Genomic DNA, 56,136 nt, shown 5'->3' with positions numbered 1-56,136 from the left:
CTCGGCTGCGCGTGCGCAAAGACGGCGCGCGGCTTGTCGCCGCCGAAGCTGCCGAGCGCATCGAGCGTCACCTCGAAGGGATAGGCTTGCAGGTCGGACAGCATGTGGTCGACATCGTTCGCCATGCGCCGGTCGACATCGCCGAGAAAGCGCAAGGTGATGTGGTAGTCGGCAGGCTCGATCCAGCGCGCGCCCGACAATCCGCCACGATGCAGCGTCAGCTCGGTCGCGACCTCGGCGGGGATTTCCAGAGCGATGAACAGCCTCGGCATGAGCGATTCCTGCCAAGTGATTGTGACTCTGGCGAGACGGTAGAGCAGGAAGCCGGCTCAAGGGAACCGGTTTTCCGCCGCGCGATGCCCGACATCCACCGTCATTCTCAGGCTTGACCCGAGCATCTCAGGAAGGAAGGGCGCTCATTTCTGGACGAGGTTCTCGGGTCGAAGCATTGCTTCGCACGAGAATGACGAGCATCTGCTCAGGGGCAGGGATTGCCGACGAGCTGATGGATCGCGTCGATCTTGGCCTCGACGTCCGCCGTCAGCTTGACGTCGGTCGAGGCGATGTCGGTCTTCAGCTGCTCCATCGATGTCGCGCCGATGATGTTGGACGTGACGAAGGAGCGGCTGTTGACGAAGGCCAGCGCCATCTGGGCAGGATCGAGCCCCGCTTCGCGAGCGAGCGCGATGTAGCGCCGGATCGCGTCCTCGGCACCCGCGCCCTCATAGCGTTGGCCCCGATCGAACAGCGTCGTGCGGGCGCCTGCCGGGCGTGCGCCGTCGAGATACTTGCCGGTGAGATAGCCCTGCGCGAGAGGCGAATAGGCGAGCAGCCCGACATCCTCGCGGATCGCCACCTCGGCGAGCGCCGTCTCGAAGGTGCGGTTGAGCAGGTTGTAGGCGTTCTGGATCGACTGCACCCGCGGCGTGCCCCGCGTTTCGGAGTCGGTGACGAAGCGCACCGTGCCCCAGGCGCTCTCGTTGGAGAGGCCGAGATGGCGGATCTTGCCGGCTTTCACGATCTCGGCGAAGGCGTCGAGCTGCTCGGGGATCGAGGTCTCGTCGGCGGGCTTCTCATAGGCGGCTTTCGAGAAGCGCGTCGGATTCGAGCCCCAGGGCATCGGCCGCTCGGGGAAATGCAGCTGGTAGAGATCGATATAGTCGGTCTGCAGCCGCTGCAGGCTCTTGTCGACCGCCTCCAGGATCTGCTTGCGCGTCAGCCGCGTCGGGCTGCCATCGTCGCGGAACCAGGTGTTGCCGCCGCGCCCGCAGACCTTCGACGCCAGGATGATCTTGTCGCGGTTGCCGCGCGCCTTGAACCAGCTGCCGATGATCCGCTCGGTCGAGCCTTGCGTCTCCGGCTTCGGCGGGATGGAGTAGAGCTCGGCCGTGTCGAAGAAGTTGATGCCCTGCTCGACGGCATAGTCCATCTGGGCATGGCCTTCGGCCTCGGTGTTCTGCTCTCCCCAGGTCATGGTTCCCAGGCAGATCACCGAGACCTTGAGATCGGTGCGTCCGAGGTGGCGATAGTCCATGGCGAAGCAACTCCGGGAGCGGGGCCGGCGGGCGGCGATGCAAGAATCGGGGATTCGTCGCGCGGAGAACCCGTGGACGGATCAGGACCTGGGCGGCAAGCTGGCGATGAAGCGCTCGACCGTCGGCAGGATGGTCCGGACGATGACGTTGACGCCCTCGGCCGTGGGGTGGAGCCCATCCGCCTGGTTCAGCGCGCGGTCGCCCGCGATGCCCTCCAGGAAGAATGGGTAAAGCACCAGCGCGTGCTTTTCCGCAAGCTCGCGATAGATCGCATCGAAGCGTTTCGCATAATCCTCGCCGAGATTGCGCGGCGCATACATGCCGGCGAGCAGGACCGGGATCCTGCGCTCCTTCAGCCGCGTGATCATCGTCTCCAGCGATTGCCGCGTCTGCGCCGGGTCGACGCCGCGCAGCGCGTCGTTGGCGCCGAGTTCGAGGATGACGCCGTCCGTCCCGTCCGGCACCGACCAGTCGAGCCGCTCTAGCCCGCCTTGCGTCGTATCGCCGGAGACGCCGGCGTTCACGATCTCGACAGCGATGCCCTTCCGGCGCAGCGCTTGCTCCAGAACGGCGGGAAAGGCGGCGCTGGCCGGCAGGTTGTAGCCCGCCGACAGCGAATCGCCGAAGGCCACGAGCTTCAGCGGCCTCGCGGCGGCCGGATTCGGGCTGGACGTCTGGGCATGGGCCATATCGTGCGAACCGGCGAGAAGCAGCATGAAGGCGACGCAAAACGCCGCAACCGATTGGACAAGCGCGAATCCGCGCCCATATGGCCGCAGACCGCCTTGCGACGCGACGCCGCCCCAATCCGGGCGCGATCCGCTGTCAGCGAGGAAGGTGATGGATAGCGAAGTCAGGATCATGGCGTGATGAGCGAGAAGGCCGCTTCGGCGATCGAGTTGCAGGATGTCCACCTGAGTTTGGGGCGTGGCGCCGCCCGCGTCCATATCCTCAAGGGCGTCTCGGTGTCGCTGGCCGACGGCGAGGCGACCGGCCTCGTCGGCCCCTCCGGCTCCGGAAAGTCGACGCTGCTGATGACCATGGCCGGGCTGGAGCGCCCGGATTCAGGCCTTGTCAGGGTGGCCGGGCAGGATCTCGGCGCCCTCGACGAGGACGGGCTCGCCGTCTTCCGCGGCCGGCATATCGGCATCGTCTTCCAGTCCTTCCATCTCGTCCCAACCATGACGGCGCGCGAGAACGTGGCCCTGCCCCTCGAGCTCGCCGGTAGCCCAGACGCTTTCGCCCGCGCCGAGGCCGAGCTGCGCAATGTCGGCCTCGGACACCGCATGGACCACTACCCCGCCCAGCTTTCCGGCGGCGAGCAGCAGCGCGTCGCCATCGCGCGGGCCGTCGCGCCCGATCCGGCGATCCTCGTCGCCGACGAGCCTACCGGCAATCTCGACGAATCGACCGGCCGCTCCATCGTCGACCTGATCTTCGCGCTGAAGCGCGAGCGCGGCGCGACTCTGGTGCTGGTCACCCACGATCTCTCCCTCGCCGCGCTCTGCGACAGCACGGTCCGGCTGCGCTCCGGCGTGATCGAGGCCGACAGCGAGATGGCGGTCATCTGACGATGCACGCTCCCGTCAAGCCGACCTCGACCCCGCCCACGCGCTCCCCCGGCATCGGGCTTGTCCTCCGGCTGGCGCTCCGGGACCTGCGCGCAGGCCTGCGCGGCTTCGGCGTCTTCATCGCCTGCCTGGCGCTCGGCGTCATGACCATCGCCGCCGTCGCCTCCGCCTCGCGTGGCCTGACCGAAGGCCTCGCCCGCGAGGGACGGCGCATCCTCGGCGGCGATGCCGCCTTCAGCCTGATCCATCGCGAGGCCTCGCCATCGGAGCTGGCCTTCCTGACGGCACGCGGCAAGGTCTCCAGCATCGCCACGATGCGCGGCATGGCCAATGCCGGCGAGAAGGGCGCGGCGCTGGTCGAGATCAAGGCAGTCGATTCCGCCTATCCCGGCATCGGTACTGTCGAGACCGACCCGCAGCAGCCTTTGACCGGCCTGCTGGAAGCACGCGATGGCGTCTTCGGCGCGGTCGCCGATCCCGTCCTGTTCGGCCGGCTCGACCTGAAGCCCGGCGACACCGTGACGGTCGGCGGAGCCAAATTGCAGCTGCGCGCCAATCTGGTCTCGGAACCCGACAAGATCGCCGCAGGCGTCGGCTTCGGCCCGCGCCTCCTGATGTCGCAGGAGGCGCTGCGCGCCACCGGCCTGATCCAGCCGGGCAGCCTGATCCGCTGGACCTATCGCCTGCAGCTCCCGCAAGCCGCCGCTGGCGATGCCGATCTCGAAAAGGTGATCGCGACGGTCGGCAGCGAGCAACGCGATGCCGGCTGGGAGATCCGCTCCCGCGCCAACGCGGCGCCGAGCTTCCAGCGCAATCTCGAACGCTTCACCCAGTTCCTGACGCTCGTCGGCCTCACCGCCCTGCTGGTCGGCGGTGTCGGCGTCGCCAATGCGGTGCGCCGCTTCGTCGAGGCCAAGAAGCTCGACTTCGCCACGATGAAGGCGGTCGGCGCCACCGGTGGGCGCGTCGTCGCCATCCACCTGACCGAGGTGATGCTCGTCGCTGCCATCGGCACCGCGATCGGCCTCGTGCTCGGCGCCCTCGCTCCCTTCGGGCTCGGCGCCATCGTCCAGAGCATCCTGCCCGTTCCCTTCGAGCCGACATTGGCGCCGGGCGAGCTCGCCATCGCCGCGCTCTACGGCCTGCTGACGGCGCTCCTCTTCGCGATCATCCCGCTCGGCCGCGCCCACGATATCCCGGTTTCCGCCCTGTTCCGGGACCGCATCGAGCCCGATCCGCGCCGTCCCCGCGCGATCTACCTTGCCTTCTGCGCGCTGGCGCTGGCCGGGCTCGCCGGCGTCGCCATCGGCTTCGCCTATGATCGCCGCATCGCGCTGATCTATATCGGCGTCATGTTCGGCGTCTTCGTGCTGCTGCGCGCCGTCTCTCTCGGCCTGATGGCGCTCGCGCGCCGCATCCCGCGCCCGCGGCGGCCGGCCCTGCGGATGGCGCTCGCCAACAGCCACCGGCCGGGCGCGCTGACGCCCTCGCTCGTGCTCTCGCTGGGCCTGGGTGTCGCGCTGCTCTCCACGCTGTCCTTCATCGATGTCAGCCTGACGCGCCAGCTCACAGGCGCGCTGCCCGACAAGGCGCCGAGCTTCTTCTTCCTCGACGTTCCCAGCCGCGACTCCGACCGCTTCGACGCCTTCCTCGCGGCGGAGCGCCCGGGCGCCCGGACCGAGCGCGTTCCGATGATGCGCGGCCGCATCGTCTCCGTGAACGAGACCCGCGCCGAGGACATCAAGGCGAGCGAGCAGTCCGCCTGGGTGCTCGATGGCGATCGCGGCATCACCTACGCCGCCAGCCTGCCCGAGGGTTCCAGGGTCGCGGCCGGCGAGTGGTGGCCGGCGGATTATCGCGGCGAGCCGCTGGTCTCCTTCGACGCCCAGAATGCCGCCGGCATCGGCCTCAAGATCGGTGACCGGCTCACCGTCAACGTGCTCGGCCGCAACATAACCGCCCGCGTCGCCAATCTGCGCGCGGTCGACTGGCGCTCCTTCGGCATCAACTTCGTGATGGTGTTCTCGCCCAACACCTTCGCGGGCGCGCCGCACACCAACCTCGCCACCATCGCCGCGAGCCCGGACGGCAAGGGTGCCACCGACGCCGTGCTGATCCGCCGCCTCGCGCTCGATTTCCCGGCGGTCACGGCGGTGCGGGTCAAGGACGCGCTCGAAGCGGTCAACACCATCGTCGCCCAGCTCGCCATGGCGATCCGTGGTGCATCGGGTCTCGCCATCGCCGCGAGCCTGCTGGTGCTGGGCGGCGCGCTGGCCGCCGGGCAGAGGGCGCGGCTCTATGACGCGATGATCCTGAAGACCCTCGGCGCGACACGCCGCTTCATACTTTCGTCGTACGCCCTTGAATACGCCGTCATCGGCCTCGTCGCGGCGCTGTTCGGCGTTGTCGCGGGTACTGCGGCGGGGTGGGGCATCGTCACGCAAGTGATGCGGATCGAATTCGTCAGTGATCCCATGGGGGCGATACTGGCTGCGACTGCCGCAGTCGTGGTTACCGTCCTGTTCGGGCTCGTCGGTACGATAAAAATACTGGCGAAGGCGCCGGCTTCTCATCTCAGGAATTTATGATGACTATCTGAGAACGACTCTCGATAGACATTAAAATCCTGTAATTCTGCATGAGCGCGACGCCGAACTTCTATCGCCCGGCCCGCCTTAACCATGGCGGGCTCTTGTAAGAACCGCAAAAGCCCCTCATATTCCGGTCATCGCGACGATCGTGCGCGAGGACGGCTGGCGCGAGGGCGCTCTCCGTCGTCCGAAACAACGTCAGGGGAAACTCTCTTAATGAGCAACTTCGACCGCAATGCTCCAGTCTGGGGTGCCGGCCGCGCACAGCAGACCAGCGCCGTCGAGATGGATCAGGGCCTGCGCTCGTTCATGCTCGGCGTCTACAACAACATGGCGATCGGCCTCGGCATCACCGGCCTCGCCGCGCTCGGCATCTCGATGCTGGCCATCGCCGGCTTCACGCCCGACGGCAAGATCGCCGGGCTGACGGCACTCGGCCAGGCGATCTATCTCAGCCCGCTGAAATGGGTCGTGATGCTCGCGCCGCTCGCCTTCATCATGCTCTTCTCGTTCAAGGCCGAAAGCATGAGCGCCGCCTCGGCGCGGACCATGTTCTTCGCCTTCGCAGCGGTGATGGGCGTCTCGATGTCGTCGATCCTGGTCGTCTTCACCGGCGCTTCGGTGACGCGGGTGTTCTTCATCACGGCCGCCGCCTTCGGCGCGCTGAGCCTCTTCGGCTACACCACGAAGAAGTCGCTCTCGGGCATGGGCTCGTTCCTGATCATGGGCCTGATCGGCCTCGTGATCGCCTCGGTGGTCAACCTGTTCCTGGCCTCGAGCGCACTGGCCTTCGGCATCTCGGTGATCGGCGTTCTGGTCTTCGCCGGCCTGACCGCCTGGGATACCCAGCGCCTGAAGGAGATGTATCTCTCTTCGGATCTGGATCCGGAATCGGCTGCGAAGCTCTCGGTGAACGGCGCGCTGTCGCTCTACCTGAACTTCATCAACATGTTCCAGATGTTGATCAGCCTGATCGGCGACCGCCGCTAAGTCCTTCGCTTCCGGGCACCGCGCCTGGACAGAGCCCCGGCCGCAAGGCCGGGGCTTTTCTTTTGGCAGGCCTTTTCTTTTGGCATGTCCGTTGCTCATCATCCGGGCATGACGACGCCTTCGATCCGCCCGGCCACTCCCGCCGATATCCCCGCCATCACCGCGATCTATGCCCATGCGGTCCTGCATGGCACGGCGTCGTGGGAGCTGGAGCCGCCCGGCGAAGCGGAAATGCTGCGGCGCTTCGAGGCCGTGCTGGCGGGCGGCTATCCCTATGTCGTCGCCCATCGCGATGGCGAGCCGCTGGGCTATGCCTATGCTGGCGCCTACCGCCCCCGCCCGGCCTACCGCGCAACGGTAGAGAACTCGATCTACATCGCCCCGGCCGCCCAAGGCCTGGGTATCGGCGGCCTGCTGCTCGATGCGCTGATGACCGCCTGCACGCAGCGCGGTTTCCGCCAGATGATCGCGGTGATCGGGGATGGCACCGGCGCCTCGGTCGGCTCTCGCCGCCTGCATGAGAAGGCCGGCTTCCGCCTGATCGGCGTAGCCGAGAAGGTCGGGTTCAAGCATGGCCGCTGGCTCGACCAGATGCTGATGCAGAAGGAACTGGGTGAAGGCGACCGCACGCCGCCCAGCCCTGAGCCGAGCGGATCCTGAGTTTTAAGGCTCAGCTCACGACGCTCAGCTTGCGGTCGAGCACCTGGAGCACGCGGGACAGTTCGGAGCCGCGCTTGAGGATGAGGCCGGTCGCGGCCACGACGGAATAGGCGCCCTGCCGGCGCGCCAGGGCCGGATCCTTGACGATTCGGTAGAGCGGCATCTCCGAAGAGCGCCGGAACACCGAGAACTGCGCCGTGTCCTTCAGGAAATCGATGGCGTAGTCGCGCCACTCACCCGCCGCGACCATGCGGCCGTAGAGGTTGAGCAGTTCGCTGAGCTCGCGCCGATCGAAGGTGACGGTTGCGGGCCGGGCCGGCGACGGGAAATGGACGACCGCGCCGGCCGATTGCGATTGCGGCGTTTCGCTTTCGCTCATGGCGCCTCCCTGGCCGCCACTCAAGCGGACGACGGTGCGATGATGCGCCCGCACTGCTGCGCTGGCAAGGTATCGCGTTCGTTTGATCGCGTGCGCCCGCATTCGCTTTGGGTCAGCATTATCCGCAAATGCCGCATTTTCGCCGCGAACGCGCCAAGCGACCGCCAAGTTGCGCCGCTCAACTCCCCTCGTTGCCTCGACGGTCCGGTTTCGCTGAACGCCGGTTTGTCAGCCCCCCAGCCCCCCGGAGTTCGGGCGGAGCCGGGCCATCGAGTCGAGGCCAACTAGCGGCTGGCATTGCGCCGGCCGTTTTCTTTTGCGCGGTGCTCTCGCTCGAATCACGGCAGCTGCTCGAGATTTCTACCGCGCCTGCCGATGATACTCGGCGTTCGGCCGCATATCGACGGCCGAGGCCATCCGGTTCGACATGTTGTAGAAGGCCGCGACGGCGCCGATGTCCCAGATGTCGCGCTCGGAGAAACCGGCCTTGCGCAGCGCCCACCGGTCGTCCTCGCCGATCAGATGCGGGGTTTCGGTCAGCTTCACCGAGAAATCGAGCATGGCGCGATGCCGCGCCGACAGGTCCGCGGCCCGATAGTTCATCGCGATCAACTCACCGAGCACCGGATCGCCCGAGAGCTGGCGCACCGCCGCACCATGGGCGGCCAGGCAGTAATAGCAGCGGTTCACGCTCGAGACCGCGACGGCGATCATCTCGCGCTCGAGCTTCGACAGGCCGGACGGCGCCAGCATCAGGTCGTTGTAGAAGGCGGCGAAGGCCGAGAGCTTGGCGTCGTCATGGGCATAGGATGTCAGCACATTCGGCACGAAACCGAGCTTCTCCCGGCACTTCTCGAAATAGGCTTCGTTCTCCGCCGAGAGCTGTCCCGATTTCAGATCAAGCGCCATCACCTGCGGCGGCGCGTCCTGCCGCGCCGGCTCCTCGCCCAGCTTTGGTTTGTCATGCTTTGTAGCCATGGTGCATCCTGTCGGACCGAGGCGGCAATTTGCCGCTTTTTCGGGCAAGTCAAAGTTGAAAGGTTGCGCAGCCTATGCCATCGCTGCGGCAAAACAACTGGGGTGAGACATGGGCAAACGGGTGACGAACGCGACTGCCGAGGCGATCGCAGCCATCGAAGCCGCGGCCACCGGCCTCAAGAGCACGATGCCCGCCGAGTTTCCTCGCCTGCTTTATGGGCGCTCCGTCGCCGAAGATCTCGAAGCGCTGCCGCCGGAGATGCTCGCTCACGCCGCTGCGGCGGCCTACGAGCACCTGACCCAGCCCCGCAAGCCCGACACCATCAATCTCGGCTTCCGCGACGCGGAATTCGGCGAAGGCGATCGCAAGCGCCAGGTCACCATCCTGGAGGTCGTCAACGACAACAAGCCGTTCCTGCTCGACTCGACGCTCGCCGAATTGCAGGAACAGGGCCTCGAGCCGCGTCTCGTCGCCCATCCGATCCTCGCGGTGGCGCGCGATGACAAGGGCAAGTTCCTTTCGCTCGCCGGCGAGGCCACTGGCCGCGCCCCGGAAGGCACGCGGCGCGAGAGCCTCCTGCACATCCATATCCCGCGCATCGATACCCAGGACGCCCGCGAGAAGCTGCGCGCAGGGCTCGAGCAGGTCTATGCCGACGTCGCCATGGCCGTCGACGACTGGGCCGCGATGCGCGGGCGCATCACCGAGGTGATCCAGGCCTATCGCGCCAATCCGCCGCCTTTGCCGGAGGACGAGATCGCCGAGGCGCTGCAGTTCCTCGAATGGATCGCCGGCGACAACTTCACCCTGCTCGGCATCCGCGCCTATCGCTTCCCCGGCGGCGACGTCGCGGCCGATCCGATCGAGGGCTCCGGCCTCGGCATCCTGCGCGACCCCTCCGTCAAGGTGCTGCGCAAGGGCCGCGAGTTGGTGACGACCACGCCGGAGATCCGCTCCTTCCTGGCCAAGCCCCATGCGCTCATCATCACCAAGGCCAACGTCAAGAGCCGGGTGCACCGCCGCGTCCATCTCGACTATGTCGGCGTCAAGCTGTTCACGCCGGACGGGCGGCTCGATGGCGAATTGCGCATCGTCGGCCTGCTGACCTCGAACGCCTATACCGGCTCGGCCCGCGCCATCCCTTATCTGCGGCTCAAGGTCGCCCGCGTTGCCAAGAACATCGGCTTCGACCCGGCGAGCTATTCCGGCCGCTCGCTGATGAATGTGCTCGACGCCTATCCGCGCGACGAGCTCTTCCAGATCGACGTGGCCACGCTCGAGCAGTTCGCGCTCGACATCCTGCAGCTCACCGAGCGGCCGCGCATCCGCGCCCTCGCCCGGGTCGACGAGTTCGACCGCTTCGTCTCGATCCTCGTCTTCATCCCGAAGGATCGCTACGACACCACGGTGCGTCTGCGCGTCGGCGAATTCCTGGCGCGCATCTATGGCGGGCGCCTGTCGGCCGCCTATCCGGCCTATCCGGAGGGGCCGCTCTCGCGCACCCACTACATCATCGGGCGCGACGACGGCAAAACCCCGCGCATCGACCGCGCCACGCTCGAATCCGGCATCAGCGCCATCGTCCGGACCTGGGGCGACGGCCTCAAGGACGTCCTCGATCAGGAGAAGGCCGGCCCCGCCGCCCGCGCGCTCGCCGAGCGTTATGCCGAGGCCTTCGGCGCCGCCTATCGCGAGCGCTTCTCGGCCGCCGACGCCCTCATCGACATCGAGATGCTCCAGCAGCTGACGCCGGAGCGGGCACGCTCCGTCAACCTCTACCGGCGCGAGGGCGACGAACCGACGCGCGCCAACCTCAAGGTCTTCTCGCGCGGCGCGCCGATCTCGCTCTCGGCGCGCGTGCCGGTGCTGGAGAACATGGGCTTCCGCGTCATCAACGAGCGGACCTACAACATCATGCCGCAAGGCAACGGCGCCAAGGGCGGCGAGAACGTCCGCGTCTGGTTGCACGACATGACGCTGGAGCGGGCCGACGACGGCACCATCGACATCGAACACCTCGATCCGACGATCGAGGCGGCGCTGATGGCGCAGTTCCGCGGCCTCGCGGAATCCGACCGCTTCGACCAGCTCGTGCTGGCCGCGGGCATGGCATGGCGCGAGGCCGCGCTGCTGCGCGCCTTCGGGCGCTATCTGCGCCAGACCGGCGCGCCCTATGCGCAGAGCTACATCGCCGACGCTCTGACGCGCCACCCCGATATCGCCGCTGGGCTCATCGCCTATTTCAACGCCAAGTTCGATCCGCGCAATCCGGCGGCTGAGCGCGAGCAGCGCATGGCGCAGAAGCGCGCCGAGATCGAGGAGGCGCTCGACGCCGTCACCAGCCTCGACGAAGACCGCATCCTGCGCCGCCTCATCAACCTGGTCGACGCTGCGCTGCGCACCAATTTCTTCCAGACCGGCCCGGACGGCCATCCGCGCCAGACCATCACCTTCAAGTTCGACTGCGCCAAGGTCGACGGCCTGCCGCTGCCGCGCCCGCTCTACGAGATCTTCGTCTATTCTCCGCGCGTCGAGGGCATCCACATGCGCTTCGGCAAGGTCGCGCGCGGCGGCCTGCGCTGGTCCGACCGGCCGCAGGACTTCCGCACCGAGGTGCTCGGCCTCGTCAAGGCGCAGCAGGTCAAGAATGCCGTCATCGTCCCGGTCGGCGCCAAGGGCGGCTTCGTGCCGAAGCAGCTGCCGCCGGCCTCCGACCGTGCGGCCTGGCTGACCGAGGGCACCGAGAGCTATCGCCTCTTCATCCGCAACCTGCTCGAGCTCACCGACAATCTCGACGGCGAGAAGATCCTGCCGCCGCCGGACACGGTGCGTCATGATGGCGACGATCCCTATCTCGTCGTCGCCGCCGACAAGGGCACGGCGACCTTCTCCGACACCGCCAACGCGATCTCGCTGGAGAAGCACCACTGGCTCGGCGATGCCTTCGCCTCCGGCGGCTCGCAGGGCTACGACCACAAGGGCATGGGCATCACGGCGCGCGGCGCCTGGGAGGCGGTGAAGCGCCACTTCCGCGAGGTCGATATCGACATCCAGACGGCGCCCTTCACCGTCGCAGGCGTCGGCGACATGTCGGGCGACGTCTTCGGCAACGGCATGCTGCTGTCGCCGGCGATCAAGCTCGTCGCGGCCTTCGACCATCGCGACATCTTCCTCGATCCCGATCCGGACCAGGCTACGTCGCTGGCCGAGCGTCAGCGCCTCTTCGCCCTGCCGCGCTCGTCCTGGCAGGACTACGACAAGAAGCTGATCTCCAAGGGTGGCGGCATCTTCTCGCGCCAGGCCAAGAGCATCCCGCTCTCGGCCGAGGTTCGCGCCCTGCTCGACATCGACAAGGCGGAGGTATCCCCGCCCGAGCTGATGACCGCGATCCTGAAGGCGCGCGTCGACCTGCTCTGGTTCGGCGGCATCGGCACCTATATCCGCGCGACCGACGAGAGCGATGCCCAGGTCGGCGACCGCGCCAACGATGCCATCCGCGTCACCGGCAGCGATCTCCGCGCCCGGGTGATCGGCGAGGGCGCCAATCTCGGCGTGACCCAGCGCGGCCGCATCGAGGCCGCCCGCAAGGGCGTGAAGCTCAACACCGACGCGATCGACAACTCGGCCGGCGTCAACACCTCCGACGTCGAGGTCAACATCAAGATCGCGCTGGCCGGCCCGGTGAAGGACGGACGTCTCAAGGAAGACAAGCGTAACGAACTGCTCGCGGCGATGACCGACGAGGTCGGCGATCTCGTCCTGCGCAACAACTACCTGCAGACGCTCTCGCTCTCGCTGACCGAAGCGCAGGGCATCGCGGCGACGCCAGGCCTGCGCTTCCTGATGCAGACGCTCGAGCAGGACGGCCGGCTCGATCGCTCGGTGGAGTTCCTGCCGAGCGACGCGCAGATCGCCGAACGCGAGAAGCGCAGTGAGGGGCTGACCCGGCCCGAGCTCGCCGTGCTGCTGGCCTATGCCAAGCTCGCGCTGCACGATGCGCTGCTCGAATCCACTGTGCCGGATGATCCCTACCTCGCCAGCGAGCTCGTCCGCTATTTCCCGAAGGCCCTGCGCGAGGCCTATCCGGACGCCATCGCCAGCCACAAGCTGCGGCGTGAGATCGTGGCGACGCAGCTCGCCAACGCGATCGTCAACCGCGGCGGCCCGGCGCTGGTGCCGGTGCTGGCTGCGCTGACCCGTTCGGACGCGCCGGCCATTGCCGCCGCCTATGCCGTCGCCCGCGACTCCTTCGATCTGATCGCCCTCAATGGCGAAATCGACGCGCTCGACGCCAAAATCCCCGGCAAGACCCAAATGGGGCTCTATGGCGCGGCCCAGGAGCTCGTCACCAATCGTATGAGCTGGTTCCTGCGCCGCGGCGTCGCGAAGCCCGGCACGATCGAGCAGACCATCGCCCACTACGCAAGGGGCGTGAAGGAGCTGTCCGAGGAACTCGGCAGCCTGCTGCCCGAGGCCGCGTCGCAGGCGCGCCTTGCCCGCATCGCCGTGCTGACCTCGGAAGGCGTGCCGGAGGCGCTCGCCGCCCGCATCGCCAGCCTGCCGGCTTTGGCGGAGGCGACAGACATCGTCGACATCGCCGAGCGCAGCCAGCGCCGGATCGGCGACGTCGCCCGCATCCATTTCAGCATCGACGCGCTGTTCGGCCTGTCGAACCTGAAAACGGCGGCTGCGGCAGTGCCTGCGACCGACGACTACGAGCGCCTGGCCCGTGAGCGAGCGCTCGAGACCCTCGACGATGCACATTCCAACCTGACCCAGGAAGTCTCCGCCTCCGGCAAGGGGCAGGGCACGCTGGAGAGCTGGCTGGCGGAGCGCGGCCAGGAGGCGGACCGGACCCGCACCACCGTCAACGCCATCGTCGGCTCGGGCCTCACCTTGCCCAAGCTGATGGTCGCCGCCGGCATGCTGGCCGATTTGCCGCGCAAGAAGAGCTGAACAGGACGAAACGAATGACCGAAACCAATGTCGGCACGCGCATAGACCCCAAGCTGCTCGAGATCCTGGTCTGCCCGCTGACCAAGGCGACGCTTGAGTACGATGCCGCAAAGCAAGAGCTGATCAGCCGGGCTGCGAAGCTGGCCTATCCGATCCGCGACGGCATCCCGATCATGCTGCCGGAGGAAGCCCGGCAGCTGGAAGACTGACCTCCGTCATTCCGGGGCAAGCGCACAGCGCTTGAGCCCGGAACCCATGAACACTATTCAAGCCGAAGAAACCGCAACCGGCGCAGTTTTTTCGGCATATCCGGTGTTCATGGGTTCCGGGCTCATTGCTTCGCAATGCCCCGGAATGACGGCGGCGCACGGCTGTCGCGCCGCGCTCAAAGCGTCTCGCCCCTGAGAAGCCGCGGCGGCTCGCCTGCCACGCCGGCGGCTTCGCGGATGAAGAAGCGCTTCAGCCGCGGCAGCCGGTCGACCAGCCCGAGGCCTAGATCGCGTGCCAGCCTGAGCGGCGTCGCGTCGTTCGAGAACAGCCGGTTCAGCCCGTCCGTCACGGCGCCCATCGCGACCGTGTCGAAGCGGCGCGCCTTCTCGTAATCCTCCAGCACATCGAGCGAGCCGGGATCGAGCCCGAGCCGGGCCGCATCGACGACGACCTCAGCCAGCGCCGCGACATCCTTGAGTCCGAGATTGAGGCCCTGCCCGGCGATGGGGTGAATCAGATGAGCGGCATCGCCGAGCAGCGCGAATCGCGAATCGACGAAGCGGCGGGCGACGCCGAAGCCGAGCGGATGGGCGCTCACCGGGCTTTCGAGCGCGATCTCGCCGAGTTCCAACCCAAAACGCGTCTCGATCTCGGCCAGCAGATCGTCGGCATCGAGCGAGAGCAGGGCCGGCACATTCTCCGCCGTCTCGGTCCAGACGATCGAGGAGCGGTGACCGAGCTTGCCGCCATCGGCGAGCGGCAGGATGGCAAACGGCCCCGAGGGCAGGAAATGCTCGACGGCGCGGCCGTGATGCGATCGCTCATGGCCGATCGTGGCGACGATGCCCGATTGGTCATAGTTCCAGCCGACCCAGCCGATGCCGGCCTGCTCGCGCAGCCTGGAGCGCGCACCGTCGGCCGCGACCAGCAGCGCGGCCTCGCACTGTGAGCCATCGGCGAAGGTGACATCCACCTTGGCGTCCTCGGCCGCGAAGCGCCGCACGCCGATCCCGCGCAATTCCACGCCGGCCCGCTCGCAGGCCGCCTTGAGTTCGACCACCAGAGCCGCATTCTCGACCATATGGGCGAAGGGCTGGCCCGGCTCGACCTCGCCGTCGAAGGTCAGGAAAACCGGGCGCACGGCATCGCTGGTGCGGCTGTCGGAGACTATCATCTCCATCATCGGCTGGGCCGAGCCGGAAACCGCCTGCCAGATTCCGAGCGTCTCCAGCATCGCACGCGCCCCTGCCGCCACCGCATAGGCGCGGTTGTCGGCTCGCGGCGGCGCAATCACGGCCGGATCGGCCAATGTGACCGCAAAGGCGCTGCCGAGCGCCTGCTTCAGCGCCAGCGCCAGGGTCAGCCCCGCGATCCCGCCGCCCGCGATGACGATGCGTGCGCCCGAACCCTGCTCGGTGGCCATGCTGCTGCTCCCTCTGGCGTCTTGACGGCACGGGATGCCTCGGTGCTGATGCGAGACGAACCGGCTGTTCCTTGCGGGCCGCCGGCCGCTCCGTCAACCTGACAGCGATAGCCGCCGCCATGTCCCAGATCAGCGCCTCCCTGACGGCGATTCTCGACCTCGAGCCGCTCGAGCGCAACCTGTTCCGCGGTCGCAGCCCGAAATCGACCTGGCCGCGCGTCTTCGGCGGGCAGGTGATCGCGCAATCACTTTATGCCGCCTGCAAGACCGTCGAGGGCCGGCAGCCGCATTCGCTGCATGCCTATTTCCTGCTGCCGGGCGATCCCGAAATCCCGATCATCTATGAGGTCGATCGCCTGCGCGACGGCCGCTCCTTCACCACGCGGCGCGTGCTCGCCATCCAGAAGGGCGAGGCGATCTTCGCCATGTCCGCCTCCTTCCAGGTCGATGAGCCCGGTTTGGAGCATCAGATGCCGATGCCGAAGGTCCCGATGCCCGAGGAGCTGCCGGATCGGGAGGAGATGGCGAAAAGCGTGCTGCCGCACATGCCGGATGCCGTTCAGGCCTATTACCAACGCAAGCGGCCGATCGAAATCCGCCCCGTCGAGCTGGAGCGCTATCGCACCGGCGGCAAGATGGAGCCGAAGTTCAACGTCTGGATCCGGGCGATGGAGGCCCTGCCCGACGAGCCCGCTTTCCACCAGAGCGTACTGGCCTACGCCTCCGATCTGATGCTGCTCGATTCCAGCCTGATCGCACATGGCACCACGGTCTTCGACCAGAAGATCCAGGGCGCCAGCCTCGACCATGCGCTGTGGTTCCACCGCCCTTTTCGTGCCGATGACTGGCTGCTGTACTCGCAGGACAGCCCTTCGACCTCTGGCGCGCGTGGCTTCTCGCGCGGCCTCGTCTTCGACCGCCAGGGCCGGCTCGTCGCCTCCGTCGCGCAGGAAGGGCTCATTCGGCCGAGGCCCGATCTCGGCTGACGATATTTTGAGCGGCTGCTTATCCGTTAATCTGATGCCTATTTTCTAGGCAATCCTCACTTGCCTCACCTGTGATTCCCGCCCTCTGACCTCCGGATGCCCCCTTTCGGGCTCCCGAAGCGGGTTGGCACGCGCCTTGAATTGAGCGCTCCGGTGCACTGCGATCCGCAGGGCGCGCGAGCTTCAACGAGATCGCCGGGGCTGACGACCGGGCGGCGCAGACGGGGAAACCCAGCACATGAAAATCGTGATGGCGATCATCAAGCCGTTCAAGCTGGAGGAGGTGCGCGACGGGCTCACCGCCATCGGCGTCCACGGCCTGACGGTGACCGAGGTGAAGGGCTACGGCCGCCAGAAGGGTCATACGGAAATCTACCGCGGCGCCGAATATGCCGTGAGCTTCCTGCCGAAGATCAAGATCGAGGTCGCCGTCTCCGACGAGCTCGTCCCGCAGGTGATCGAGGCGATCACCGCCGCAGCCCGCACCGGCCAGATCGGTGACGGCAAGATCTTCGTTTCGTCGCTTGAGAAGGCCGTGCGCATCCGCACCGGCGAGACCGACGCCGACGCCCTCTGAGCCCCGACCCCTTCAGGAGTTTTAGACGATGAATTTAAGGACTTCCTTGCGGGCCGGATTGGCGGGCCTCGCGCTGGTCGCGCTCTCGGCCGGCGCAGCGCTCGCCCAGGCCCCTGCCGCGCCGCCGGTCCCCAACAAGGGCGACGTCGCCTTCATGATGAGCTCGACGGTCCTCGTCCTGCTGATGACCGTTCCCGGCCTCGCGCTCTTCTATGGCGGCCTCGTCCGCTCCAAGAACATGCTCTCGGTGCTGACGCAGGTCTTCGCGATCGTCAGCGTCGTCTGCATCCTCTGGGTCACCTATGGCTACTCGCTCGCCTTCACCAATGGCGGCGGCCTGAACGACTTCGTCGGCGGCTTCTCGAAGGCGTTCCTGAGGGGCGTCGACGCGACGACGGTCGCAGGCACGTTCTCGAACGGCGTCTACATCCCCGAATTCGTCTACATCTGCTTCCAGATGACCTTCGCCTGCATCACGCCGGCGCTCATCGTCGGCGCCTTCGCCGAGCGCATGAAGTTCTCGGCGCTGCTGCTGTTCAGCGTGCTCTGGGTCACCTTCATCTATTTCCCGATGGCCCACATGGTCTGGTACTGGGGCGGGCCTGACGCGGTCGGCAACGCCGCCAAGGCGCTCGCCGAAGCCGGCGCGGACGGCAAGACTGCCGCCCAATCCGCGCTCGATGCGGTCAATGCCGATGCCGGCATGCTCTTCAAATGGGGCGCGCTCGACTTCGCCGGCGGCACGGTCGTCCACATCAACGCAGGCATCGCCGGCCTCGTCGGCTGCGTGCTGATCGGCAAGCGCATCGGCTACGGCAAGGAGCTGATGGCTCCGCATTCGCTGACCATGACGCTGATCGGCGCCTCGCTGCTGTGGGTCGGCTGGTTCGGCTTCAACGCCGGCTCCAACCTCGAAGCGAACGGCACTGCCGCGCTGGCGATGATCAACACCTTCGTCGCGACCGCCGGCGCCGCCGTCGGCTGGCTGTTCATCGAATGGGCGGTCAAGGGCAAGCCCTCGATGCTCGGCATGGTCTCGGGCGCTGTCGCCGGCCTCGTCGCCGTCACCCCGGCCGCCGGCTTCGCCGGCCCGATGGGCTCGATCCTCCTAGGCATCGTCGCGGGCGTCGTCTGCTTCGTCTTCTGCTCGACGGTGAAGAACGCGCTCGGCTACGACGACTCGCTCGATGTCTTCGGCATCCACTGCGTCGGCGGCATCATCGGCGCGATCGCGACCGGCATCCTGGTCAACACCACGCTCGGCGGCGCCGGCATCCCGGACTACTCGACCAAGCCCGGCGAGCTCGTCGTCGGAGCCTATGAGTTCGGGCCGGCGGTGATGGCGCAGGTCAAGGCCGTGCTGTTCACGCTGGTGTTCAGCGGCGTTGGCTCGGCGATCCTCTACAAGATCGTCGATGTCGTCGTCGGCCTGCGCGTCACCTCCGATCAGGAGCGCGAAGGTCTCGACATCGCCGAGCATGGCGAGCGCGCCTATCACGACTGATCGCCGCGCGATTCACGTGAAATCATCACCCCGGCGGGCGACCGCCGGGGTTTTCTTTTACGCCGGGGACGGCTTTCAGCCCGGCTCGTTCAGCACGATCTCCAGCACCTGCACGCCTTCGGGCAGCTCGATCAGGAATTCGGCATCGCGCGGCAGGTGGTGGATCCGGCGCGGATCGGGCCCGGCAAAGCGCGACATCGCCTCGACGCTCTCCCAATAGGAGGATCGTGACGAACTCGCTCTCGGTCTGCCGGTCTTCCCGAAACATCTGCGCGCCCAGCGCCTTCTCCTGCAAAGGCGTCACGCCTTCCTTGCGGAGATAGGCCGCATAATCCTCCGCCTTTTCGCGCGTCGTGCGCCCTCGCCAGATTCGGGCGATGCGGGCCTGCTTTGTCCTGCTCTCGTCGGACATCGGTCGTTCCTCACGGTTTCCGCCATCCCCGGAGCAAGCGCGGGGCGCCGTCCGGGGTTCCCAGGCTCCCGACAAGACGCGTCAGCAATCCGCGATACGTCTCAAGGTTAAGCGGGTCTTAACCTCGCCTTCCTAACCTCTCGCTGATGGCCGGATGATGCGGCCCCGACAGTCCGGATAACCCGAAGCCGCATGCGCACCATCCGCCGCTCCCAATCGCTCATGGACCGCCTGCCCGATCCGGTGCGGGAGTTCCTGTCGCGCCGCGCCTCGGAAATGACCGGGCTCGGCGTGTTGGCCTTCATGGTCGCGATCGCCGTCGCACTGGCGAGCTGGTCGGTCGACGATCCCAGCCTCAACAACGCCACCAGCGGCGCGGTCCGCAACTGGCTCGGGCGCCCCGGCGCCATGGTCGCCGACCTACTGATGCAGCTCATCGGCCTCGGCGTCATCGCCCTGCTGTTCCCGCCGATGATCTGGGCGCTCAGGCTCATGCGCTTCCATCTCTTCGATCGTGGCGCGCTCAAGCTCGGCCTTTGGGTCGTCGGCGTCGCCGCGACCGCCGCCGTCGCCAGCGCTCTCCCGGCAACGCCGCGCTGGCCGCTGCCGACAGGCATGGGCGGCGTCATCGGCGATGGCCTGCTCTTCGGCACGCGCAACATCGCGGGAATCGCCGGCAGCGCCGTCGGCAGCCTCGTCGGCTTCCTCTATGCCGGCATCGCCATCCTGGCCGTCACGGCCGCTGCCGGCTTCGGCTTCGTCACCGACGAGGATCCGGCGCTCGACAGCGACGAGGCGGAGGACAGCTGGTCGGACGGCGAGGAGCGCCGCGACGACGAGCCCGGCATCACCGTCATCCTGATCGGCTGGCTCGCCCATGGCGCCATGGCCATGCGCGCGGCGATCCTGCGCCGTCTGCCGCAGCCGCCCGAGCCGGTGGTCGACACGGGCGTCGCCCCGCGTGATGAAAATGGCCGCGTACGCCGCGAGCCGCAGTTCGGCGAGGCTCCCGCGGCCCGCCGCACCAGCCCCGCTTTCGATCCCGAGCCGCTTCCGGGCGCCCGCCCCGCCGTCGCCAGCCGCCCGGCCGATGATTTCGATGCGCCCTTCGATCTCGATGACGAGCCGCAGGACCTGCGCGATCTCAACGCCCCGCGCGTGGCCATGCCGCGCGGCGCGCCGAAGCCCGGCAAGCGCATCCAGCGCGAGGCCCAGCCCTCCCTGCTCGACCGCGAGAGCTTCGAACTGCCGCCGCTGACCTATCTGGCCGAGCCGAAGAAGGTCGCGGCCAATGCGGTCTCGACCGATGCGCTGGAGCAGAATGCGACGCTGCTCGAAGGCGTGCTCGAGGATTTCGGCGTGCGCGGCGAGATCACTCAGGTCCGACCTGGCCCGGTCGTCACCCTCTATGAGCTTGAGCCAGCCCCGGGCACGAAGTCGTCCCGCGTGATTTCGCTAGCCGACGACATCGCGCGTTCGATGAGCGCGGTGTCGGCGCGTGTCGCGGTGGTGCAGGGCAAGAACGCCATCGGCATCGAGCTGCCCAATGCCAGGCGCGAGACGGTGTTCCTGCGCGAATTGCTCGCCAGCCAGGATTTCGAGGCGACCAAGCACAAGCTCGCGCTCTGCCTCGGCAAGACCATCGGCGGCGAGCCGGTGATCGCGGATCTGGCACGCATGCCGCACCTGCTCGTCGCCGGCACCACCGGCTCGGGCAAGTCGGTCGCGATCAACACCATGATCCTGTCGATCCTCTACCGGCTGAAACCGGAGGAGTGCCGCCTGATCATGGTCGATCCCAAGATGCTCGAGCTCTCCGTTTATGACGGCATCCCGCATCTGCTCACTCCCGTCGTCACCGACCCCAAGAAGGCGGTCGTGGCGCTGAAATGGGCGGTGCGCGAGATGGAGGAGCGCTACAAGAAGATGTCGAAGCTCGCCGTGCGCAACATCGACGGCTTCAACGCCCGCGTCGGCGAGGCCAAGGCCGCCGGCGAGGTCATCACCCGCACGGTCCAGACCGGCTTCGACAAGCATTCGGGCGAGGCGATCTACGAGGAGGAGGTCATGGACCTCGAGCCTCTGCCCTATATCGTCGTCATCGTCGACGAGATGGCCGACCTGATGATGGTCGCCGGCAAGGAGATCGAGGGCACGATCCAGCGGCTCGCCCAGATGGCGCGCGCCGCCGGCATCCATGTCGTGCTGGCGACGCAGCGCCCCTCGGTCGACGTCATCACCGGCACGATCAAGGCGAACTTCCCGACCCGGATCTCCTTCCAGGTCACCTCCAAGATCGACAGTCGCACCATCCTCGGCGAGATGGGCGCCGAGCAGCTGCTCGGCCAGGGCGACATGCTCTACATGGCCGGCGGCGGGCGCATCACCCGCGTGCACGGCCCCTTCGTCTCGGACAACGAGGTCGAGAAGGTCGTCGCCCATCTCAAGACGCAAGGCCGGCCGCAATATCTCGACGCCGTCACCTCCGAGGAGGAAGAAGCCGGCGAGGACGAGGACGGCGCCGTCTTCGACAAGACCGGCATGGGTTCGGTCGAGAGCGACGACCCCTACGAGCAGGCGGTTGCGGTCGTGCTGCGCGACAAGAAGGCCTCGACCTCCTACATCCAGCGCCGCCTCCAGATCGGCTACAATCGCGCCGCCTCCATCATGGAGCGCATGGAGAACGAGGGCATCGTCGGACCCGCCAACCACGCAGGGAAACGCGAGATCCTGGTCGAGACCCAGAACCAGCATGACGAATGAGGCGGGCGAAGCGAGGCAAGCTCTTGCAGCCGCCGAGGCCAGTCCTCAAATTGCCATGACGATGCTGCAACCTCGGCAGCTGACCACGCGTTGAACCTTCGGCAGGCCGGCATCCGTCGATCCTCTCGCCGTAACGCGTTTGCAAGCTGCGGCATGGGGATGGCCGGGGCACAGGGAGTGGAGCAGCCTTGCTCGATAGATTGACCCCGGCGGTCCGGACTGCGTTTCTGGCGACGACGGTTTTCGGTTGCGCGATCGCAGCCGCTCCGTTGGCTGCCCAGCCCCTCCAGCTTCTGCCGCCCAAGCCGGTCGCAGCCAAGCCCGCTGCCCCGCGCCTCGTCCTGCCGCCGCCACGCCCTGCCAATCTCGGAGTGCCGCGAACCGCCGCCGCGGATGCACCCGCCGTGCAGCCCGCCTCGTCCAGCGCAGCCGCATCCACGGCAGCATCGGCGCCGGAGTCGGCACAGCCTGCGGCTACCCCCGCAAAAGCCAAGGGCACGGCGCCTGCGACCCAGGAAGAGGCGATCGAGCGGCTCAACACCTATCTCAACAGCTTCGCCACGCTGCAGGGCAATTTCATCCAGTTCGCCGCCAATGGCCGGCGTCTCGAAGGGCGCATCTACATCCAGCGCCCCGGCAAGATGCGCTTCGAATACGAACCGCCCACGACCACCGAGGTCATCTCCGACGGCACCTCGGTCGCCGTCCGCGACAAGCGCCTGGCGACGCAGGACATCTACTCGATCGGCCAGACGCCGCTGAAATTCCTGGTGCGCGAGCGCATGGACCTCGCCCGCGAGGGCACGCTGAAGGGCGCGAGCATCGACGGCGACATCCTGTCGGTCAGGCTGGAGGACCGTTCGACGCTCGGCGGCACCTCGAAGATCACGCTGAAATTCGATCTCGTCGCCAACGAGCTCCGGCAATGGATCGTCATCGATCCACAGGGCTACGAGACCTCGGTCTCGCTCTACAATCTCGACACCCGCCGCCGGCCCGATCCGAAGAATTTCGTGATCGACTACCAGCGCACGCTCTGACGCGGATCGGCAAGCCGAAAACGGCTTGCCTTTTTTTGCTTGCCGAACGAGTTTCCGCCCTCCTCTCGGCCGGAATCCTCGCGTGCAACTCACCGTCACCAGCTGGAACATCAACTCGGTCCGCCTGCGCATCGGCATGGTCGGCGAGTTCCTCGCTCGCTACGCCCCCGACGTCCTCTGCCTGCAGGAGACCAAGACGCCGGACGAGCAGTTCCCGGCCAAGGCCTTCCACCAGTTCGGCTACGTCCATCAGGCCTTCATCGGCCAGAAGGGCTATAACGGTGTCGCCATCGTCTCGAAGCTGCCCTTCAGCGAGAAGGACGCGATGTCCATGTGCGGCCGCAACGATGCCCGGCACATGACGGTGACGCTCGACACCGCGGCCGGGCCCGCTGCCGGCATCGCCATCCATAACTTCTACATCCCGGCCGGCGGCGACATCCCCGACCCCGCGAAGAACGACAAGTTCGCGCACAAGCTCGCCTTCCTCGACGAGATCGGCGCCTGGGGCGTGACGAAGAAGCCGACCGACCGACCCGCGATCCTGCTCGGTGACCTCAACATCGCCCCCTATGAACATGACGTCTGGAGCCACAAGCAGCTGCTCGACGTCGTCAGCCATACGCCGATCGAGACAACGACGCTGGAGCGGCTGCGCAGCGAGCTCGGCTGGACCGACGCGGCCCGCACGCTGCGGCCCGAGCCGGAGAAGCTCTATTCCTGGTGGAGCTACCGTGCGCAGGATTGGGAAGCATCGAACAGGGGCCGCAGGCTCGACCATATCTGGCTGTCAGACGCGCTGAAGCCGACGCTGCGCGACCTCACCTTCCTGCGCGAGGCCCGGGGTTGGGAGCGTCCGTCCGACCATGTTCCGGTCACGGTGACGCTGGACCTCTGAAGAGGCCCTCTGACCCACCCATGTGCCGGAGGCGCCACGGACATGCCGCGCCGGGCCATCCTGCCCCGGATTTCCATGATATAGCCGCGGCACGTTTCCTTGCAGCGGCCAGAGCCAGTGCAGCCCGCACCCTCCACATCGCTATCCCTGCGCGACGCGCTTCTCACCCTCGCGGTGATGGTGGTCTGGGGCACCAACTTCGTCGTCATCCATATCGGCGTGGAGCATTTTCCACCGCTGCTCTTCGCCTGCCTGCGCTTCGTGTTCGCGCTTCTGCCGGCGGTCTTCTTCCTGAAGCGGCCGGCCGTGCCCTGGAGCAAGCTCGCGGCCTACGGGATCCTGATCGGCGCCGGCCAGTTCGGACTGCTGTTCATCGCCATCAAGGGCTTCATCGCGCCGGGCCTCGCCTCGCTGGTGGTGCAGGCCCAGTCCTTCTTCACGATCCTGCTCGCCGCGGCGATCACACGCGAGCGCGTCCAGCCCTTCCAGATCGTCGGTCTGCTCCTCGCGGCCAGCGGCATTGCCGTGATCCTCTGGCACGCCGACGGCACGACCACGCCGCTCGGGGTCATCCTCGTGCTCGGCGCCGCGCTCTGCTGGGCGTCCGGCAACACCGTGGCGCGCAGCACCCCGCAGGTCGACATGCTCGCCTATGTCGTCTGGACCAGCCTGTTCGCCGTGCCGCCCCTGTTCGCGCTGTCATGGCTTTTCGAGGGTTGGCCTGCGATCCGCGACGGATTGACCGGCGCGCCTCTCGCCGCCTGGGCGGCCGCGATCTGGCAGGCTGTCGGCAACGTCATGTTCGGCTATGCCGTCTGGGGCTGGCTGCTGTCGCGCTACGCCGCCGCCACCGTCGCGCCGACATCCCTGCTGGTTCCCGTCTTCGGCATGGGCGCCGCCGCGCTCTGGCTCGGCGAACCCCTGCCGGGCTGGAAATTCCTGGCGGCCGGCCTCGTGCTGTCCGGCCTGTGCATCAATATCCTCTGGCCGCGATTCGCGGCGATCCGCGCCGCCAGGCACCCGCCATCGTCGTGAGGGGCCGCGCCTCCCGGCGCTTACTTGCGGTCGATGGCGCCGAGCGCCCTCTGCACGGCCGACAGCTCGCCCACGAAGCCGCGCAGCCTGTCGCCGATCGCGGCCATGATCGCCTCGGCCGAATCGGGCGATTCGCCGAGCACGCGCCGCATCACGCTGCGCGGCAGCCGCATGACCTGCGACGGCTCGCGCGCGATGGCCGTGACCTGGCGGGGCACCGAGGTGAAGAGCGCGAGCTCGCCGATCATGGCACCGGGTCCGATGATCTCGCTCGCCGGCTGGCCATCATCCTGGGCCGTCAGCGCGATGGCGCCGGACACGACCAGAACCGCGCCGTCCGAAGGTTCGCCAGCACGGAACAGCACGTCGCCGGCGCGCAGGATGCGGCTTTCCGCCGCGAAGGCGAGCAACCGCAGCGCGTCGCGTTCCATCAGGCTCAGCAGCGGCTGCCGGGCCAGCAGTGCCATGTCGTCGTCGAGGGCCATCCGTCAGGGATTCAGCCGGTAGCCGCCGGCATCGGTGACCAGCAGCCGGGCATTGCCCGGATCAGGTTCGATCTTCTGGCGCAGCCGGTAGATATGCGTCTCCAGCGTATGGGTCGTGACCTGGCTGTTATAGCCCCAGACCTCCTGTAGCAGCACCTCGCGGGCGATCGGCTTCCTGCCCGCGCGATAGAGAAAGCGCAGGATCGCGGTCTCCTTCTCGGTGAGCTTGGTTTTCGAGCCCTTCTCGCTGACGAGCAGCTTCGATCCTGGGTGGAAGGTGTAGGGACCGACTTGAAAGATCGCATCCTCGCTCGCCTCGTATTGGCGCAGATGGGCGCGGATGCGCGCCAGCAGCACGGCGAACTTGAACGGCTTCACCACATAATCGTTCGCGCCGGCTTCCAGCCCCAGCACCGTGTCGGCGTCCGAGCCTTGGCCGGTCAGCATCACCACGGGGCTCTTGAAGCCGTTCTTGCGCATCACCTTGACCGCCTCGCGCCCGTCCATGTCGGGCAGGCCGACATCCATGACCACGAGATCGACGCGCTCGCCCTGCACGGCCTTGACCGCCGCCGCAGCCGTGCCGGCCGTCGTCAGCCTGAACTCCTCATAGAGTGCAAGCTGCTCGGCCAGCGCATCGCGCAGGGTCTGGTCGTCATCGACCAGGAGAATATGATGGACGACGGACATGAGGCGGTTCGCTCGGAAGCAATCGTTAGGGCAACATGAGCCCGCTGAGTCGTCATCGCAAGTCAGGCAGCCTGGAATCCCCGTGAGAAACCGTCCGCATCCCCCCTTTGGCCCGCGCAATCTCTCCTCGCTGCGGGTCTTCGCGTCCGTTCGCGACCGCCGCAAGGGCTTCCTCGTTGCCGGCTCGGCGGTGTTTCCCTGCGCGCTCGGCCGCGGCGGCATCCGCACCGACAAGCGCGAAGGCGACGGCGGCACGCCGCGTACCAGCCTGCCGCTGCGCAGCGTCTTCTACCGCGCCGACCGTCTCGCCCGCCCCCGCACGCTGCTGCCGCTGAAGCGGATCGGACCGCGCGACGCCTGGTGCGACGACCAGAAAGACCGGCGCTACAACCGCCTGATCGATCGCCCGCCCGGCAAAGCCGAGGAGCGGCTCCAGCGCGAGGATCATCTCTACGACGTCATCGTCGAGCTCGGCTGGAACGACAGGCCGGTGATTCGCGGGCGCGGCAGTGCGATTTTCTGGCACCTTGCCCGCCCGGGCTTCACACCCACGGCCGGCTGCGTCGCGGTCGAGGGGCATGTCTTCGCCAAGGTGCTGCCGCGCCTGGCGCGGCATTGCCGGATTCTGGTCAGATAGGCCCCATTGCGCTAGAAGCGCTCCCGAGCACCGTCTCGAACATCCTCTCCGGACTCGGCCGACGCCTCGGGCACCGCCCCGCATCGTCGCGCCGCTCCCAGCTAGAGAACCTGCGATGACTGATTCGGTCTCCACCGGCCTCCGCTTCGGGCGGATCGCCGCCATGCTGCCCGTCGCCGACATGGCGCGCGCCTGCGATTTTTACATCGGCGCCCTCGGCTTCCGGAAAACCTTCGAGAACGGCAATCCCGTCGGCTTCATGATTCTGAAGCGGGATGCGGCCGAGCTGCACCTGACGCTCCAGCCCGGCCACGAGCCGGCCGCTTTCAACGTCGCCCATATGATGGTCGAGGATATCGACGCCATGCACGCCATCGTCCGCGAGCGCGGCCTGCGCATCGTCAAGGGCCTGCGCGACAAGGATTACGGCCTGCGCGCCTTCGTCTTCGAGGACCCGGACGGCAACCGCATCGATGTCGGCCAGCCGCTGAGTTAGACCATCATTCTCGGGCGGAGCGAAGCGCAGACCCGAGAATCTCCGGCCAAAGAAGGCTCTTGAGCCCGCCTGCCGCAGAGAGGTTCGGGTCAAGCGCGAGCATGACGCCGCGCTATCCCCGCGCGCCGAAAATCGCACTGCCGACGCGCACATAGGTCGCGCCGAGCTGGATCGCCGCTTCGTAATCGGCGCTCATGCCCATCGACAGGCCCTTGAGCCCGTTGCGGGCAGCGATCTTGGCGAGCAGGCCGAAATGCGGCGAGGGCGGCTCGTCGGCGGGCGGGATGCACATCAGCCCCTCGATCACCAGACCGTGAACATCGCGGCAGCGCGCGAGGAACGCATCGGCATCGGCCGGCATGACGCCGCCCTTCTGGGCTTCCTCGCCCGTGTTGACCTGCACCAGCAACCGCGGCGCCTTTCCGATCCGCGCGATCTCGCGCGCCAGCTCCTTCGCCAGGCTCTCGCGGTCGAGCGAATGGATCGCATCGAAGAGCTCGACCGCTTCGCGCGCCTTGTTGGATTGCAGCGGGCCGATCATGTGCAATTCGGCATCGGGAAAGCGTTCTTTCAGCGCCGGCCACTTCGCCTTGGCCTCCTGCACATAGTTCTCGCCGAAGATGCGCTGGCCGGCTTCGAGCGCAGGCAGGATCGCCTCGGCCGGCATCGTCTTCGACACGGCGATCAGCGTGACGCTCTCGGGCTTGCGCCCGAAATCGCGCGCGACTCGCGCGATCGCCCCCCGGGTCGCCTCCAAACGCGTAACCGTATCGCTCATCTGCCAGCCTCTCATGCCCTGCGCGCCGTTGACCGCGTGCGCGCAATGGTGTCCTAGAGCAGATTGCGAGAATCCGGCATCCGGTTTTTGCATTCAGCCCCTGCGCCGGCCTGCCTCCGGGAGCCGGCAAACCCGCAAGAATTGCCCGCTGACATGGCCGTCGAACGTTACAACCCGAAAGAGTCCGAGCCGAAATGGCGCGCCGTCTGGGAGGAGCGCAAGCTTTTCGAGACGAGGAACGACGATACGCGGCCGAGCTACTACGTCCTCGAGATGTTCCCCTACCCGTCCGGCCGCATCCATATGGGCCATGTCCGCAACTATGCGATGGGCGACGTCGTCGCGCGCTACAAGCGCGCCAAGGGCTTCTCGGTGCTGCATCCAATGGGCTGGGATGCTTTCGGCCTGCCGGCCGAGAACGCCGCCAAGCAGAAGAAGGTCCATCCGCGCGAGTGGACCTACGAGAACATCGCGACGATGCGCAAGCAGCTCAAGTCGATGGGCCTGTCGCTCGACTGGAGCCGCGAGCTGGCGACCTGCGACCCCAGCTATTATCGCCACCAGCAGAAGATGTTCCTGGACTTCCTGAAGGCCGGGCTGGTCGACCGCAAGACCGCCAAGGTCAACTGGGACCCGGTCGACGAGACCGTGCTCGCCAACGAGCAGGTCATCGACGGACGCGGCTGGCGCTCCGGCGCGCCGGTCGAGATCCGCGAGCTGACCCAGTGGTTCTTCAAGATCACCGAGTATGGCCAGGAGTTGCACGACGCGCTGGACGGCCTGACCCGCTGGCCGGACAAGGTCCGGTTGATGCAGAGGAACTGGATCGGCCGTTCCGAAGGCCTGCTGGTTCGTTTCGCCCTCGAATCGAATGCCGTTGGGCAGGATGAGGTCGAGGTCTACACGACCCGCCCGGATACGCTGTTCGGCGCCAGGTTCGTCGCGGTCGCTTCCGACCATCCGATCGCCAAGGCGATGGCCACGAACAATCCCGCGCTGCAGGCCTTCATCGAGGAATGCAAGCGCACCGGCACGGCGCAGGAGAACATCGACAAGGCCGAGAAGCTCGGTTTCGACACCGGCCTGCGCGCCGTCCATCCCTTCGATCCGAACTGGACGCTGCCGGTCTACGTCGCCAACTTCATCCTGATGGAATACGGCACCGGCGCCATCTTCGGTTGCCCGGCGCATGACCAGCGCGACCTCGACTTCGTCAACAAGTATGACCTGGGTAATACCCCGGTCGTGGCGCCCGAAGGCACCGATCCCGCCGGTTTCGTCATCACCGACACCGCCTATGACGGTGACGGCCGCATGATCAACTCACGCTTCCTCGACGGTATGACCATCGCGGAAGCCAAGGAGGAGGTCGCGCGCCGCCTCGAAAGCGAAACCCGGGGCAACCGTCCCGTCGGCCAGCGCAAGGTCAATTTCCGCCTGCGCGACTGGGGCATCTCGCGCCAGCGCTACTGGGGCTGCCCGATCCCGGTCATCCATTGTTCCGACTGCGGAACGATCCCGGTTCCGGATGCCGATCTGCCGGTGAAATTGCCGGACGACGTCTCCTTCGAGAAACCCGGCAACCCGCTCGACCATCATCCGACCTGGAAGCATGTCGCCTGCCCGCAATGCGGCAAGCCGGCGCGCCGCGAGACGGACACGATGGACACGTTCGTCGATTCGTCCTGGTACTTCGCGCGCTTCACCGATCCCTGGCGGACCGAAAGCCCGACCGACCGCAAGGCGGTCGATCGCTTCCTGCCGGTCGACCAGTATATCGGCGGCGTCGAGCACGCGATCCTCCACCTGCTCTATTCGCGCTTCTTCACCCGCGCGATGAAGAAGACCGGTCATGCCGGGCTGGACGAGCCTTTCGCCGGCATGTTCACCCAGGGCATGGTCGTGCACGAGACCTATCGCGCCGCCGATGGCAGCTGGGTCGAGCCCGGCAACGTCCGCATCGATGTCTCCGGCAACGAACGCAAGGGTTTCGATGTCGAGACCGGCGCTCCGATCGAGATCGGCGCGATCGAGAAGATGTCGAAGTCCAAGAAGAACGTCGTTGACCCCGACGACATCATCGCCTCCTACGGTGCCGACACGGCGCGCTGGTTCATGCTCTCCGATTCGCCGCCCGATCGCGACGTGATCTGGACCGATGAGGGCGTGCAGGGCGCCGCCCGCTTCGTCCAGCGTCTGTGGCGCCTGGTCGCGGAGATTGCCGAGCGCACCGGCGGCAAGGCCGCAAAGCCCGCCGCGATCGGCGAGGCGGCGCTGACGCTGCGCAAGGCGAGCCAGCGCGCCCTCGACGCGGTCGCCGCCGATATCGAGCGTCTCGCCTTCAATCGCTGCATCGCGCATGTCTATACGCTGACCAACGCCATCGGTAAGGCGCTCGATGCCGCGGCCGAGAAGGCTGAGCTCGACGCCGATATCGCCTTCGCCCTCCTTGAGGCCGCCACGATCGTGACCCAGCTTGTGGCGCCGATGATGCCGCATCTGGCCGAGGAGTGCTGGCAGGCGCTGGGCCTGCCGGGTCTCGCCGGAGAGGCATCGTGGCCGGAGGTCGAAACCGCGCTGCTGAAGGACGACAGCATCACGCTGCCCGTCCAGCTCAACGGCAAGAAGCGCGCGGAGGTGACGGTTCCGGCCGATGCCGATACGATGGCGGTCGAAACCGTCGTTCGCGGCAACGAAGCGGTGCAGCGGGCCCTCGAAGGGCGCGCCATCCGCAAGATCATCGTGGTTCCCGGGAGAATCGTGAATGTCGTCGTCTGAAGCCGTTCTCCCCCGTCGCACGCTGCTGGCAGCCATCCTTGCTGCAGCGACGCTCGCCGGCGGCTGCTTCCAGCCGCTGTACTCCGAGTACACCTCGAGCACGGTGGGCGGCAGCGTCAAATCGGCGATGCGCAGCATCGAGATTCCCGAGATCAAGGGCCTGATGGGCCATTATTTCCGCAACGAACTGGTCTTCGAGCTCGATGGCGGCGGCGAGCCCGACGCCCAGAGGAAGCTGAGGCTCGACGCGGCGATCTCGGAGTCGGTCGAGGTCGTCACCGTCGACTACGCCAATGGCCGGGCCGATTCGGCGGTTCTGGTCGCAACGGCGACCTGGAAGGTCACACGCATCGGAACGGGCGAGGTCGTCTCATCCGGCACCAACTCCGTCCGCGCCCCCTATGAGCGTTCCTCCCAGCGCTTCGCCACGGTGCGCGCGGCACGCGACGCCCAGGTCCGCGCGGCGAAGAACCTCGCCACCATCGTCCGGGGACTGGTCGCCGCCGACCTTACCTCCTGATCGGTCATGGTCGCGATCAAGGCCCATGAGGCGGAACGCACGCTGGCGCGCCTCGATCCAGCCTGGCGCCTTGTCCTGATCTACGGCCCCGATGCGGGGCTCGTCTCCGAGCGGGCAAGCGCGCTGGCCCGATCCAGCGTCGACGATCCGAACGACGCTTTCCAGCTCATCCGCATGGACGGCGATGTCGTTGCCGCCGATCCCCTGAGACTGGTCGACGAAGCCAACACCATCGGCCTCTTTGGCGGCCGGCGCGCCATTCGCGTCTCCCCGACATCCAAGCCCTTGCAGGCCGCCGTCGAGCCGCTGCTGGCGACGCCCTCGCAGGACGCGCTCGTCATCGTCGAAGCCGGCGATCTCCAGCGTACGAACCCGCTGCGCACGGCCTGCGAGAGGGCCAGGACCGCCCTCGCAGTGCCCTGCTATGGCGATGCCGCCCGTGATCTCGGCACGATCATCGACGAGATGGTCCGGGGCGCCGCGAAGTCGATCGACAGGAACACCCGCGACCATCTCGCCGGCTTGCTGGGGGGCGACAGGCAGACTTCGCGCCGGGAGATCGAGAAGCTTCTGCTCTATGTCGGCTCGGAGCCCGCCATCCTCGCCGAGCATGTCGAAGCGGTCGTCGGCGACACGGCCCAGCGCGAGCAGGCCATGCTCGTCGATGCCGTCTTTGCCGGGAAGCTGCCCGTGCTCGATCTCGCCCAGGCCAAGCTCAGCAGCGAGGGGCTCGACCCCGGCGTGATGCTCGGCGCCGTACTGCGCCAGGCCTTGGCCTTGCTCAAGGCCCGTCAGGCGATCGATGCCGGGCGAGGTGTCAGGGACGTCGTGGGAACCATGCGCCTGCCCTATCCACGTATCGCGACCACGGAAGCCGCCCTCAACACTTGGTCCAGCGCCAAGCTGAACGATGCAGTGGGCCTGCTTGGCAACGCCATCCTGGCCACGCGCCAGAGCTCCGATATGGGCCGCGCCATCGCGACCCGCGCCTTGTGGACGCTTGCCCGTGTCGGGCGATCCAATCGAGCGGACTGATCAGGCCTTCAGGCCGCGGCAGAGCGCGTCAAGCTGTTCGAGCGTCTTGTAGCCGATCTTGACCTCGCCCGACCCGTTGGACCGATGGCCAATGGAAACGGAAAGGCCGAGAGCTTCCTCGAGAGCTTTCTCGAGAGCTCTTGTGTCCGGATCCTTCTCCACCCTCGGCTTCGCCGGGACGGCACTTTTCGTTTCGCCCCGGGATTCTTCCTGCACGACCCGCTCGATGTCGCGAACGCTCAGACCTTCGTCGACGATCTTGCGCGCCATGAATTCCGGGTCCGAAACGGAAAGCAATGCGCGCGCATGCCCAGCCGAAACGACGCCTTCGCTCACCATCTTGCGCACCGACTCCGGCAGCTTCGACAGGCGCAGCGTATTGGCGACATGGCTGCGGCTCTTGCCGATCACGCGGGCCAGATCGTTCTGCGTGTAGCTGAACTCGGCAATCAGCCGCTCATAGCCGGCGGCTTCCTCGATCGCATTGAGGTCCGTGCGCTGGACGTTCTCGACGATGGCGATCTCGAGCGCTTCTCGATCATCAGCCTCGACGAGGATGACCGGCACATCGTGCAACTCGGCGCGCTGGGCCGCGCGCCAGCGGCGTTCGCCGGCAATGATCTCATAGGCGTCGATCATTCCGGGGATCGAGCGAACGATGATGGGCTGCAGGATGCCACGCTCGCGGACGGAGGTCGTCAGCTCCTCCAGATCATCCTCGGCGAAGCTGCGACGTGGATTGCGGGCGCTCGGCCGCAGGAACTCGACCGGCACCCGGCGCTGTCCACGCGCCCGCTCGATCGCGCCGATTTCCTCGCCGACATCGCCGATCAGTGCCGCCAGACCGCGGCCAAGGCGGGAACGCCCCTGTTCTTCGGCCATTGCCATTCCTCGTAACCTCGTTGCTTGCTTCAGGCGGCCGCGCGTAGGGCGCGCTCGCGCTTGATCACTTCCGACGCCAGCCGCAGATAGGCCTGCGACCCCGAACAGCGCAGATCATAGAGCAGTGCAGGCTTGCCATAGGACGGGGCCTCGGAGATCCGCACATTACGTGGGATCACAGTCTCATAAACCTTGTCTCCAAGGAAACTTTTCACATCTGCCATGACCTGACCCGACAGATTGTTGCGCGGATCAAACATGGTGAGCACCACGCCCTGGATGATCAGACGCGGATTGAGGCCGGCGCGGACCTGCTCCACCGTCTTGAGCAGCTGGCTGAGACCTTCCAGTGCAAAGAATTCGCATTGCAGCGGCACCAGCACGGCATCGGCGGCCGTCATCGCGTTGATGGTGATCAGGCTGAGCGAAGGCGGGCAATCGATCAGGACATAGGTCAGGTCCTGGCAGCGCTGGTCGTAGCACAGCTCGTCGATTGCGATCTTCAGACGGTGCGCCCGGTTCTTGGCGGAAGCAATCTCCAGCTCCACGCCAAGCAGATCGAGCGTTGAAGGTGCCAGCGACAAACCTGGAACGGCCGTCGGCTGGAGCGCCTGACCCAAGCCGACATCGCCGCAAAGCACGTCATAGGTCGAGGATTTCCGGTTGCGGCGATCGACGCCCAGCCCGGTCGAAGCGTTACCCTGCGGATCGAGATCGACGATCAGCACCTTCTCGCCGATCGCCGCCAGGGCCGTCCCCAGATTGATCGCCGTCGTCGTTTTGCCGACGCCGCCCTTCTGGTTGGCGAGCGCGATCACGCGCGGGCGGCGCGATGGTGTCGCAGATGGGACCTCAGTCATGAATCGGCTCGTCTCTCGGCCGAGCGAACCTTCAGGATTCGCGCAGCGGCATCTGTCACGGAGGAAACCGTCGTCGCTTGAATCTTCCAATATCTTGCTGAGTCGGTCAATTCCGCATCTAGATGTTGTCCCTTGGGAAAGAGGCCGAGAGTGCCGTTTCTCAACAAATCTTCGCACCAATCGAGAAGCTGGGTCAGTGGCGCCAACGCACGCGCGGTGACGACATCGACCTTGCCGGTGAAATCGCCGATCGCATCCTCGATCCGTGCGGCGTGAACCCGGACAGGTGCGCCGGTAATCCTCGCTGCATGACGCAGAAACGCGCATTTGCGGGCATTGCTCTCGACGAGATCGATCTGGCCCCGGCCCTGCTCTGCCAAGCAAATGCCGATCACCAGCCCGGGAAAACCGCCTCCTGAGCCAAGATCGAGCCAGCGCTCGCACCCGGCTGCGAGATTGAAGATCTGCAGCGAATCCGCGATGTGACGGGTCCAGACCTCGGACAGAGTTGCCGAGGAGACGAGGTTTTTCGCCGCCTGCCAACGTTCCAGCTCCGCGACGAGCAGGGCCAGTCGTTCCTCTGTTTCACGTGAAACAGGCGTCAAGCGCAAAGCGTGCTGACGGTCTTCCTTATCAACAGTCACGTCGATCCTGTGGATAAAACCGTCGCCGCCCGGCTCTTCCGCGCATGCGCCGCCAGCAGTGTCAGAGCCGCTGGAGTCATGCCTTCGATCTTCCCAGCCTGCGCCAGATCAGCCGGTCGCTGCACCGCAAGCTTCGCCTTGAGCTCGTTTGACAGCCCGGAAATGGCGTCGAGATCGAGATCGACGGGGACCTTCAGCGCCTGATCGCGACGATAGGCCTGGATCTCCGCGGCCTGCCGGTCGAGATAAACCGCATAGACGGCATCCGCCGTGACGCGCGCCGTCACTGAGGCCGGCCAGCGGTGCAACTCGGGCCAAACCGCCGCTAGCCGCTCGAAATCGACATCCGGGTAGGAGAGGATCTGGTACGCGCTACGTCGCACCCCGTCGCGATTGAGCTGCAGGCCAACGCCTTCTGCCTGCTGAGGCGTCAGCCACAGGTTTTGCAGCGTCTCGCGCAACATCCCGATCTCTCCGTGCCGGTCGTCGAACGCCGCCCGTCGGATCGAGCCGACTATTCCGAGCCGGGCACCCAGCGCCGTCAGCCGCTCGTCGGCATTGTCGACGCGGAGCGACAAGCGGAATTCGGCTCGCGACGTGAACATTCGGTACGGTTCCGTAACGCCATGCGTGACGAGATCGTCGACGAGAACGCCGATATAGGATTGGGTCCGATCGAAGACCACCGGCTCAGCGCCGCCAGCAAGTCGCGCGGCATTGAGCCCTGCGAGCAGGCCCTGCGCGCCCGCCTCTTCATAACCCGTCGTGCCGTTGATCTGTCCCGCCAGGAACAGTCCACCGATGGCGCGCGTCTCCAGCGTATTCTTCAGCGCGCGCGGATCGACGAAGTCATACTCGATCGCATAGCCGGGCCGCAGCATCGCCGCGCGCTCTAGACCGGGGATCGTCTTCAACAGGCCAAGCTGAACATCCTCGGGCAGCGAGGTCGAGATGCCGTTCGGATAGACGGTGTCGTCGTCCAGGCCCTCGGGCTCCAGGAAGATCTGGTGGCCGTCGCGGTCGCCGAAACGCCCGACCTTGTCCTCAATCGACGGACAATAGCGTGGGCCGCGTCCCTCGATCTGCCCAGAAAACATCGGCGCACGATGCAGATTGGCCCGGATCAGCTCGTGGCTCGCCAGCGTCGTGCGCGTGATGCCGCAGGCGATCTGTGGGTTGGTAATGGCCGGCGTAAGCGCTGAGAACGGTTCCGGCGGCTCGTCGCCGGCCTGCATTTCGAGCGCCGCCCAATCGATGCTGCGGCCGTCGAGCCGGGGCGGGGTTCCAGTCTTGAGCCGTCCCAAGGGAAAACCGTGACGCTCCAGCGTGGCCGAGAGGCCGAGGGACGGCGCTTCGCCGACGCGCCCGGCCGGGATGCGGGTCTCGCCGACATGGATCAGGCCACGCAGGAAGGTGCCGGTTGTCAGCACGACCGTTCCGGTAACGAATCGACGTCCATCCGCCAGCACGACGCCGACGACGCGCTCCGCGTCGACCAAGAGGTCGAAGACCTCGCCGGCAACGATGTCGAGGTTCTCTTGCCGCGCAAGCAACTCCTGCACGGCAAGGCGATAGAGTTTCCGATCGGCCTGGGCGCGCGGGCCGCGCACGGCCGGACCCTTGCGCCGATTGAGCATGCGGAACTGGATGCCGCCCAAATCGGCGGCATGCGCCATGATCCCGTCGAGCGCATCGATCTCCCGGACCAGATGACCCTTGCCGAGCCCGCCGATGGCCGGGTTGCACGACATCACGCCGATCGTCTCGGGCTTATGCGTCACCAGCGCGGTGCGCGCGCCATAGCGCGCCGCGGCGGCAGCCGCTTCGGTTCCGGCATGGCCGCCACCGACGACGACGACGTCGTAATGCTGCGGATGAATGGACATGGTGTTTCGCTAGCGAAGCGAGACAGGTGGGTCAACGGCAATCGCGGAAAAGCGATGAAATGGGACGCCGGCTGTCACTTTCCGATGCAGAATCCAGAAAACAGCTGGTCGAGCACATCCTCGACATCGATGCGGCCGACCAGCCGTTCCAAGGCGACGACGGCCAGGCGCATGTCTTCCGCCAGCAGTTCGCTTTGCCCGTGACCAGCCGTCACGGCTCGCTCCAATGCGGTGATCGCGTCCGCCACCGCGGCGCGGTGGCGCTCGCGTGTCAGGAGCGCCGGTTCGGCCTGACCCAGCGCTTGCAAACGCGTAACGATCTCATTCAGAAGCTCGGAAACCCCGTCGCCGCTTTTGACCGAAATGGCCCGCTCGCCGGGCAGGGCAGTTCCGCCCAAATCCGACTTCGTCGCAATTGGCAGCGTGGGAGCAGCTTCATGGATTCGATACGGCTCCGAATCGATGCTTCGCAGAGCGAGGACGAGGTCCGCTCGATCCACAAGCGCCCGGGCGCGCCTGACGCCTTCGGCCTCGATTGGATCGGTGCTGTCTCGCAGGCCGGCCGTGTCGATCAGAATGACGGGCAAGCCAGCGAGATCGAGGCGTACTTCGAGTGCGTCGCGCGTCGTACCGGCGATCGGTGAAACGATCGCGACCTCCCGCCGCGCCAATGCATTCAGCAGTGTCGACTTGCCGGCATTGGGCGGCCCGGCCAGCACGACCACAAAACCTTCCCGCACACGCTCGCCCATGGCGAAGCTGCCGAGGGCATCGCGCAGCGACACCAGAACGTCCACCGCGAACCCCAGCGCCTGTTCCTGCAGCGGCCCCGACACGTCACCTTCGTCGGAGAAATCAAGCTCTGCGGCCAGAAGGCTCATCGCCTTGATGAGCTTGCCCCGCCATGCCTGCGCGACAACGCCGAGAGCGCCGTCCATCTGGCGCAGCGCCTGCTTGCGCTGCCATTCCGTTTCCGAATCGATCAGATCGGCCAAACCCTCGACCGCGGCGAGATCGAGCTTGCCGGCCTCGAAGGCACGGCGGGTGAATTCCCCCGCTTCTGCCAGCCTGACTCCCGGTAGTGCCGCAAGTATGACCAGAATTCGCGCGAGCACTGCGCGGGAACCGTGGATGTGGAACTCGGCGACATCCTCCCCGGTAAAACTCGCCGGTGCCGCGAAGAATAACACTAGCGCAGTATCCACGGTCATACCATTTCCATCCGACAGCCGACGCAGCGTCGCCACACGCGGCTCGGGTATGACTCCTGCAACCGTTTCGAGGACGAATCGGACGCGCGGGCCCGACACCCGCACAACCGCCACGCCAGCGCGGCCAGGCGCCGACGACAAAGCGACGATGGTGGGATGGGCTTCGGATGTGTCGGTATCTGCTGCGGCCATGGTGGCTGATCGATGCTCGGTGAGGCTTTGGGAGGGTGTGCTTTACCAGCGAGGGCCAGTCAAACCCTGCCGTGCCTCCAGCCCGTGCTGCCGGCAATGCCCGCCGGATGAGGAGGCCCTGCGTTTCGCACCGGCCGCGCTGATGCTTCAGGCGTGCTCGGCTGCAAACCAGCAGCAACCGGCTATCTTCCGCCGTTTGGCAATCATTACGCTACCGAATCGGCGATCAGGGACTGCCTCTCGTTGGCCTCAGCGCGAGCTCGCGCGTCCGACTGCCGTTTGGAACAGCGGTATGACTCTGCGGAAGATGGCAAAGCGCGAAGAAACGCGGGGGTCATACCTAGTCGGCCTGCGGACACCAACCGACTCCAGACAAAGATGACCGGCTCCGAATCGATCAACGCGCCACGGTTGGTCAAAAGGCCCACAAAACGACTTCGCCGCCGCACCGACTGCCGGCTTGGGCAATCAATACGGCGGCGAATCAAATCGGTGTTCTGGAGGCAGGTGCCTCAGGTGTTCATCGAATCGAAGAACTCGGAGTTCTGCTTGGTCTGGCGAAGCTTGTCGATCAGGAACTCGATCGCGTCCTGCGGACCCATCGGGTTGAGGATGCGGCGCAGCACATAGGTCTTCTGCAGATCGGAGCGCGGCGTGATGAGCTCCTCCTTGCGGGTTCCGGATTTGAGGATGTCGATCGCCGGGAAGATGCGCTTGTCGGCCACCTTGCGGTCGAGCACGATTTCCGAGTTACCCGTGCCCTTGAACTCCTCGAAGATCACCTCGTCCATCCGCGAGCCCGTATCGATCAGCGCGGTGGCGACGATGGTGAGCGAGCCGCCCTCTTCGATATTTCGGGCCGCGCCGAAGAAGCGCTTCGGCCGCTGCAGGGCGTTGGCGTCGACACCGCCGGTCAGCACCTTGCCGGAGGACGGCACGACGGTGTTGTAGGCGCGCCCGAGGCGCGTGATCGAGTCGAGCAGGATGACGACGTCACGGCCGTGCTCGACCAGGCGTTTGGCCTTTTCGATGACCATCTCGGCAACCTGGACGTGGCGCGAGGCGGGCTCGTCGAAGGTCGAGGACACGACCTCGCCCTTCACCGAGCGCTGCATGTCCGTGACTTCTTCCGGCCGCTCGTCGATCAGCAGAACGATCAGATAGCATTCCGGATGATTGGTGGTGATCGACTGCGCGATGTTCTGCAGCAGCACGGTCTTGCCGGTCCGCGGCGGCGCGACGATCAGGGCGCGCTGGCCCTTGCCGATCGGCGCGACGATATCGATCACGCGCGGCGAGAAGTCCTTCTTGGTCGGATCCTGCACCTCGAGCTTCAGCCGCTGGTCCGGATAGAGCGGCGTCAGGTTGTCGAAGTGGATCTTGTGCTTGATCTTCTCCGGGTCCTCGAAATTGACCGTGTTGACCTTGAGCAGGGCGAAATAGCGCTCGCCATCCTTCGGGCCACGAATCGGGCCTTCGACGGTGTCGCCCGTGCGCAGGCCGAACTTCCGGATCTGCGACGGCGAGACGTAGATGTCGTCGGGCCCCGGCAGGTAGTTCGAATCGGGCGAACGCAGGAAGCCGAACCCGTCCTGCAGAACCTCGACCACGCCCTCGCCCAGGATCTCGGTCTCGCGGGCGGCGAGCTGCTTGAGGATGGCGAACATCAGCTCCTGCTTGCGCATCGTGCTGGCGTTCTCGACCTCGACCCCCTCGGCGAAAGCCAGCAGTTCGGTCGGCGATTTGCTCTTGAGCTCTTGAAGCTTGATTTCCCGCATGGGGCACCCGGATCGTGAACGCCCTGCGAACCAGCAGGGGCGGGGGACGGTACTGGATTGATCGACTTCGGTCCTGGCCGGACCTGCGCGGAGGTTGCGCGACATGAGCTGCTGCAGCGGCAGATCGCTCACGAATAGTCGACAACAGGGAGGACGCTGGAGAAGCGCAGTGTCCTGATAGCGGGAAATGCGCCGGGACTCAAGCCGGAAGCATGATCGGCCGTCAGAACGGCTTGACGATGACGAGAATGACGATTGCGAGCATCAGAACGGCCGGCACCTCGTTGATGATGCGGAAGTAGCGGGCCGGCTTCTGGTTGCGATCCTCCGCAAAGGCCCGCACGTGTTTGGCCAGCATCCCGTGAATGCCGGAGAGGATGACGACCAGCAGCAGCTTGGCGTGCAGCCACCCACCTTTGAAGCCGAACGCATACCAGGCGAGGTAGAGGCCGAGCACCCAGGTCAGCATCATCGCCGGGTTGATGATGCCCTTCAGCAGCCGCCGCTCCATGATCTTGAAGGTCTCGGACTGGATCGAGCCGGTCTGGGCTTCGGCATGGTAGACCATCAGCCTCGGCAGATAGAGCATGCCGGCCATCCACGAGATGACGGCGACGACGTGGAAAGCCTTGATCCACTCATACATGTCCTGATCCTCAGCCCCGAACCGCCTTCAGCAGCCGCTCGACATGAGCGATCGGCGTGTCCGGCAGAATGCCGTGTCCGAGATTGAAGATGAATGGCCGGTCGCCAAAGGCGGTCAGGATCATCTCGATCTCCTTTTCCAGTTCCGCTCCGCCGGCCCTGAGCAGGAGCGGATCGAGATGGCCCTGAACCGGCACGATCGACTGGATCGCCTCGCGGGCAAAGCTCCGGTCGATATCGGTTTCGAGCCCTACGGCATCGACGCCCGTGCCGGCAACGTATTCCGGGATCAGCCTGCCGGCTCCACGCGGGAAGCCGATGATGCGGGCCTGAGGATGAACGGCCCGGACGCCGTCGACGATTCGCCGCGTCGGCGCGATGCACCAACGCCTGAAATCATCGGGGCCGAGCGCTCCCGCCCAACTGTCGAAGATCTGCACCGCATCGACACCGGCAGCGATCTGCGCATTCAGATAGCTGATCGAGGCATCGACGATGCGATCGACGATCGCCTGGAACAGATCTGGATCTTTGGCGAAGAGCGCCTTGGCAGGCCCCTGATCCGGCGTGCCGCGCCCGGCGACCATATAGGTCGCAACGGTCCAGGGCGCCCCACAGAAGCCGATGAAGCCTGTCGCTGCGGGCAGGGTACGGCGCACCCGCTGCACGGTCTCCAGGATAGGGTCGAGCTGGCTCACGGCAGCAACGCGATCGATCTGGGCCAGCCTGCCTGCATCAGCGACGGGATCGAGCCGCGGTCCTTCGCCCTCGACGAACCAGAGCTTCTGGCCGAGCGCTTGCGGCACGACCAGGATATCGGAGAACAGGATCGCCGCATCGAAGCCGAAGCGTCTGATCGGCTGAAGCGTCACCTCGGCGGCAAGTTCGGGATTGTAGCAGAGCGCGAGGAAGCTCCCAGCTTTCGCCCTGACCTCGCGATACTCCGGCAGATAGCGACCGGCCTGACGCATCAGCCAGACGGGAGGGACGGGCAGAGTCTCGCCAGCGAGAGCCCGAAGAAAGATGGGCATCTCACTGATCGTTCCGAGTGCTCGCCGATCCATCTCGCTTCCTCTCTAAAAAGAGATTCTATGAAAGACTCTCTTTCTTTGACTCTTGGACAGGGGAGATAGCCCGGCCCAATCCTGTCCACAACCGTTCCACAGGCAGTGGGACAGCGGGTCGCGGGCCGGCAGGAGCCGCCACCGGCTATTAAGGCTTTATTAACGAATTGGAATCCGCCGCTCCGGCGAGACCGCCAAAATGATTCACGTGAAACACTTCCTTAACCATGCACAGCCGTCCGGCTGTTGATGGTTGGGGCGAGTTATACAAGGCCTCCGGCGGCGGCCCTCTGGATGCGAAGTTGTCCACACCGCTCCCCATGCCCCGGGAAAACTCGGTCCGGCTGCCATGCCGGCGCTTTCCGCCCGAATGTCCGATTCCGGTCCGGCTGAAAGCGCGCTAAATGAAGTGAGTGCTTCGAGCCGGGGAACGACGTGGTCCGTAACTATTTTCACCTGCATCTGGTGTCGGACGCGACGGGCGAGACCCTGATCGCGGTCAGCCGTGCCGCGGCGGCGCAGTATGAAAGCGTGTCCGCGATCGAGCATGTCTACCCTCTGGTTCGCTCGGAGGCGCAGCTCGCCCGTGTGCTGGCGGAGATCGAATCCTCGCCGGGCGTCGTGCTCTACACGCTGGTCGAGCCGGAATGGCAGGAGAAGCTGGAGAATTTCTGCCGCGAGCTCGGCTGCCCCTGCCTCTCGGTGCTGCAGCCGGTGCTGTCGCTGTTCCAGTCCTATCTCGGCCAGGCCTCGGCGACGAAGCCCGGCGCGCAGCACGTGCTCAACACCGAATATTTCCGCCGCATCGACGCGATGAACTACACGCTCTTGCACGATGACGGGCAGATGGGCGGCGATCTCGACAATGCCGACGTGATTCTCGTCGGTATCAGCCGGACCTCGAAAACACCGACGAGCATCTATCTCGCCAATCGCGGCATCAAGACCGCCAACATCCCGCTGGTGCCAAACATCCCGCTGCCGCCGGAGCTTGAAGGTGCGAAGAAGCCGCTGATCGTCGGCCTGATCGCGAGCCCCGATCGCATCGTCCAGATCCGCCAGAACCGCCTGCTCTCGCTGCGTGCAGACGACGAAACCTCCTATGTCGATCCCGCCGCGGTCGCCGATGAGGTCACCCAATCGCGCCGGCTTTGTGCCCGCAAGGGCTGGCCCGTCATCGACGTCACCCGCCGTTCGATCGAGGAGACGGCGGCATCGATCGTCGACCTGCTGCGCGACCACCGCATGAAGTTCATCGCGACATGACCGTACCGACCGGCCTCTGGCTCGAAGCAGAGCCCTTGATCCTCGCCTCGGGGAGTTCGACCCGCCGCGACATGCTGGCCGCCGCGGGTATCCCGGTCGAGGTCCTGAAACCCGGGATCGATGAACGCGCGGTTGAGCACCCGCTCGTCGAGAAGAAGGTGCCGGCGGATCAGGTCGCGGCAGCGCTCGCTTGCGCCAAGGCACTCGCCGTCTCGCATGATCGACCGGGCCGCCTCGTCCTGGCCGCCGACCAGACTCTGACCTGCGACGGAATCGCCTTTCACAAGCCTGTCGACAGCTTTGCCGCAGCCGAGCAGATCGCGGCGCTGGCCGGCAGGACCCATGAACTCCATTCCGCGTTCGTGCTGGCCAGGAATGGTGCGCCGATCGCCGAAGGGCGCGAGACGGCCCGGCTGACGATGCGCTCCCTCGATAGCGATTTTATCGGGCTCTACGTCGAGACGGTCGGTCCCGAGGTCCTGTCCAGCGTCGGCGGCTATCAGCTCGAGGGATTGGGATCGCATCTCTTCGACCGTGTCGAAGGCAATCACTTCACCATATTGGGCCTCCCCCTGCTCGCCGTTCTCGACGCCCTGCGCGATCTCGGCTGCCTGGCTCGTTAATCGGACCGCCTCATGTCGCCTCGCTGCTTCGTCGTCGGACACCCCATTGCCCATTCGCGCTCGCCGCTGATCCATGGCGAATGGCTGCGCCAGCATCAGATCGGCGGTTCCTACGAACGCCTGGACGTCGCGCCGCCCGATCTGCCGGCCTTCGTTGCTCGCCTGCGCGATGGCGAATTCAGCGGCGGCAATGTCACAGTTCCGCATAAGGAAGCGATGATGGCGCTGGTCGATGAGGTCAGCGAAGCCGGGAGGGCCGTCGGCGCGGTCAACACGCTCTGGCGCGATGGCGGGCGCATCCTGGCTGATAACAGCGACGTGTCGGGTTTCCTCGCCCATCTCGATGCGAGTGTGCCGGACTGGCAGAAACGGGTCGGAACCGCGCTGATCCTCGGAGCCGGCGGTGCGGCGCGTGGTGTCTGCTACGGCCTGAAGGCACGCGGAGTCGCTCGCATCATCGTCGCCAATCGCAGCCCCGAGCGGTCGCAGGAGCTGGCGGCGGCGTTGGGACGTCCGCTCGAAGCCGGCGAGTGGAGCGAACGCGATCGGCTCGTCGGGCAGGCGGATCTCATCGTCAACACCACCGCGCTTGGCATGCAGGGCAAGCCGCCGCTGGAAATCGATCTCTCCGGCCTCCGGCCTGGGACCATCGTCGACGACATCGTCTACGTGCCGCTAAAGACCACCCTGCTGGCCGAGACCGAACGGCGCGGCGGCATTCCGGTCGATGGCCTGGGCATGCTGCTCCATCAGGCGGTGCCGGGCTTCGCCCGCTGGTTCGGTGTGACGCCGCAGGTGACGCCGGCACTGCGCGCATTGATCGAAGCCGATATCCTGAAGGCCTGATTCGTTCGGAGAGATCATGACCTTCGTACTGGGCCTGACGGGCTCCATCGGCATGGGGAAGTCGACGACGGCCGGGCTGTTCGTCGAGCGTGGCGTGCCGCTGCATGATGCGGACGCGGCCGTGCATCGCCTGCATCGTGGGCGCGCCGCGTCCCCGATCGAAGCAGCCTTCCGCGGTACGGTGATCGACGGCGTGGTCGATCGGGCGAGGCTCGGCGCTGCCGTGCTCGGCAATCCGGAGGCGCTGCGCCGGCTGGAAGCGATCATCCACCCGCTGGTGCGGGAGGAGGAGGAAGCCTTTGTCGCGCGCTGTCGCCGCGAGGGAGCGGGGCTCGCCATCATCGACGTGCCGCTGCTGCTCGAGACCGGCGGTGAAGAGCGTTGCGACGCGGTCCTCGTCGTGACCGCGCCGGCCGAGGTTCAGCGCGAGCGCGTCCTGGCCCGGCCGGGCATGAGCGCCGAGAAGCTCGCCGCGATCCTCTCCCGCCAGATGCCCGACGCCGAAAAGCGGCGCCATGCCCATTTCCTTGTGGACACCTCGCACGGGCTCGTGGCCGCCGGCCGGGAGGTCGGCTCTATCCTGAAGGCGCTCGCTGGCCGGCCTGGACGTGGCGCGGCCAAGAGATTCCAAGCGAGGTCCTGAACCGATGCGCGAGATCGTTCTCGATACCGAAACCACCGGCGTCGAAGCCAATAACGGCGACCGCATCGTCGAGATCGGTTGCGTCGAGCTGCTCAACCATTGCCCGAGCGGCCGCAACTATCACGTCTACATCAACCCCGAGCGCGGGATGCCGGTCGAGGCGTTCAACGTCCACGGCCTCTCTGAGGCTTTCCTCTCCGACAAGCCGGTCTTCGCCGCCGTCGCCCAGGAGTTCGCGGAGTTCATCGCCGGCGCGCGGCTGGTGATCCACAACGCCGCCTTCGACGTCGGCTTCATCAATATGGAGTTCAAGCGCCTCGGCCTGCCGCCGATCGAGCAGGCTCGCGTGGTCGACACCCTGTCGATGGCGAGGCGCAAGCATCCCGGCGCCTCGAACAGCCTCGATGCGCTCTGCTCGCGCTATGGCATCGACAACAGCCGCCGCACCAAGCACGGCGCGCTGCTCGATTCCGAGATTCTGGCCGAGGTCTATATCGAGCTGATCGGCGGAAAGCAGGCCTCGCTCGGCCTCGGCGTCGAGGCTGCGGCGGGCCGCGCGGGCCTATCCGTCGTGACCGTCGAGAAGCCGCAGCGCCAGCGCCCGCTCGCGCCACGCCTCGACGAAGCCGCGCTCAAGGCGCATGAGGCCTTCGTGCTCGGCTCCCTGAAGGCGCCGCTCTGGAAGGGCTATCTCGGCATCACCGACGACGCGGCCCAGTAGGACCGCGCCGCCCGGTCCGGCGGGCTCAGGCGCCGGTATCGGTCCGCGCCGGCCGGCGCGACAACATGTTGAGCGCTTCGACCAGGGCCGAGAACGCCATCGCGGCGTAGATATAGCCCTTCGGCACATGCACACCGAAGCCTTCCGCGATCAGCGTGCCGCCGATCATCAGCAGGAAGCCGAGCGCCAGCATCACGATCGTCGGGTTCTTGTCGATGAAGCGCGCCAGCGGATCGGCGGCGAGCAGCATCGTCAGCACCGCGACGATGACGGCGATCACCATCACCGGGACGTGCTCGGTCATGCCGACGGCGGTGATGATCGAGTCGATCGAGAAGACGATGTCGAGCAGCAGGATCTGGAAGATCGCGGCCCCGAAGGTCAGCGTCGCCGCGCGGCCGCCACCTGCGGCGAGGGCGGAATCGGGATCGGGATCGACCTTGTGATGGATCTCCTTCGTCGCCTTCCAGACCAGGAAGAGGCCGCCGGCGATCAGGATCAGGTCGCGCCAGGAGAAGGATTGGCCCAGGACCGAGAAGATCGGCGCGGTCAGCTTGACGATGAAGGCGACGGTGCTGAGCAGGGCGAGGCGCAGGACGAGCGCCAGGCCGATGCCGATCTTGCGGCCCTTCGAGCGCTGGTGCTCCGGCAGCTTGTTGGTCAGGATCGAGATGAAGATCAGGTTGTCGATGCCGAGCACGACCTCCATGGCGATCAATGCCCCGAGCGCGGCCCAGACAGCGGGGTCGGCGGCAAGTGTCAGAAGGGCGTCCATCAGGTCTCCATCGGATACGGAAAAGGCGGGCGTCCCTGCCGGGGCGTCCGCCATCGATCAGCGCGAAATGGAGAGGCAGTGGAGGCTTCGCAAGGACAACAATAATCCGCAACAAATGAAAAAGGGCCCGCAAGGGGCCCTTCCTCTGATCGTTTCCGCGCCTGAAGGCGTCAGTTGGCGGTGGCGCCGGGCTGGCCCTGCAGCTCCTGCATGCGCTGCTGGTAGAGCGAGGCGAAGTCGATCGGCGGAATGTAGAAGGGCGGGAAGCCGCCGTTCTGCACCGCTTCCGCGACGATCTGGCGCGCGAACGGGAAGAGCAGGCGGGCGCAGTCGATCACCAGCACGGGGTGGATGTGCTCCTGCGGGATGTTCTGCAGGCGGAACACGCCGGCATAGCTGAGGTCGAAGGCGAAGAGCGTCTCGCCCTTCAGCTCGGCCTTGCCTTCCAGCCGCAGCACGGTCTCGTAGTCGGCGTCACCGAGCGCGGTGCTGCCGACATTGACCTGCAGCGACATCTGCGGGCCCTGCTGGGCCTCCTGCTGGGCGAGCGAGCGCGGCGCCTTGGGGTTCTCGAAGGAGAAGTCCTTCGTGTACTGGACTAGGGCGTTCAAGCTCGGAGCCGCTTCCGCAGCGCCCGTGCCATTGCCGTTGGGGAGTTCGTTGGCCATCGGTCCCATCTTGTTCTGGCAGGCTGTCTCGGGAAATCCCGCGCCATTGCCGGCGTTCGGGACTGCGCCCACTTTCAGCGGGCGGCGCGCGCGTCGGCTATCATGGACGCCGGGTCGGCACAAGAAGTCGCCTTCACAAGGTGGGGGGTGGATGTTACGAGCCTGTCTTACCATATGACGGCTAAGGCGTTCCGCAGCTGCGCGGGAAGGCCATAAGCCATGACGGGGAGCGCGGGTCCGCCTAAATGCAAAATTCCTTCGACATGACGACTCTGGTCTTCTTGGCTCTGGCCGTTTTCGTCGCCTGGAAGCTGCGCTCCGTCCTTGGCCAGAAGACCGGCCACGAGCAGCCCAAGGACCCCTTCGCGCGCCGCGAGACGCCGCCGATGCGGCCCGACCAGGCGCAAGGCGCGGACAAGCGGGACAATGTGATCCGCTTGCCGGGAGCGGCCAATGATCCGGTCGCCGCCGAGCCGCCGGCCGCCGAGCGCTGGAAGGATCTGGCCCCGCCGGATTCGCCGATCAGCGCCGGCATCGAGGCGATCATCCGCCAGGAACCCGGCTTCGATCCGCATGAGTTCGTCTCCGGCGCCAAGTCCGCCTATGAGGCGATCGTCACCGCCTTCGCCCGCGGCGACCGCAAGATGCTGAAAGGTCTGCTCGCGAAGGACGTCTATGACGGCTTCGAGCAGGCCATCACCGAGCGCGAGAAGCGCGGCGAGAAGGCGGAATCCAACTTCGTGTCGATCGACAAGGCCGATCTCGCCGCCGTCGACGTCAAGGGCAAGACCGCCCAGGTGACCATCGCCTTCATCTCCCAGCTGATCAGCGTCACCCGTGACGCGCAGGGCGCCGTCGTCGACGGCAGCGCCGAGCAGGTCTCCGAGGTCAACGACATCTGGACCTTCTCACGCCAGCTCGGCAGCCGTGATCCGAACTGGCTGCTCGTCGCCACCGAATCGGCTGCGTGACCCGTGCCAAGGGGATCGCGCTGTCGCTTTCGGCGGCGATCCTCCTTGCATCCATGACCGCCATGGCAGCTCCCTTTCCCTTGCCGGATGGTGCCCGGGCCGAGCAGCTCTCGCCCGGAGAGATCGACGGTTGGGCAAGGGACGACCATGCCAGGGCCTTCGCGATCTTCGCGCGCGGTTGCATGGCCGATCCGCCACTGCGCCAGGCCGTGCCGCTTCCAGACGCTCTCACCGCCGCCTGCGACAAGGCCAGGGCGTTGGCCGCGAAGGGTGAGGTCGGCCGCGATCTGGCCCGCGATTTCTTCGAACGGCATTTCAGCTTCTGGCGCATCCGCCCCACCGGGGCCGAGAACGGCTTCACCACCGGCTATTTCGAGCCGGAATTCGAAGGCTCCCTGACCCGCTCCGATGCTTTCCCGACGCCGCTCTACGATCGGCCGAAGGACCTCGTGACGCGTTTCCCGGACGATGACTGGCCGGGTCTCGACAAGGCGCTTTCCGCCGCCCGCCGCACCGACAAGGGTCTTGAGCCCTTTCCGGACCGCACCGCGATCGAAACCGGCGCGCTCGACGGACAGGGGCTCGAAATCCTCTGGCTGCGCGATCCCGTCGATCGCTTCGTGTTGCAGGTCCAGGGCTCCGGCCGGGTGCGCCTGCCTGACGGGTCGGTCACGCGGCTGACCTATTCCGGCCGCAACGGCCATCCCTACACCTCGCTCGGCCGTGTCCTCAGCCAGCGCGAGGCCATTCCGCCCGAGCAGATGACGATGGATCGGCTCGTCGCCCGGCTGAAGGCCGATGCCGGCTTCGCGCGCGACCTCATCCGCCAGAACAGATCCTTCGTCTTCTTCGCCCGCCGCGACGACCTGCCGCCCGCGAGCGGGCCGATCGGCGGCGCCGGTCTGCCGCTGACGCCTTTGCGCAGCATCGCCATCGACCGCACGGCCTGGCCCTATGGCCTGCCGGTCTGGATCGATGCGACGATTCCCGATGGCAGCGGCGGCGACAAACGGCTGGCGCGGCTGATGATCGCGCAGGACACCGGCTCCGCCATTCTCGGCCCGGCCCGGATGGACATCTTCGTCGGCTCGGGCCCGGCTGCCGGCCATCGCGCCGGGCTGATCCGGCATCCCGTCGCCTTCACCGTGCTCTGGCCGCGCTGAAATGCGCTCGCGCCGGGGCAAGACGCTGACAGAGACCGATATCGCGCTCTGGCGACAGGTGGCGCGGTCGGTCAAGCCGCTGCCCGGCCGTGCGCCGATCGAGCCGGAACCGGCCCCCCAGGCGCCTCCGGCGCCGGCGACCGAGACGGCTGCACTGATCGCCGCGGCCTCTGTCACAGTGCCCAAGACCCTGCCCGCGGCACCACCGCTGGCGCCGATCGAGCGCCGTTTGCGGACGCAGCTGCGTCGCGGCCAGCAGGGCGTCGAAGCGGTCATCGACCTGCACGGCATGCGCCAGGACGAGGCCCATATGGCGCTGCGCGGCTTCCTGCGCCGCGAGCAGTCCCGCGGCACCCGCCTGACCCTCGTCGTCACCGGGAAGGGCGGAGCGGGGCCAAGCCTGTTCGGCGAGGAGCGCGGGGTGCTGCGCCGCATGGTTCCGCATTGGCTCAGGCTTTCCGAACTGCGCTCGCTCGTGCTCGGCTTCGAGGAGGCCGAGCAGCGCCATGGCGGCTCCGGCGCGCTTTATGTCCGTCTGCGGCGGCTCAAGGAATACGGGCCGTGACGCCCTTCGGCCGGCGCGTGCGCGAACTCAGGCAGCGCCGCGGCCTCACCCTCGCCGAGATGGCGGAGGGCCTCGGCGTCACGCCGGCCTATCTCTCGGCGCTCGAGCACGGCAAGCGCGGCCGCCCCACCTTCACCCTGATCCAGGGCACCATCCATCTCCTCGGCGTGATCTGGGACGAGGCCGACGAACTCGTCCGCCTCGCCGACCTCTCGCACCCACGCGTCACGGTCGATACTGCCGGCCTCGATGCCGAAGCGACGCTGCTCGCCAACCGCCTCGCCCGCGAGATCGGCGAGCTCGACGTCGAGGATCTGCGGCGGCTTGCCGCTATTCTCGACGAGGCCATCGCGCGGCGCGATATAGGTTGAACAGCTCCGCTTGACCCCGCGCCGTGCGGATGCGACACGCCCGCACCTTCCTTTCCGGCACTTCCGCCGCGCAATCCCGGACACCAGCCCATGACCAAGCCCCGCACGGATGTCCTCGCCCTCGGCAACGCCATCGTCGATGTCCTGGCCGCAGCCGAGGAGGATTTCCTCGTCGCTCAGAAGCTGACCAAGGGCGCGATGATGCTGATCGACGAGGCCCGTGCGGAATCGATCTATGCGGCGATGGGGCCGGCGCGCGTCATCTCTGGTGGCTCGGCCGCCAACACCATCGCCGGCCTCGCCTCCTTCGGCGGCAACGGCGCCTTCATCGGCAAGGTCAAGGCCGACGAGCTCGGCAAGCTCTACCGCCACGATCTGACCTCGCTCGGCGTCTCCTTCGGCACGGCCGATGCGGCGGACGGCCCGGCGACCGCGCGCTCCTTCATCATCGTCACGCCCGATGGCGAGCGCACGATGAACACCTATCTCGGCGCCTGCCAGGGCCTGTCGGTCGCCGATGTCGATGCGGCGGCGGTCGAGAACGCCGACATCATCTATCTCGAAGGCTATCTCTGGGACCCGCCGGCGGCAAAGGAAGCGTTCCGCAAGGCTTCCGAGATCGCGCACAAGGCTGGTGGCCGCGTCGCCATCACCCTGTCGGATTCCTTCTGCGTCGACCGCTATCGCGACGAGTTCATCGGCCTGATCCGCAACCGCATGGTCGATCTCGTCTTCGCCAATGAGCACGAGCTCAAGAGCCTCTACCAGAGCAGCGATTTCGATACCGCGCTGGCGGCGCTGCGGGCCGAGAACATCCTTGCGGTCGTCACCCGCTCCGAGAAGGGCGCGCTGGCGGTGACGCCGGATGGCATCGTCGAGGAGCCGGTCTTCCCGATCGAGCGCGTCGTCGATGCGACCGGCGCTGGCGATCTCTTCGCCGCCGGCTTCCTCTTCGGCCTGACCTCGGGCCGCGAGGTCCGCGACTCCCTGCGCCTCGGCGCTCTGGCCGCGGCCGAGATCATCTCGCATGTCGGCGCCCGGCCGGATGTCAGCCTGAAGACGCTGGCGGGGAACGAAGGGCTGCTGTGATTCTTCCTTCTCCCCTCGGGGGAGAAGGTGTCTGCGCAGCAGACGGATGAGGGAAGGGTCGCGCAAGCGGCCCTTTCTTGTTTTCAGTGGGGGCTCGGCCCTCATCCGTCACGGCTTCGCCGTGCCACCTTCTCCCCCGAGGGGAGAAGGGCGGCGCCCTCCTCAATACAACGTCGCCTTGACCCGGGCCGGCAGCGCTTCGTCATAGGCCTTGCCGTCGAAGGTCTCAACGGCTGCGTTGCGCGCCGTGATGTCGCGCAGGATCGTGCCGGGCGAGGGCAGCTTGCGCTTGTCGACCTGCCGCTCCGGGTTCCAGAGCTCGGCCCGCACCACCGCCCGCGAGCACTGGAAGTAGACGGCGTCGACATGGACGATCATGACGCTCGCCGGCAGCTTCCCGGCCATCTCGAAGCATGCGCACAACCCAGGATCGCAGGATAGCTCGGCACGTCCGTTCACGCGCAGCGTCTCGCCGTAGCCGGGGATCAGGAAGAGCATTCCGATTCGATCGTCGAACAGGATATTCCCTAGCGAATCCAGTCGGTTATTGCCTTTTCGGTCGGGAATGAGCAGCGTTTTCGCGTCCCGGACCGTGACGAAGCCTGGCAAATCCCCACGCGGTGAACAATCCAGCCCCTCCGGACCGACCGTCGCGAGCACGAAAAACGGCGAGGCGGCGATCAGCGCTGCATAATTCTCGTCGACATGATCGATCTCCTTGAAGACCGATGCCGGGGCAGATGGGTTGGGATAAGCGCGGGCGAGGTCGTCGAGCGAGGCGATGCGGTGGTCGGACATGCCGGTCTCCATGGATCGGCATATGTCTAGACTATTGATCGCAGCGCGTCACCCTGCTGCCGGCGCCCCGTTCTTCACGACAGCGCCGCGGCAATCGCCCGGCTGAGGCCGCCCGGATTCTCCCAGGCCATCGAGTGCCCGGCATCCGGTACGACGATACTGGCCACCCCGGATTCCCGCAGGCCTTCCGCATCGTCATAGGGCAACGACCTTTCGCCGATGATGATCGTTCTCGGCCGGGTGAGGCTCGTCACCATGCTCCGCCATGTCGGATCGCTGCCCGCGATCAGAGAACGCGCCGTCCGATGAACGGCATGGGGCGCGCTCCTTGCGAGCGACACGGCCCAGATATCATTGCCTTCGTCCCGGCTGGCACGGACCAGCGACGCCTGGCCATGGTCGACATAATCCTCCTCGCTCATCGCGGCGATCCTGCGGCTGAAGAAGCCGCCGCCGGGATCGAGATTGGGCTCCCCGACGACGAGCCGGCCGATACGCTCCTTCAGCATCGTGGCCGCGGCGATGGCGACCGCGCCGCCCATGCTATGGCCGAAAAGGTCGAGCTCTCTCAGATCCAGCGCCTCGGCGAGTGCAACGATACTACGCGCATGGTCGTCGATCGTGTAGCCGAAGGCCTGCGGCCGATCGCTGAAGCCGGAGCCGAGCAGATCGACCAGCAGCATGCGGCGACCTTGTAGGGCGCCATTGGCGGCGACCGCGGGATAGTCGCAGGACGACGCGCAGCCGAGGCCATGGATGAACAGCAGCGCCGGTCCATCGCCCGTGATGTCATGGAACCGCAGCCGCGCGTCGATTCCGGGAAGAGGACAGGATTTCATCGGCACGCCTTCCGCTCGTCTCCGGCATGGCAAGCCGATGCGCCGGAGCATGTCAGTAGCGGCACAAACGAAAACGCCCCGCATCCTGCGATGCGGGGCGTCTCGTTTCACGTGAATCGCGGCGGGTGAATTACTCGGCCGCGCCCTGCTTCTCGCGGCTCTTCTCGGCGTCGCGCTGCGCCTTGAGCTTCTCGGTCAGGTCCTCGCCGGTCTCCTGGTCGACGACCTTCATCGAGAGGCGGATCTTGCCGCGCTCGTCCTGGCCGAGGAACTTGACCTTGACCTTGTCGCCTTCCTTGACGACGTCCGAGACCTTCTGGACGCGCTGCGGGGCGAGTTCGGAGATGTGGACGAGGCCGTCCTTGGCGCCGAAGAAGTTCACGAAGGCGCCGAACTCCATGATCTTTACGACCGTGCCGTCATAGATCACGCCCGGCTCGGCTTCCGAGACGATCGACTTGATCCACTTGATTGCGGCTTCGATCGACTTGCCGTCGGCCGAGGCGATCTTGATGGTGCCGTCGTCCTCGATGTTGACCTTGGCGCCGGTCTTCTCGACGATCTCGCGGATCACCTTGCCGCCCGAACCGATGACTTCGCGGATCTTGTCGACCGGGATCTTCATCGTCTCGATGCGCGGCGCGAACTCGCCGAGCTGGCTGCGCGAGGCCGAGAGCGCCTTGTTCATCTCGCCGAGGATGTGATCGCGCCCGCCCTTGGCCTGGTCGAGGGCGACCTTCATGATCTCCTCGGTGATGCCGGCGATCTTGATGTCCATCTGCAGCGAGGTGATGCCCTCGGCGGTACCGGCGACCTTGAAGTCCATGTCGCCGAGATGGTCCTCGTCGCCGAGGATGTCGGAGAGCACGGCGAAGCGCTCACCCTCGAGGATGAGGCCCATCGCGATGCCCGCGACCGGCGCCTTCAGCGGCACGCCGGCATCCATCAGCGCCAGCGAGGTGCCGCAGACGGTGGCCATCGAGGAGGAGCCGTTCGACTCGGTGATCTCCGAGACGACGCGGATCGTGTAGGGGAATTCCGCCTTCGCCGGCAGCATCGGGCGGATGGCGCGCCAGGCGAGCTTGCCATGGCCGATTTCGCGGCGGCCGGGCGAACCCATCCGGCCGGTCTCGCCGACGGAGTAGGGAGGGAAGTTGTAGTGCAGCAGGAAGGTTTCCTTGTAGGTGCCTTCCAGCGAGTCGATGAACTGCTCGTCGTCGCCGGTGCCGAGCGTGGTCACGACCAGCGCCTGCGTCTCGCCGCGGGTGAACAGGGCCGAGCCGTGGGTGCGCGGCAGCATGCCGGCTTCGGCGACGATCTTGCGCACGGTCTTGAGGTCGCGGCCGTCGATGCGGGTGCCGTCGTCGAGGATGGTCCAGCGCACGACCTTGGCCTGGGCTTCCTTGAACTGGCCGCCGACCTGCTCCTTGGTGAAGGTGGTCTTGCCGTCGGGCTCGGCCGAGATCAGCGAGGCGACCTTGGCCTTGGCGGCGTCCAGCGCCTTGTAGCGCTCGGCCTTGGTGGTGATCTTGTAGGCGGCGCGCAGATCGGCGTCGACGAGCTTGAGGACGGCGTCCAGAACCACCGAGTTGTCGGCCGGGGTGTAGTCGCGCGGCTCCTTGGCGGCCTTCTCGGCCAGACGGATGATCGCATCGATCACCGGCTGGAAATGCTTGTGGCCGAACATCACGGCGCCGAGCATCACGTCCTCGGGAAGCTCCCTGGCCTCCGATTCGACCATCAGCACCGCGTCCTGCGTGCCGGCGACGACGAGGTCGAGAACCGACTCCTTGGCCTCCTCGACCGTCGGGTTCAGCTTGTAGGCGCCGTCGATATAGCCGACGCGGGCGCCGCCGATCGGGCCCATAAAGGGCACGCCGGAGAGCGTCAGAGCGGCTGAGGTGGCGACCATCGCCAGAATGTCGGGATCGTTCTCCAGGTCATGCTGGAGCACGGTGACGACGACCTGCGTATCGTTCTTGTAGCCTTCGACGAAGAGCGGGCGGATCGGACGGTCGATCAGGCGGGAGACCAGCGTCTCCTTCTCGCTCGGGCGCCCTTCGCGCTTGAAGTAGCCGCCGGGGATGCGGCCGGCTGCGAAGGTCTTCTCCTGATAGTTCACCGTCAGGGGGAAGAAGTCGAAGCCCGGCTTCGGCTCCTTGGCCGAGACGACGGTGGCGAGCACGACGGTCTCGCCATAGGTGGCGAGCACGGCGCCGTCGGCCTGACGGGCGATCTTGCCGGTTTCGAGGACGAGCTTGCGGCCGCCCCAGATCAGTTCTTCGGTTTGGATGTCGAACATGAGATTCGTCTTTCGGTCGGGTTCGACCCGTCCGGTGCCTTCAGGCCCATGGGCAAGACGGCGGAACGCTCGGTGAGGAGGATGGAGCCCGAGCGCTCGGCGATCCTGCCATGGACGTCTTCGGCGCCCGGCGGGTCACGCGGGAGGACCGCCCCATGCGGTCGCCGCGGAAGTCAGGTGGTCCGCCCCATGGCGGCATCGCCTGAAAAGGAGCCGCCCGGAGCGTGTCGCACCGGGCGGAAACGGTTCAGCCTACGATCAGCGGCGGATGCCGAGCTTCTCGATCAGCGTCTTGTAGCGGCCTTCGTCCTTGCCCTTGAGGTAGTCGAGCAGCGAACGGCGCTGCGAAACCAGCTTGAGCAGGCCGCGGCGGGAGTGGTTGTCCTTCGCGTGCGACTTGAAGTGGCCGGTCAGGTTGTTGATGCGCTCGGTCAGAATCGCGACCTGCACTTCCGGTGAGCCGGTGTCGTTCGGCTTGGTGGCGTGTTCGTTGATGAGCGCGGTCTTGCGCTCGGCAGTGATCGACATCGGGATGTCCTCTTGTTTCGGGTTGATCTGGCGGGCCAGGCCGGGATGTCGTCCAGCAAGGTCCGAAGCCCGCGAGCCGCCTCATCGCGGAGGGGTCGCGCAGCCGGCTCATTCGGGCCGGTTGCGGCGCGTATACACGAAATCGGCGGAAATGCCAGCGTCCTGCGGAACATGGCTGGCCGCGGCCCGTTTGACTCGATCACTCAGTTCCGGCTGCGGGAGTCTTGTCATGGCCGTTCCGTCGAAGAGCACGGTTTCACCGAAGGACCGGCTCATCATCGCGCTTGCCGCCCAGCTCCGGGCCGAGCGCGAGACACGCGCCGCCCTGGCGGAAATCGTCGCCAATGGCCAGCTCGACCGGGAGGTGCTGGAGGCGGTCCTGACCGATCCCGTCCCTGTCATCACGCAGGAGGATGTCGCCCATGCCGAGCGCCTCGCCATGGAGCCGGGCCGGCTGGCCCGCCATCGGGAGACGCACTGATGGCGCCGCGTCCGGCCTGGAAAGGCTATCTCAAGCTTTCGCTCGTCTCCTGTGCGGTGGAACTCACCGGCGCGACCAGCCAGAGCGAGAAGGTTTCCTTCCGCATCATCAACCGCAAGACCGGTAACACCGTCCGCCGCCAGTATATCGACAGCGTCTCGGGGAAGCCGGTCGCCGACGATGACGAGGTCAAGGGTTACGAGATCGGCGACGATGAGTACCTCCTGATCGAGGAGGACGAGATCGAGGCCGTCCAGATCGAATCCTCGCACACTCTGGCGATCGAGAGCTTCGTCGACCGCGCCGACATTCCGCAGATCTATTTCGACACGCCCTATTACGTCACGCCCGCCGACGAGGTCTCCGAGGAGGCCTTCGCCGTGATCCGCGAAGCCAT

Annotated in this window: 53 protein-coding genes and 1 pseudogene (2 of these 54 running past the window's edge); 30 read left to right on the top strand and 24 right to left on the bottom strand. The window is 66.5% G+C overall.

Annotated features, from left to right (window positions below; genetic code table 11):
- The 3 genes from thpR to AC2FAN_RS24620 form a co-directional block, all read right to left on the bottom strand.
- Window positions 1-272, bottom strand: partial view of an RNA 2',3'-cyclic phosphodiesterase gene (thpR, locus tag AC2FAN_RS24630; RefSeq protein WP_476806917.1) — the start only. The gene continues 301 nt to the left of window position 1, outside the view; the window shows 272 of its 573 coding nt (coding positions 1-272); its start codon is at window positions 270-272; the stop codon falls past the left edge of the window.
- A gap of 206 nt (window positions 273-478) precedes the next feature.
- A complete protein-coding gene (locus AC2FAN_RS24625; protein ID WP_485176721.1) occupies window positions 479-1,534 on the bottom strand; it encodes an aldo/keto reductase in 1,056 nt (351 codons plus the stop codon).
- Window positions 1,535-1,615: 81 nt separating this feature from the next.
- Window positions 1,616-2,251, bottom strand: a complete 636-nt coding sequence (locus AC2FAN_RS24620; RefSeq protein WP_485176720.1) for an arylesterase — start codon at window positions 2,249-2,251, stop codon at window positions 1,616-1,618.
- Between the two features lie 153 nt (window positions 2,252-2,404).
- Here AC2FAN_RS24620 and AC2FAN_RS24615 point away from each other — a divergent pair, with 153 nt between their 5' ends.
- The 4 genes from AC2FAN_RS24615 to AC2FAN_RS24600 all read left to right on the top strand — a co-directional run bounded on the left by AC2FAN_RS24615 (window position 2,405) and on the right by AC2FAN_RS24600 (window position 7,347).
- Complete coding sequence (locus tag AC2FAN_RS24615) at window positions 2,405-3,106, top strand: ABC transporter ATP-binding protein (protein ID WP_476806920.1); 702 nt, start codon at window positions 2,405-2,407, stop codon at window positions 3,104-3,106.
- 2 nt (window positions 3,107-3,108) lie between these two features.
- Window positions 3,109-5,694, top strand: coding sequence for an ABC transporter permease (locus AC2FAN_RS24610; RefSeq protein ID WP_485176719.1), 2,586 nt, complete (start codon window positions 3,109-3,111; stop codon window positions 5,692-5,694).
- A gap of 219 nt (window positions 5,695-5,913) precedes the next feature.
- Window positions 5,914-6,687, top strand: a complete 774-nt coding sequence (locus AC2FAN_RS24605) for a Bax inhibitor-1/YccA family protein (RefSeq protein WP_265050899.1) — start codon at window positions 5,914-5,916, stop codon at window positions 6,685-6,687.
- 108 nt (window positions 6,688-6,795) lie between these two features.
- Window positions 6,796-7,347 (top strand): GNAT family N-acetyltransferase, encoded by a 552-nt coding sequence (locus AC2FAN_RS24600; protein ID WP_265050900.1) that lies wholly within the window; start codon window positions 6,796-6,798, stop codon window positions 7,345-7,347.
- A 10-nt stretch (window positions 7,348-7,357) separates the two neighbouring features.
- On the opposite strand, the gene AC2FAN_RS24595 is transcribed toward AC2FAN_RS24600, so the two are convergent.
- Window positions 7,358-7,726: a DUF2794 domain-containing protein gene (locus tag AC2FAN_RS24595; protein ID WP_265050901.1), complete on the bottom strand. Its 369-nt coding sequence runs from the start codon at window positions 7,724-7,726 to the stop codon at window positions 7,358-7,360.
- A gap of 360 nt (window positions 7,727-8,086) precedes the next feature.
- Window positions 8,087-8,635, bottom strand: a complete 549-nt coding sequence (locus tag AC2FAN_RS24590; protein ID WP_476806932.1) for a peroxidase-related enzyme — start codon at window positions 8,633-8,635, stop codon at window positions 8,087-8,089.
- 178 nt (window positions 8,636-8,813) lie between these two features.
- On the opposite strand from AC2FAN_RS24590, the gene AC2FAN_RS24585 reads away from it, so the two are divergent.
- Window positions 8,814-13,661, top strand: a complete 4,848-nt coding sequence (locus AC2FAN_RS24585) for an NAD-glutamate dehydrogenase (RefSeq protein WP_485176718.1) — start codon at window positions 8,814-8,816, stop codon at window positions 13,659-13,661.
- A gap of 14 nt (window positions 13,662-13,675) precedes the next feature.
- Complete coding sequence (locus AC2FAN_RS24580) at window positions 13,676-13,870, top strand: Trm112 family protein (RefSeq protein WP_265050903.1); 195 nt, start codon at window positions 13,676-13,678, stop codon at window positions 13,868-13,870.
- 176 nt (window positions 13,871-14,046) lie between these two features.
- On the opposite strand, the gene AC2FAN_RS24575 is transcribed toward AC2FAN_RS24580, so the two are convergent.
- Window positions 14,047-15,294 (bottom strand): ubiquinone biosynthesis hydroxylase, encoded by a 1,248-nt coding sequence (locus AC2FAN_RS24575; RefSeq protein WP_485176717.1) that lies wholly within the window; start codon window positions 15,292-15,294, stop codon window positions 14,047-14,049.
- A 119-nt stretch (window positions 15,295-15,413) separates the two neighbouring features.
- Between AC2FAN_RS24575 and tesB the strand changes: the two genes are divergently transcribed.
- The 3 genes from tesB to AC2FAN_RS24560 all read left to right on the top strand — a co-directional run bounded on the left by tesB (window position 15,414) and on the right by AC2FAN_RS24560 (window position 18,361).
- The gene (gene tesB / locus AC2FAN_RS24570; RefSeq protein ID WP_485176716.1) at window positions 15,414-16,280 is read left to right on the top strand and encodes an acyl-CoA thioesterase II; all 867 of its coding nucleotides are present in this window, start codon (window positions 15,414-15,416) and stop codon (window positions 16,278-16,280) included.
- A 238-nt stretch (window positions 16,281-16,518) separates the two neighbouring features.
- Window positions 16,519-16,857: a P-II family nitrogen regulator gene (locus tag AC2FAN_RS24565; RefSeq protein ID WP_265050906.1), complete on the top strand. Its 339-nt coding sequence runs from the start codon at window positions 16,519-16,521 to the stop codon at window positions 16,855-16,857.
- A gap of 28 nt (window positions 16,858-16,885) precedes the next feature.
- Window positions 16,886-18,361 carry an ammonium transporter gene (locus tag AC2FAN_RS24560; RefSeq protein WP_485176715.1) on the top strand — a complete coding sequence of 492 codons (1,476 nt, stop codon included), beginning with the start codon at window positions 16,886-16,888 and terminating at the stop codon, window positions 18,359-18,361.
- Between the two features lie 75 nt (window positions 18,362-18,436).
- On the opposite strand, the pseudogene AC2FAN_RS24555 reads toward AC2FAN_RS24560, so the two are convergent.
- Window positions 18,437-18,773, bottom strand: a pseudogene (locus AC2FAN_RS24555) (hypothetical protein).
- Between the two features lie 192 nt (window positions 18,774-18,965).
- Here AC2FAN_RS24555 and AC2FAN_RS24550 point away from each other — a divergent pair.
- The 4 genes from AC2FAN_RS24550 to AC2FAN_RS24535 all read left to right on the top strand — a co-directional run bounded on the left by AC2FAN_RS24550 (window position 18,966) and on the right by AC2FAN_RS24535 (window position 24,509).
- Entirely contained in the window at window positions 18,966-21,536 is a 2,571-nt protein-coding gene (locus AC2FAN_RS24550) for a DNA translocase FtsK (RefSeq protein ID WP_265050909.1), read from the top strand.
- A gap of 269 nt (window positions 21,537-21,805) precedes the next feature.
- Complete coding sequence (locus tag AC2FAN_RS24545; RefSeq protein WP_265050910.1) at window positions 21,806-22,576, top strand: LolA family protein; 771 nt, start codon at window positions 21,806-21,808, stop codon at window positions 22,574-22,576.
- Between the two features lie 82 nt (window positions 22,577-22,658).
- Complete coding sequence (gene xth, locus AC2FAN_RS24540) at window positions 22,659-23,474, top strand: exodeoxyribonuclease III (RefSeq protein WP_476807188.1); 816 nt, start codon at window positions 22,659-22,661, stop codon at window positions 23,472-23,474.
- A gap of 117 nt (window positions 23,475-23,591) precedes the next feature.
- The gene (locus AC2FAN_RS24535) at window positions 23,592-24,509 is read left to right on the top strand and encodes an EamA family transporter (RefSeq protein ID WP_485176714.1); all 918 of its coding nucleotides are present in this window, start codon (window positions 23,592-23,594) and stop codon (window positions 24,507-24,509) included.
- A 20-nt stretch (window positions 24,510-24,529) separates the two neighbouring features.
- On the opposite strand, the gene AC2FAN_RS24530 is transcribed toward AC2FAN_RS24535, so the two are convergent.
- Together AC2FAN_RS24530 and AC2FAN_RS24525 are read right to left on the bottom strand one after the other, a co-directional pair.
- On the bottom strand, window positions 24,530-24,994 hold the full coding sequence (locus AC2FAN_RS24530; protein ID WP_265050913.1) for a cyclic nucleotide-binding domain-containing protein: 465 nt from the start codon (window positions 24,992-24,994) through the stop codon (window positions 24,530-24,532).
- Between the two features lie 3 nt (window positions 24,995-24,997).
- The gene (locus tag AC2FAN_RS24525; RefSeq protein WP_265050914.1) at window positions 24,998-25,684 is read right to left on the bottom strand and encodes a response regulator transcription factor; all 687 of its coding nucleotides are present in this window, start codon (window positions 25,682-25,684) and stop codon (window positions 24,998-25,000) included.
- A gap of 82 nt (window positions 25,685-25,766) precedes the next feature.
- Between AC2FAN_RS24525 and AC2FAN_RS24520 the strand changes: the two genes are divergently transcribed.
- Complete coding sequence (locus AC2FAN_RS24520; protein ID WP_265050915.1) at window positions 25,767-26,321, top strand: L,D-transpeptidase family protein; 555 nt, start codon at window positions 25,767-25,769, stop codon at window positions 26,319-26,321.
- Window positions 26,322-26,436: 115 nt separating this feature from the next.
- A complete protein-coding gene (locus AC2FAN_RS24515) occupies window positions 26,437-26,817 on the top strand; it encodes a bleomycin resistance protein (RefSeq protein WP_485176713.1) in 381 nt (126 codons plus the stop codon).
- 112 nt (window positions 26,818-26,929) lie between these two features.
- Here AC2FAN_RS24515 and AC2FAN_RS24510 read toward each other — a convergent pair whose 3' ends face one another.
- Window positions 26,930-27,595 (bottom strand): YggS family pyridoxal phosphate-dependent enzyme, encoded by a 666-nt coding sequence (locus tag AC2FAN_RS24510; RefSeq protein WP_485176712.1) that lies wholly within the window; start codon window positions 27,593-27,595, stop codon window positions 26,930-26,932.
- A gap of 153 nt (window positions 27,596-27,748) precedes the next feature.
- On the opposite strand from AC2FAN_RS24510, the gene leuS reads away from it, so the two are divergent.
- From leuS to holA, 3 genes are read left to right on the top strand one after another with little or no spacing between them, the layout of a single operon-like run.
- Window positions 27,749-30,373 carry a leucine--tRNA ligase gene (leuS, locus tag AC2FAN_RS24505; RefSeq protein ID WP_485176710.1) on the top strand — a complete coding sequence of 875 codons (2,625 nt, stop codon included), beginning with the start codon at window positions 27,749-27,751 and terminating at the stop codon, window positions 30,371-30,373.
- Window positions 30,360-30,893, top strand: coding sequence for a hypothetical protein (locus tag AC2FAN_RS24500; protein ID WP_485176709.1), 534 nt, complete (start codon window positions 30,360-30,362; stop codon window positions 30,891-30,893). The genes leuS and AC2FAN_RS24500 overlap by 14 nt, the downstream gene beginning before the upstream one ends.
- A 6-nt stretch (window positions 30,894-30,899) precedes the next feature.
- A complete protein-coding gene (holA, locus tag AC2FAN_RS24495; protein WP_485176708.1) occupies window positions 30,900-31,928 on the top strand; it encodes a DNA polymerase III subunit delta in 1,029 nt (342 codons plus the stop codon).
- On the opposite strand, the gene AC2FAN_RS24490 is transcribed toward holA, so the two are convergent.
- From AC2FAN_RS24490 to hemE, 8 genes are all read right to left on the bottom strand, one after another.
- Entirely contained in the window at window positions 31,929-32,810 is an 882-nt protein-coding gene (locus AC2FAN_RS24490) for a ParB/RepB/Spo0J family partition protein (RefSeq protein ID WP_485176707.1), read from the bottom strand.
- A gap of 29 nt (window positions 32,811-32,839) precedes the next feature.
- Complete coding sequence (locus AC2FAN_RS24485) at window positions 32,840-33,670, bottom strand: ParA family protein (protein ID WP_485176755.1); 831 nt, start codon at window positions 33,668-33,670, stop codon at window positions 32,840-32,842.
- A complete protein-coding gene (rsmG, locus tag AC2FAN_RS24480; protein ID WP_485176706.1) occupies window positions 33,667-34,314 on the bottom strand; it encodes a 16S rRNA (guanine(527)-N(7))-methyltransferase RsmG in 648 nt (215 codons plus the stop codon). Before rsmG ends, AC2FAN_RS24485 begins: the two co-directional genes overlap by 4 nt.
- Window positions 34,311-36,200, bottom strand: coding sequence for a tRNA uridine-5-carboxymethylaminomethyl(34) synthesis enzyme MnmG (gene mnmG, locus AC2FAN_RS24475; RefSeq protein ID WP_485176705.1), 1,890 nt, complete (start codon window positions 36,198-36,200; stop codon window positions 34,311-34,313). The genes rsmG and mnmG overlap by 4 nt, the downstream gene beginning before the upstream one ends.
- Window positions 36,201-36,274: 74 nt before the next feature.
- On the bottom strand, window positions 36,275-37,603 hold the full coding sequence (mnmE, locus tag AC2FAN_RS24470; protein ID WP_485176704.1) for a tRNA uridine-5-carboxymethylaminomethyl(34) synthesis GTPase MnmE: 1,329 nt from the start codon (window positions 37,601-37,603) through the stop codon (window positions 36,275-36,277).
- Window positions 37,604-38,115: 512 nt separating this feature from the next.
- The gene (gene rho / locus AC2FAN_RS24465; RefSeq protein WP_265050925.1) at window positions 38,116-39,381 is read right to left on the bottom strand and encodes a transcription termination factor Rho; all 1,266 of its coding nucleotides are present in this window, start codon (window positions 39,379-39,381) and stop codon (window positions 38,116-38,118) included.
- Between the two features lie 223 nt (window positions 39,382-39,604).
- Window positions 39,605-40,027 carry a protoporphyrinogen oxidase HemJ gene (gene hemJ, locus AC2FAN_RS24460; protein WP_485176702.1) on the bottom strand — a complete coding sequence of 141 codons (423 nt, stop codon included), beginning with the start codon at window positions 40,025-40,027 and terminating at the stop codon, window positions 39,605-39,607.
- Between the two features lie 10 nt (window positions 40,028-40,037).
- Window positions 40,038-41,057, bottom strand: a complete 1,020-nt coding sequence (gene hemE / locus AC2FAN_RS24455) for a uroporphyrinogen decarboxylase (RefSeq protein ID WP_485176701.1) — start codon at window positions 41,055-41,057, stop codon at window positions 40,038-40,040.
- A 468-nt stretch (window positions 41,058-41,525) separates the two neighbouring features.
- On the opposite strand from hemE, the gene AC2FAN_RS24450 reads away from it, so the two are divergent.
- Genes AC2FAN_RS24450 through dnaQ form a run of 5 tightly spaced genes read left to right on the top strand, consistent with a single transcriptional unit; the run spans window position 41,526 to window position 45,189 of the window.
- A complete protein-coding gene (locus AC2FAN_RS24450; RefSeq protein ID WP_265050928.1) occupies window positions 41,526-42,356 on the top strand; it encodes a pyruvate, water dikinase regulatory protein in 831 nt (276 codons plus the stop codon).
- Window positions 42,353-42,979 (top strand): Maf family protein, encoded by a 627-nt coding sequence (locus AC2FAN_RS24445; protein WP_485176700.1) that lies wholly within the window; start codon window positions 42,353-42,355, stop codon window positions 42,977-42,979. Before AC2FAN_RS24450 ends, AC2FAN_RS24445 begins: the two co-directional genes overlap by 4 nt.
- A gap of 12 nt (window positions 42,980-42,991) precedes the next feature.
- A complete protein-coding gene (locus AC2FAN_RS24440) occupies window positions 42,992-43,825 on the top strand; it encodes a shikimate dehydrogenase (protein ID WP_485176698.1) in 834 nt (277 codons plus the stop codon).
- A 16-nt stretch (window positions 43,826-43,841) separates the two neighbouring features.
- A complete protein-coding gene (gene coaE, locus AC2FAN_RS24435) occupies window positions 43,842-44,468 on the top strand; it encodes a dephospho-CoA kinase (protein ID WP_485176697.1) in 627 nt (208 codons plus the stop codon).
- Between the two features lie 4 nt (window positions 44,469-44,472).
- The gene (gene dnaQ / locus AC2FAN_RS24430) at window positions 44,473-45,189 is read left to right on the top strand and encodes a DNA polymerase III subunit epsilon (RefSeq protein WP_265050932.1); all 717 of its coding nucleotides are present in this window, start codon (window positions 44,473-44,475) and stop codon (window positions 45,187-45,189) included.
- Between the two features lie 25 nt (window positions 45,190-45,214).
- On the opposite strand, the gene AC2FAN_RS24425 is transcribed toward dnaQ, so the two are convergent.
- Window positions 45,215-45,964, bottom strand: coding sequence for a TerC family protein (locus AC2FAN_RS24425; RefSeq protein WP_485176696.1), 750 nt, complete (start codon window positions 45,962-45,964; stop codon window positions 45,215-45,217).
- 170 nt (window positions 45,965-46,134) lie between these two features.
- Window positions 46,135-46,632, bottom strand: coding sequence for a protein-export chaperone SecB (gene secB / locus AC2FAN_RS24420; protein ID WP_265050934.1), 498 nt, complete (start codon window positions 46,630-46,632; stop codon window positions 46,135-46,137).
- A gap of 245 nt (window positions 46,633-46,877) precedes the next feature.
- Here secB and AC2FAN_RS24415 point away from each other — a divergent pair, with 245 nt between their 5' ends.
- From AC2FAN_RS24415 to AC2FAN_RS24395, 5 genes are all read left to right on the top strand, one after another.
- Window positions 46,878-47,603: a Tim44/TimA family putative adaptor protein gene (locus tag AC2FAN_RS24415; protein WP_485176695.1), complete on the top strand. Its 726-nt coding sequence runs from the start codon at window positions 46,878-46,880 to the stop codon at window positions 47,601-47,603.
- Window positions 47,600-48,766, top strand: coding sequence for a murein transglycosylase A (gene mltA, locus AC2FAN_RS24410; protein ID WP_485176693.1), 1,167 nt, complete (start codon window positions 47,600-47,602; stop codon window positions 48,764-48,766). The genes AC2FAN_RS24415 and mltA overlap by 4 nt, the downstream gene beginning before the upstream one ends.
- A gap of 1 nt (window position 48,767) precedes the next feature.
- On the top strand, window positions 48,768-49,331 hold the full coding sequence (locus AC2FAN_RS24405) for a Smr/MutS family protein (RefSeq protein WP_485176692.1): 564 nt from the start codon (window positions 48,768-48,770) through the stop codon (window positions 49,329-49,331).
- Entirely contained in the window at window positions 49,328-49,702 is a 375-nt protein-coding gene (locus AC2FAN_RS24400) for a helix-turn-helix domain-containing protein (protein WP_485176691.1), read from the top strand. Before AC2FAN_RS24405 ends, AC2FAN_RS24400 begins: the two co-directional genes overlap by 4 nt.
- Window positions 49,703-49,792: 90 nt before the next feature.
- Window positions 49,793-50,791 (top strand): adenosine kinase, encoded by a 999-nt coding sequence (locus tag AC2FAN_RS24395; RefSeq protein ID WP_485176690.1) that lies wholly within the window; start codon window positions 49,793-49,795, stop codon window positions 50,789-50,791.
- 162 nt (window positions 50,792-50,953) lie between these two features.
- Here AC2FAN_RS24395 and AC2FAN_RS24390 read toward each other — a convergent pair whose 3' ends face one another.
- The 4 genes from AC2FAN_RS24390 to rpsO form a co-directional block, all read right to left on the bottom strand.
- The gene (locus tag AC2FAN_RS24390) at window positions 50,954-51,589 is read right to left on the bottom strand and encodes a pyridoxamine 5'-phosphate oxidase family protein (RefSeq protein WP_485176689.1); all 636 of its coding nucleotides are present in this window, start codon (window positions 51,587-51,589) and stop codon (window positions 50,954-50,956) included.
- 74 nt (window positions 51,590-51,663) lie between these two features.
- The gene (locus AC2FAN_RS24385; RefSeq protein ID WP_485176688.1) at window positions 51,664-52,428 is read right to left on the bottom strand and encodes an alpha/beta fold hydrolase; all 765 of its coding nucleotides are present in this window, start codon (window positions 52,426-52,428) and stop codon (window positions 51,664-51,666) included.
- 130 nt (window positions 52,429-52,558) lie between these two features.
- The gene (gene pnp, locus AC2FAN_RS24380; RefSeq protein ID WP_485176687.1) at window positions 52,559-54,730 is read right to left on the bottom strand and encodes a polyribonucleotide nucleotidyltransferase; all 2,172 of its coding nucleotides are present in this window, start codon (window positions 54,728-54,730) and stop codon (window positions 52,559-52,561) included.
- Window positions 54,731-54,988: 258 nt separating this feature from the next.
- Window positions 54,989-55,258, bottom strand: coding sequence for a 30S ribosomal protein S15 (gene rpsO / locus AC2FAN_RS24375; protein ID WP_265050943.1), 270 nt, complete (start codon window positions 55,256-55,258; stop codon window positions 54,989-54,991).
- A 229-nt stretch (window positions 55,259-55,487) separates the two neighbouring features.
- Here rpsO and AC2FAN_RS24370 point away from each other — a divergent pair, with 229 nt between their 5' ends.
- Complete coding sequence (locus AC2FAN_RS24370; protein WP_485176686.1) at window positions 55,488-55,739, top strand: hypothetical protein; 252 nt, start codon at window positions 55,488-55,490, stop codon at window positions 55,737-55,739.
- Window positions 55,739-56,136: the beginning of a non-homologous end joining protein Ku gene (ku, locus tag AC2FAN_RS24365; protein WP_485176685.1), read on the top strand. It continues 475 nt past the right edge of the window; 398 of the gene's 873 nt are visible here — the first part of the coding sequence; the start codon lies at window positions 55,739-55,741; its stop codon lies off the right edge, out of view. Before AC2FAN_RS24370 ends, ku begins: the two co-directional genes overlap by 1 nt.

Source organism: Allobosea sp. RIT-PG3_2 (assembly GCF_057321085.1).
This window is presented reverse-complemented; position numbering and strand designations above follow the sequence as displayed.

Excerpts from the sequence above, each read along its gene's own strand:
- AC2FAN_RS24625 (WP_485176721.1), bottom strand. The coding sequence starts at position 1,534 with ATGGACTATCGCCACCTCGGACGCACCGATCTCAAGGTCTCGGTGATC.
- AC2FAN_RS24620 (WP_485176720.1), bottom strand. The coding sequence starts at position 2,251 with ATGCTGCTTCTCGCCGGTTCGCACGATATGGCCCATGCCCAGACGTCC.
- AC2FAN_RS24615 (WP_476806920.1), top strand. The coding sequence starts at position 2,405 with ATGAGCGAGAAGGCCGCTTCGGCGATCGAGTTGCAGGATGTCCACCTG.
- AC2FAN_RS24610 (WP_485176719.1), top strand. The coding sequence starts at position 3,109 with ATGCACGCTCCCGTCAAGCCGACCTCGACCCCGCCCACGCGCTCCCCC.
- AC2FAN_RS24605 (WP_265050899.1), top strand. The coding sequence starts at position 5,914 with ATGAGCAACTTCGACCGCAATGCTCCAGTCTGGGGTGCCGGCCGCGCA.
- AC2FAN_RS24600 (WP_265050900.1), top strand. The coding sequence starts at position 6,796 with ATGACGACGCCTTCGATCCGCCCGGCCACTCCCGCCGATATCCCCGCC.
- AC2FAN_RS24595 (WP_265050901.1), bottom strand. The coding sequence starts at position 7,726 with ATGAGCGAAAGCGAAACGCCGCAATCGCAATCGGCCGGCGCGGTCGTC.
- AC2FAN_RS24590 (WP_476806932.1), bottom strand. The coding sequence starts at position 8,635 with ATGGCGCTTGATCTGAAATCGGGACAGCTCTCGGCGGAGAACGAAGCC.
- AC2FAN_RS24585 (WP_485176718.1), top strand. The coding sequence starts at position 8,814 with ATGGGCAAACGGGTGACGAACGCGACTGCCGAGGCGATCGCAGCCATC.
- AC2FAN_RS24580 (WP_265050903.1), top strand. The coding sequence starts at position 13,676 with ATGACCGAAACCAATGTCGGCACGCGCATAGACCCCAAGCTGCTCGAG.
- AC2FAN_RS24575 (WP_485176717.1), bottom strand. The coding sequence starts at position 15,294 with ATGGCCACCGAGCAGGGTTCGGGCGCACGCATCGTCATCGCGGGCGGC.
- tesB (WP_485176716.1), top strand. The coding sequence starts at position 15,414 with ATGTCCCAGATCAGCGCCTCCCTGACGGCGATTCTCGACCTCGAGCCG.
- AC2FAN_RS24565 (WP_265050906.1), top strand. The coding sequence starts at position 16,519 with ATGAAAATCGTGATGGCGATCATCAAGCCGTTCAAGCTGGAGGAGGTG.
- AC2FAN_RS24560 (WP_485176715.1), top strand. The coding sequence starts at position 16,886 with ATGAATTTAAGGACTTCCTTGCGGGCCGGATTGGCGGGCCTCGCGCTG.
- AC2FAN_RS24550 (WP_265050909.1), top strand. The coding sequence starts at position 18,966 with ATGCGCACCATCCGCCGCTCCCAATCGCTCATGGACCGCCTGCCCGAT.
- AC2FAN_RS24530 (WP_265050913.1), bottom strand. The coding sequence starts at position 24,994 with ATGGCCCTCGACGACGACATGGCACTGCTGGCCCGGCAGCCGCTGCTG.
- AC2FAN_RS24525 (WP_265050914.1), bottom strand. The coding sequence starts at position 25,684 with ATGTCCGTCGTCCATCATATTCTCCTGGTCGATGACGACCAGACCCTG.
- AC2FAN_RS24515 (WP_485176713.1), top strand. The coding sequence starts at position 26,437 with ATGACTGATTCGGTCTCCACCGGCCTCCGCTTCGGGCGGATCGCCGCC.
- AC2FAN_RS24510 (WP_485176712.1), bottom strand. The coding sequence starts at position 27,595 with ATGAGCGATACGGTTACGCGTTTGGAGGCGACCCGGGGGGCGATCGCG.
- leuS (WP_485176710.1), top strand. The coding sequence starts at position 27,749 with ATGGCCGTCGAACGTTACAACCCGAAAGAGTCCGAGCCGAAATGGCGC.
- AC2FAN_RS24500 (WP_485176709.1), top strand. The coding sequence starts at position 30,360 with ATGTCGTCGTCTGAAGCCGTTCTCCCCCGTCGCACGCTGCTGGCAGCC.
- holA (WP_485176708.1), top strand. The coding sequence starts at position 30,900 with ATGGTCGCGATCAAGGCCCATGAGGCGGAACGCACGCTGGCGCGCCTC.
- AC2FAN_RS24490 (WP_485176707.1), bottom strand. The coding sequence starts at position 32,810 with ATGGCCGAAGAACAGGGGCGTTCCCGCCTTGGCCGCGGTCTGGCGGCA.
- AC2FAN_RS24485 (WP_485176755.1), bottom strand. The coding sequence starts at position 33,670 with ATGACTGAGGTCCCATCTGCGACACCATCGCGCCGCCCGCGCGTGATC.
- mnmG (WP_485176705.1), bottom strand. The coding sequence starts at position 36,200 with ATGTCCATTCATCCGCAGCATTACGACGTCGTCGTCGTCGGTGGCGGC.
- mnmE (WP_485176704.1), bottom strand. The coding sequence starts at position 37,603 with ATGGCCGCAGCAGATACCGACACATCCGAAGCCCATCCCACCATCGTC.
- rho (WP_265050925.1), bottom strand. The coding sequence starts at position 39,381 with ATGCGGGAAATCAAGCTTCAAGAGCTCAAGAGCAAATCGCCGACCGAA.
- hemJ (WP_485176702.1), bottom strand. The coding sequence starts at position 40,027 with ATGTATGAGTGGATCAAGGCTTTCCACGTCGTCGCCGTCATCTCGTGG.
- hemE (WP_485176701.1), bottom strand. The coding sequence starts at position 41,057 with ATGCCCATCTTTCTTCGGGCTCTCGCTGGCGAGACTCTGCCCGTCCCT.
- AC2FAN_RS24445 (WP_485176700.1), top strand. The coding sequence starts at position 42,353 with ATGACCGTACCGACCGGCCTCTGGCTCGAAGCAGAGCCCTTGATCCTC.
- AC2FAN_RS24440 (WP_485176698.1), top strand. The coding sequence starts at position 42,992 with ATGTCGCCTCGCTGCTTCGTCGTCGGACACCCCATTGCCCATTCGCGC.
- coaE (WP_485176697.1), top strand. The coding sequence starts at position 43,842 with ATGACCTTCGTACTGGGCCTGACGGGCTCCATCGGCATGGGGAAGTCG.
- dnaQ (WP_265050932.1), top strand. The coding sequence starts at position 44,473 with ATGCGCGAGATCGTTCTCGATACCGAAACCACCGGCGTCGAAGCCAAT.
- AC2FAN_RS24425 (WP_485176696.1), bottom strand. The coding sequence starts at position 45,964 with ATGGACGCCCTTCTGACACTTGCCGCCGACCCCGCTGTCTGGGCCGCG.
- secB (WP_265050934.1), bottom strand. The coding sequence starts at position 46,632 with ATGGCCAACGAACTCCCCAACGGCAATGGCACGGGCGCTGCGGAAGCG.
- AC2FAN_RS24415 (WP_485176695.1), top strand. The coding sequence starts at position 46,878 with ATGCAAAATTCCTTCGACATGACGACTCTGGTCTTCTTGGCTCTGGCC.
- AC2FAN_RS24405 (WP_485176692.1), top strand. The coding sequence starts at position 48,768 with ATGCGCTCGCGCCGGGGCAAGACGCTGACAGAGACCGATATCGCGCTC.
- AC2FAN_RS24395 (WP_485176690.1), top strand. The coding sequence starts at position 49,793 with ATGACCAAGCCCCGCACGGATGTCCTCGCCCTCGGCAACGCCATCGTC.
- AC2FAN_RS24390 (WP_485176689.1), bottom strand. The coding sequence starts at position 51,589 with ATGTCCGACCACCGCATCGCCTCGCTCGACGACCTCGCCCGCGCTTAT.
- AC2FAN_RS24385 (WP_485176688.1), bottom strand. The coding sequence starts at position 52,428 with ATGAAATCCTGTCCTCTTCCCGGAATCGACGCGCGGCTGCGGTTCCAT.
- pnp (WP_485176687.1), bottom strand. The coding sequence starts at position 54,730 with ATGTTCGACATCCAAACCGAAGAACTGATCTGGGGCGGCCGCAAGCTC.
- rpsO (WP_265050943.1), bottom strand. The coding sequence starts at position 55,258 with ATGTCGATCACTGCCGAGCGCAAGACCGCGCTCATCAACGAACACGCC.
- AC2FAN_RS24370 (WP_485176686.1), top strand. The coding sequence starts at position 55,488 with ATGGCCGTTCCGTCGAAGAGCACGGTTTCACCGAAGGACCGGCTCATC.